This is a genomic window from Ornithinibacillus halotolerans (assembly GCF_014637405.1).
GTDB classification, from domain to species: domain Bacteria; phylum Bacillota; class Bacilli; order Bacillales; family Amphibacillaceae; genus Ornithinibacillus; species Ornithinibacillus halotolerans.
In genome coordinates this window covers 1-57,671 of sequence record NZ_BMEY01000012.1, presented here as the reverse complement: position 1 = coordinate 57,671, position 57,671 = coordinate 1, and the positions used below count along the sequence as shown (strand labels likewise).

Below are 57,671 nucleotides of genomic sequence, written 5' to 3'. Positions count from 1 at the left end.
CTATTTATCCTAGCGATTGGCTTTACAGCGGATGTGATTTCGTTACGGGTGACAATTGTTACTCTAGCAATTGTTATGCTACTGGCAGCTATAATTTTCACTATAACCGTATTGAATTCAAATAAAAAATCTTACTATCGCGAAAAGTGAGCAACGGGGAGTTCTTGCACTGCAAGATTTCCCAACCGCACTTGCACCTTCCAAGCAGATTATTGTCATAAATTACATTTCTTCCACTCTAAATCTCAAAACAGTTTTTAGTTTCTCCGGAGCTGTTTTTCTGACATCAGAAATATATATTTCTCGATGTGTTTTCTCTGCACGTCTTAGATTGTTTTCAACACAATATTCTTCCATCAGTTGAAAAGTCTTTGGTTCTTCATCATAACTTCCGATGTGCATTGCTTGTACACATAATCCTTCAGTAATTGTCTCAAATTTTACTCCATGTACATTTATATTTTTCTTCTTTTCTTCAACACTTTTTATTGCATAGTCAAATAATTCTTCCGTTACAAAATCAGGCTGTCTGATCATGAGCTTATACACAAAATGATTCTTACTTAAGTAATCTAATTTCCTACCTTCCTCATCTAAATCCCAGTGTCCTTCTAATGGGAAAACGGTATACTCAAAATAACCGTCAGGTACGATTCCTTTTTTGGGCATCATTCTAATAGCATACGACAAAGAATAAAGAGCTTTGATATTCTTATTAAATTGTTCACTATTGTTCGGATTTCCTTTTCCTTCTATTGTGAAAAACTTCATTTCTGGAACCTCAATTTTGGAAGGTTGTTTTTTCGGCAAATAAAACTCCTTCAGTTCTTTTCTCCATTCAAACTTACTCAATATGTATCACTCCTACTTACAATTTTCTTTACATGAAATTGATTACTTTAAAGGATTCCTCAGCTCTTCCCCTTCAAAGGTTGAGTTAGTCCACCCTCTATTCCCCCATTATTGCACATAGATGATAATAGCAAAAAATAAATGAGTCTTTATTAATTTTACTTTATTATCCAATTAATAACCGTTATATTGATTAAATCTTAAGCGGTCTAGATTCTCCAACACGAGGAATAAGTATCAAAAAAACAAACCCATACGGGATGGGTTGTTTCTTTTTGTTCGACAGTTAACTATTATTATATACGTCTGTTTACTTCAGCTTTTACTTTTTCGTATTCAGATTGGCTAATCCCAAGCGACTTTCTACGGTTATCGTGACCATTTCCATGCATACCTTTAATAACTTCTTCTGCCATCTGACTGATTGTTTTTTTAGGTTTATTGCTAGGGGTTCCTGTTCTACTATTTACCAACGCTCGAACTTTCTCATATTCTGCTTGACTAATACCTAGTGATTTTCGTCTATTTTCATGACCATTTCCATGTTTACCAGCAATAACTTCATCAGCCATTTGGGAAATAGATTTATTAGTATTAACAGTTGAGTAGTAATTTCTCAAGTACTTTGTTGGGTCTAAGGTTCTAGCTTGAGGATCTTGAATCCATCCAAGAGAAGGACTTGATTTCTTTCGAATCTCATAATGTAAATGTGATCCAGTTACACGATTACCAGTTGCTCCCTGTCTACCAATTATATGGCCTCGTTCGACAGTCTGTCCTTTTCTAACAGCAACACTATCTAAATGTGCATATACATGGGCACGATTGTTTTTATCTCGAATAACTACTACATTCCCGTAACCACCTACTCCAGTTCCAGGGGCACCATTCCCAGCGTAAATTACTACCCCACCAATAAACGCTTGAATTGGCGCTCTATGTCTTTTAACTAGATCTATCCCGTCGTGAAAAGATTTTCCGTCTCTAGTAATTGGGTCTGTTCGATAGCCATACGGACTTGTTACTCTATAATTTTCAAATGGCATTATAAGCCACCTCCTAATTTATATTATTAATGAGTAACAATTTTCGTATAGTCAATTACCTCCTTAGCGACAATCCAATCATTAACCCATACATAATCCATTCCATTTAAAAACAAACAGGTCCATCGCCCAAAAAAAACCGGACGATGAACCTGTTTGCCATTATAACATTTTTTTCAATCTCGCATTGCCCCTGCTTCTCGAGCAGTCATGGCACCTTGTCCCCGTTTTAAATCTTCTTGAATTTCCTTCCTTACTTTCTTTGCATCTGTTCCAGCATAACCCCGTTGCAATTGGAACTTCTTTTGTTGCATATAGGCTCCTCCTTTTGTTGACTATTCCCTCTTATTATTCGTTAATCTTATTTTTCATATGCTGGTCAATTATTTAATTGTCTTTTGCATTTTAATCGTCGGTTCTACCAAATCTTTTCTACGATATACACTTAGTATTAAACCAATAATTGCAGCGTAAATAATTAACATGGTGTTTCCATAACTGATGATAGGAAGATACATCTTGGTAATCGGTAATAACCCAAACCCCATTAAAATATTCCAACAAGTTGGTACAGCAAATAATGTTGTACCACCAATGACTAATAATCTCCCATATAAATCCTTCGTTTTAAAGGCATTCCGTGAAATACGTACTATAAACGTCAGCAGAATAAGACAAAGGATTATCCCAAATGCCCAGCCAAGTGTATGTACGAGAAATAGAAATGGAAAATCTGTATGCATCGATGGTACTGAAGGAATCGCATCCAATCCATGACCAAACCATCCCGACTGCGCGAATATCTCTTGAAGCAAGAGATACCAATATCCGTTACCAGCTTGGTCAATGGTTGGGTTTAGAAAAACAGAAAGTCTTTGAAAAATATATTCATTGCTTGGTAAAGCGATAAATACAGTCAAGAAAATAACAAACGCAGTTAGATTAACGGTTACTAACTGAATAGCTAATCTTTTATGAACCGAAGAAAAGAGAAACATCAACATGATAGTAAAAAAGTAGATAGTCATTAAACCATAGTTGGGAATCATTATATAAGACAAAATTGGTATCCAAAATAGAAAAAATAATACAACTTGCTTTTTCCAACTAGAGAACTTATTTATTTTGCTAAATATTCCTGCCCAAGCAAGGAAAAATAAAAACAACGTTACAATAGAGGTATCAATAGAAATCCCCAAAATATGAATCCAGTTCTTTGAACCCCACACGGTTACACCAAATAAGCCTGTATATATATGTAATAATAAAGCAAAAACATAAAAGACTATCCATAGATTCTGTAACTTTCGATAATCAAAAAATAGTAATCCACCTATGATTAGAACAGCAAATGTATAACCAATTATTTGTCGGTTTATAAAATAGGTAGTATCGTTTGGAAAGCCTGGGACTCCGTTCATGATCGGTAGAAAACTGATCGCCGCAAGGATGACGAACAACACAACAAGTAGCCAATCCATCTTCGGTTTATGGATTCGATTTAAGTTTTCTCCCAGTGTAAATGGGTTGCCCATTTCTTTTATCGCCTTTTTCTCTGCATCCTCTTTCAATCGACCATCTGCCTGAAACGTTTCGCTTAACATGTGATAATGATTCGTCAGTTCTTTTTCTATCATTGGATGTGCTTCTTTTGCTTTTACTTTAGACGTTACTTTAAGAAGAAATTCTTTAAACCTCGCTCCACTCATAATGCCGCCTCCTGAATAATATCCAGCAATATGAGTGATAGTTTAGGGCTTTCTTCTTTATATGTCACTAATAGTTTCTTTCCTTTTTTCGATAAGGAATAATACTTCTTGTCTTCTATCCAAGTCGAAGTAATTATCGATTTATTTTCAAGCACGTGTAACAGTGCATATAGTTCTCCTTCATTACTCTTAAAGGCAAAATCCTGTTTTTGAAAAAGATTGGTTGAAATATCAAACCCGTGTTTCGGTTGGTTCTGTATCGTTTCTAATACTGCAATAATTGTTTTTTCTTTCCAAGCATGGAGTTGATGTTTAGCTTGTTTTCCATTAATTTCCTCTTTCACAGCATTTTTTCTCTCTTCTGGAAAAGAAAACTCCTTAAAGACTGACTCTTTCATCGAACGCTTTAAGTTGGATAATGAATTATTCATCAAGTAATCCTCCTAACTTATCTTTTAATAACTCCTTCGCACGCTTCAACCTTGTCTTTAACGTATTAATATTCACGGAAGTCACATTACTAATTTCAGTGAGTGTTAACTCCTCATAGTAATGCAGAAACACAACTTCTCTGTAAATAACCGGCAAGGTCATCACTGCATCTACTAAGCTATCACCCTCCTCTTTCTCAATAACTTCTTTTTCCACATTGGTTGACCTGGAAGGGATATAGTCCCATATTTTTTCATTTAAATTGATTTTTCGGTAATGCCAACTTCGCAAATAATCTTTACAATGATTAATCGCAACCCTATATGCCCACGATTTCACATTAGCCTTATGATCAAACTGGTGATATTTTTCATAACACTTCATAAAAATCTCTTGCGTTAAATCTTCTGCGGTTGTCCGATTTTTCACATATGTATATACGAGATGCAAGATCCCGTCTGCGTATTCATCCATTAATTGTTCAATCATAGATTCTTTTTCAATTACATTTTCATCAATTGTTATTGATTGCTCGAGCTCGTTCATCTAGTATCACCTCTTCATCTATTTTAGACGAAACAGAGTCACTTATGGTTTGGATAAAATAATTTTATTTGGGAGATTACATTTTGTTTTGGAATATTATGCTAATATGAAACTAACAAATTTGTAGAACTTTATGGAAATGAGGTATGGAATGGGGGTAAAAAAATGAATCTATCAAAACCACAACAGATGGCAATGGAACATTTTACAAACTATGCTAAAAATCATCAGCAACAGGCAATAGCAACGATTCACCATATCCTAAAAATGTCCAATATTTCTGTTTCAACGTATGAAAAGGCAGTGAATAATTTAAAAGGAAAAGCAAGAATTGGTCTTCACTTCCATCCCGACCGACTAGATAACACGATGAAAACTGTAGCTGAGTCACTCTTAGACCAAGGGGTATACAAGAGCCAATTTGAAACACTAATTTCCAATGGAAGTGTCTCCGCTTATCCTGGTGGACACCGAGACAATTGGGAGAAAAGATTGTTCGGAGGAGCATACCAAATCGAAGGGACAAAAAATAGTGAGAGACCAAAATATGGAGCATTACAAATTTTGCCCCATGCAGATGGCCCAGCACCACGTTTTGGCTCGTGTTATTTTCTTTTATCACCAAAAGTATCTACCCGTTCCACATTTACTTACTTAGATTCTCATCAAGATCCAAAAGAAAAAGGAACTTATGAAGCGTTTGAAATGATTATGGCAACACTTTTAGCCGATTCTTTTCAAAGTGAATGTGCAATTGGTGAAAGAAATCTAACTCCACCACGGTTGATTCAACATCTACTAAAAACTATAGACTTACCAATGTCTGAACAAGTCGTACAAAAACCAAGTCGTAACCTCAATCATTATGTTGAAGCACAGATCCATGGAGACATTTCATTACAAGATGATGTAGAAATACTTGTTGCAGATCCTTCATTCCAAGGAACGCCTATTGGTAGTTTATTAGAAAAAATTGCTCAAACATACTCCATCGATTTATATTGGCATCAGGGATTTACACTTTCTGTAGATGAAGTGCCGACTGATTTCAGGGGCCCGACCATGCCTTCATTAGCTAAACGTATTGCTAATAATAATGATATAAATGCACAATTAATTGGTTCAGCAGTACTGGATTTATACCAAAACCCTAAAAACTGGGAGGATCGTGGCACCCATCAAGAGGTTCTTCAGGAACTAAAGTTACTGTGGCATGTACTCGTGCGATACGGGAAGTAGATAATAACTCAGTTTTCATACTGGGTTATTTTTTCTGTCTGCTGAGAAGTATTTAATACAACCACCCCTCCAATAATGAAAAGGATTCCCATAATTTTAAGCAGACCGAAAAATTCGTCCCACAACACGTAACCGATTATAGCCGTTAAAGCTGTACCTATCCCGGACCAGATTGCATAAGCAACACTTAATGGAATCGTTTGTAAACATAAAGATAGGAAATAAAATGACAGTCCATACCCAACAACAACTCCGATAGATGGAAACATCACTGTAAACCCTTCTGACATTTTTAGCATTGTCGTTCCAAATAGTTCCCCAATAATAGAAAACGCAAGTAAAATATATCCTTTCATGTCGCTCCTACTTTCTAGAATGTTAATACGTTTCACCAATATTTAATAACACTACTCCACCGATTATTAGTAATAAACCTAACAAAGTTCTGCGATTAAAGCTTTCTTTATAAACAAAAACACCAACTAATGCAGTAAGTGCAGTCCCTAACCCAGACCAAATCGCATAGGCAGTTCCAAGTTCAATATACTTAAGTGCTAAAGATAATCCATAAAATGCAACACCATATCCAGCTACTACTCCTAGTGTAGGTAGAACTTTTTTAAACCCATTCGTTAGTTTAAGCATGGAGCTGCCAAACACTTCAGAGAGAATCGAAATAATTAATATTACATAAGCATTCATGATGATCCCCATTTCCTCTTCTTTCTTATCTATACTTATATGAATTGTATAATAACAAACTGCAAACAACAAGTTTTATGCAGTCAATCCACAAGCTGAATTGACAGTTTTTCTATCATGTATTTCCAAGTCCCTAACTAATTTTCAGATATTTTCACAAATTACCGTTGACAGCAATAATGTATTAGTGTACTATTTGGTTAGTACACTAATACATTGATTTTGGGAGGATGAAAAATGAATACTTGGTTAGCATTAACGAAGAAAGAATTTAAACTTAGTTTACCTGCTTTTATCATTGCAGCAGTATTGTTTGTAGGGTTTATGGTCGGTGGATATTTTATTGGCAGAAATTTTGGGTACGCAGATGAAGTGTTATTAGGTGTATCCTTGTTTGCATCTAGTCTTCACACACTTTTACTCGCTTTTTATTTATTTTACAGTTTAAATACGGAAAGAAAACGGCTCCATCTATGGCTTCATAATCCGATGTCCATTTCTGGATTGCTTTCCGCAAAGATTTTTACAAATTTCGTTTATATGATTATTACATTTGCTGCTTCCATCACATTAAATGTGATATTTTTCCAAAGAGTAACTGATTTGTTTAATCAACAGACCTTGTTTAATTTGACTGGAACATTGCTGATCATGTTTCTTTTCAGCTCACTTTTTGTAGCTGCGGTATTTCTATTCTTTTGGTCTATCTTTATGACCCTAAGCCAAAAGATGAATGATTTCTTAAGTTTTGTCATCACGTTTTTGCTATTCGTCTTCACATCATGGGCATTGGGTAAAGTTACAGATTTATCATTCTATCAAACACTTACCCAATGGGGAGAAATCAAGATTCAAGATATGTTCGTTGGTTTTGAATTAAATGTAGATTTCGATAGCCAGTCTGCTTCTGGAGACACATTCCTTGAATCAACCTTTATCTATATCGGGGATATTATAGTGGAAATCATTGGAATAATTGCTCTGTTCTTTGCAACATGTTGGATCATTGAAAGAAAAGTTGAGGTGTAATACATGGCAGACATGTTTCATTCACAAAAGCCAATCTATCAACAACTGGCAGATCGCATCAAGAAACAAATCATTAGTGGAGAGCTTAGCCCAGGTGAGAAGCTTCCATCAATTCGAGAAACAGGATTGGAAGTGAATGTTAATCCAAATACCGTCAGTCGGACGTACAGGGAGTTGGAGATGGTGAACATTGTAGAAACAAAGCGTGGCCAAGGAACTTTCGTAACCGAAGACGAGGGTGTCCTTAGGTCCATACGCGAAGAAATGAAAAATGAAATCATTACAATTTTTGTCCAAGAAATGCAAGAAATGGGCTATACAAACGATGATATTCAATCTGGCTTAGGTGAATTTTTAAGTAAGAAGGGAGAAAATGAAGCATGATCACATTGACAAATGTAACGAAAAAATACAGCTCTAAAAAAGCGTTAGACAATGTTAACTTGGAACTGACAGTAGGTAAATTGATTGGCCTTGTCGGAGAAAACGGGAGCGGAAAATCCACAACCTTAAAACTAATTGCCGGACTTAAACACCCAACCAAAGGTGAGGTCAGGGTGAATGGTGAATTGGTTACACGTAGAATTGCAGATTCCGTATCTTATTTATCCGAACTTGATGAGTATTACTCATTCTTCACCGTAGAAAAAACAATTGAATTTTATGCAAGTCAATTCAAAGATTTCGACCTGGATAAGGCGTATGAAATATTAAAATTTATGAAACTTGACCCAAAGAGCAAACCAAAACATCTATCCAAAGGAAACCGCGGACGATTAAAAATTGTTCTATCACTCGCTAGAAATGTTCCAGTCATCTTACTAGATGAACCATTCTCAGGATTAGATCCAATGGTCCGTAATTCCATCGTTAAAGGGTTAATCTCCTTTATTGATTTAGAAAAACAGCTTGTCCTTATTACTACCCATGAAATTAGAGAAGTCGAAAGTATTCTAGATGAAGTGGTAGCGATTAAAGATGGGTCTATCATTGGACATCATAACGTGGAAGATCTTCGAGAAGAAAAACAAATTGGGATTGTTGATTGGATGGAAGAGATTTATGGATAGGGATGGAGTCGTTGGGTAGTTTTGGGTGATTGGGGCTGGGGTTTGGGTGATTATTTGGGAGTTTGGCAGATTAAACCGGGGTTTGGACGATTACACCGGAGTTTGGCAGATTAACCGGGGGTTCGGGCGATTTCACCGGAGTTTGGCAGATTAAACCGGGATTCGGGCGATTACACTGGAGTTTGGCAGATTAACCAGAAGTTCGGGCGATTTCACCGGAGTTTGGCAGATTAACGGCGATTCCGGGCGATTACACCGAAGTTTGGCAGATTAAACGGAAGTTCGGGCGATTTCACCGGAGTTTGGCAGATTAACCGCAATTTTGGGCGATTATACCTGAGTTTGGCAGATTAACCAGAAGTTCGGGCGATTTCACCGGTGTTTGGCAGATTAAACGGACGTTCGGGCGATTACACCGGAATTTGGCAGATTAAACGAAAGTTCGGGCGATTATACCTGAGTTTGGCAGATTAACCAGAAGTTCGGGCGATTACACCGGTGTTTGGCAGATTAAACGGACGTTCGGGCGATTATACCGGAATTTGGCAGATTAAACGAAAGTTCGGGCGATTATACCGGAGTTTGGCAGATTAAACGGAAGTTCCGGCGATTACACCCTAGTTTGGCAGATTAACCGCAATTCCGGGCGATTACACCTAAGTTTGGCAGATTAACCGCAATTTCGGACGATTAAACTGGAGTTTGGCAGATTAACCGCAATTTCGGGCGATTACACCGGAGTTTGGCAGATTAACCAAAATTCCGGACGATTCCCCCTCCAGTTTGGTTGATTCAACTCGAGTTTCGGTTGATTACTCCAAAAAATCAGTTGATTAACATAAATTTCAGTTGATTACACCACCGTTTGGTTGATAGACCGCAATTCCCCAGCCCCTCAGCCTCCCACTAATCCACAAAAAATCCAGTTTCCACACCGAGGAAACTGGATTTTAAATAAATTACAACGCAGCTGATCCACCATCAATTGAAATCACTGCACCATGAATGTAAGATGCTTCATCACTTAGTAGAAATGCTACGACGTTTCCTACTTCATGAGGTTGGCCTAACCTCCCCATTGGTACGGCATCTGCCATTGCTTTAATCGCATCGGCTGGAAATGCTTTTACCATTGGAGTTTCGTTTGTACCTGGAGCGATCGCATTGATACGAATATTTTCCCTACCATATTCCCCTGCGATTGTTTTTGTTAAACCAATAATGCCATGTTTTGTTGCCGAATAAGGTCCCAGCGTTGGCATTCCTACAACACCACCTAATGATGCTGTATTTACAATCGAACCGCCACCTGTTTTTAGCATCTCATTGACAACATATTTCAATCCATAAAATGCACCTTTTAGGTTTACATCAATTATTTTTTCAAATTCTTCCTCAGAGCATTCCAATGTACGGACACCAGAGCCTGATATTCCAGCATTATTAAAGAACATATCAATTTTCCCGAAGTGCTTCATTGTTTCAGATACATATCGTTTTACATCTTCTACTTTACTAACATCCGCTTCCACAAAAATTGCGTCAACGCCTGTTTCTTTGCAAAGGTTCACGGTTTCTTCACCATGTTCTTTTGATAAGTCCACAACACAAATGTTTGCTTCCTTTTGAGCAAGTTTAAGAGCTGTTTCTCTTCCGAATCCACTACCGCCACCTGTAATAATTGCTGTTTTACCTTGCATTTAAAGTCACTCCTTTAAAATATACATGCAGTTTTATGAATAATAATTTGTGAAATGTTTAACAAACTTTTATAGTAATAATATATCATACATCTCTTTAAAATTACAATTTATATTATAAATCGCACTTTGTTATTCTGCCCGACGTAAGACATTACATGTAAAAAAACACATTCACTTTAACATTAGTGAATGTGTTTTTCATTTTCATGCCCATGCCTATCCAACAAATCGTCCATACTCTTTATGAAATTCTAGTTCCAGTGTTCCAGTTGGACCATTTCGCTGCTTACCTATTATGACTTCGATTCTGCTCTTTTCTTCAGTCGAATGTATATCAAATTTTTCCTGATGCAGAAATACAACAACATCCGCATCTTGTTCAATAGATCCAGAATCCCTTAGGTCAAACATTTGAGGCCGCTTGTCCCGTCTTGTTTCAACATCCCTTGTTAATTGCGATACCAAGATGATAGGAATATTTAATTCCATTGCTAAAAACTTCAATTCCTTCGTCATTTCCGCAATCTCTAAATCTCTCCGTCTCCTAAAAACAGGCGTAATAAATTGTAAATTATCAATGAGAACTAAATGATTTTCGTTATCGTTTTCGGTAACAAATTTTCTTATCGTGGAGCATATGTCCTTTATTGTTAATTTTGTCTCATCGGATATTTCTAAATTCCAATTGGAAATTTCGCCAATCGCACGGTAAGCTCGTTCATAATCTTTACCAGAAAGTGGCTTTCCCTTCCATTTTAGACTACTGATTTCTGCCTCACTGGAAATGATCCGCTGCAACAAATTTTCCGTACTCCTTCTTAAACTAAATACTAGGGATGCTCCTCCGTTTTTACAATGGTTCGTTACTAGATTTAAAGCAAATGTAGTTTTTCCAACAGATGGTCGTGCTGCAAGAACAATTAAATCTCCTTTTTGCAATCCCCCTGTCATTTCATCAAATTCTTTATACGAGGTTTTAATTCCTGGAGACTCATTATGCAGTGAATTTAAATCTTCTCCTATTTCATATAGATAATCTTGAATCGACTTCTTTTGTTTCAGTTAAAACACGCTCCTTTTATTTTTTATAGTCGCAAGTCAATCATTCCTACTTTCCTACCTTTATTTCGTAAAACTTTTCTTAGCTTGTTCTTGCATCCATAGATCAATAGAATCCTTTGTGAAAAAAATTCGGTTTCTCAGTTTCAAATGGGGAATTTGTTTTAATTTAACCATCGTGCAAATGGTGTCAGTGTGGACACCGAGATAATGAGCAACTTCCTTTACCGTTAATGTATGTCGCTTCAACTAATTGCCTCCTTTCGTTATGTTTGTTCAGGTGTAATAGGAGGATTTCTCCTCTCATAGTTACAATCGAAGTGGAGTTGGAAAAGGGGGCATTTATTTAAATTATTTTTTGTTTTGTTTGGTAGAAGTTCATTTTAGTAGGTTCCTAGTTGATTTAAAGCACAATTTGAAGATGTCGGATGATATACTTAAATAAAATGGAGTATTTAGTTGAGGGGGAATTACGATGAGAAAAGTAGAAGTACATCCATATAATGAAAATTGGCCCCACCTTTTTGCAGAAGAAGCAAAGAAACTGAAGCACATATTTGGTGATGAGGTTATTGTTATACACCATATCGGTAGTACGTCCGTCCCTGGCTTAAAAGCAAAACCGATTATCGACATCATGCCAGTTGTTCGAAACATAGATGAAGTGGATAAATTCAATCATGAGATGGAAGCCATAGGATATGAACCTAAAGGAGAGAACGGGATACCAAAGCGGAGATACTTTCGCAAAGGTGGAGACATGCGAACCCATCATGTACACATCTTCCAAGTTGGTAGTGATGATATTGACAGACACATAGCGTTTAGAGATTATTTGAGAATGCATGAGACGGATAAGCAGCGTTATGGTGATTTAAAGGAAAAATTATCGCAACAATTCCCGCTCGATATGGAGTCATATATAAATGGGAAAGACCAACTAGTGAAAGAAATCGAAGAAAAAGCATTAGTTTGGTATAGAGAGAATAGGAATAACTAATTCCGTTATGGAAGGAATAGCCTCTATAAACAGCCTTTCAATAATATCACTCTATCTCAAGTTAAATTAAGCAAATAAAAAAAGTACTAGAACTAATTCTAGCACTTTTTAAACTCTATCAATTATTACATAAATTTACTTAGGTCTGGATAACCGCTAACTTCCCATGCACCATCTACAACTAATCCTGTACCGTTGACGTAAGAAGCGTCGTCACTTACTAAGAACATTGCAGGTCCTGCCATTTCGTCTGGATCTGCTGGGCGTCTCATTGGGATACGCTCTTTATAAGCTTCATTGATTCCTTCATGATCCGTTAATCCTTTTGTTAAAGGTGTAGAAACTAAACCTGGTAATAGAGCATTTACACGAATATTATGTTGTGCTAGTTCTAATGCAGCGTTTTTCGTCAGCATTTCTACCCCTGCTTTCGCTGATGAGTAAGCAGCACCGTAGAACATTGGTACATGTGCGTTTAATGAAGCAACGTTAACAATCGCTCCCCCACCATGTTCCTTCATGTATCTTGCTTGATGTTTAACAGATAAGAATACGCCTTTCAGACATAAATCTACGGTAAAGTCCCAATCTTCTTCACTTTGATCAGTGATTAGAGCTGAACGAGATGCACCTGCTACGTTAAAGCCATAGTCTAATCCGCCAAATGTATCAACCGTTTTTTGTACTAATGCTTCAATATCTTTTTCTTTCGTTACGTTTGTAACAACACCAATTAAATTACCTTTATGTTCTTCTTCTAATTCTTTTAATCTATCTTCATTCAAATCTGCAACAGCTACTTTAATTCCTTGATTTAATAGACGATTGACAATAGCATAACCAATACCTGATGCTCCACCTGTAACAATCGCTACTTTACCTGAAAATTTATTCATATGATGTTTCCCCTTTGCAGTGAATTTTCTTACAATTTAATGGAAACGCTTTCCAACCACGTTGTCAAAGAAAGTAGATTATTGTCGAATTGATAGAAATATATCTTCTCGAATAGATAACGAATAAAAAATTAACCTACGGACAGGATAAGACCTTGAAGAGGTGATTGGAATGTCTAATAAACTGAAACAAGAAGATATTGAGACATTAAGAGAATTAATTAAAGATGTAGAAATCGCGATGTTCACTACCGCTACAGAAGAAGGACTTGTTTCTCGTCCGATGAAGACGCAGGAAGTAGAATTTGATGGGGATCTATGGTTCTTCACCAAAAAAGAAACGGATAAATATAAGGAAATCTTACATAATCAAGATGTGAATGTTGCCTATGTCGGTAAATCGTATGTTTCTGTTCGTGGGAAAGCAGAGATTGTGGAAGACATGGCTAAGAAAAAAGAATTATGGAGCAAAATGTACGAAAAAATTATGCAAACGACTTATGATGATTCTAATATTATCTTGATAAAAGTACACGTTGAAGCAGCAGAATATTGGGAACAAGGAAATCTTCTCAAGAATATTGCCTTTTTCTATAAACGAATGACAGGACAAGATGCAGAGTCAGTGGATATTAATGAGACGATTGAATTAGATGATTGAAGCAAGAGGACGGTTCTCGCACTAACAATAAGGTAATTTACCTTAAATAATGGAGCATGAGAACCGTCCCTTTGCCCACCTATTCTGGATTCGGAATATCTACTTCATTACCCCATTGGGTGAATGTATTACTATTCCTTGCGCTAATATCACCCATTGTTCCAGTAGCAGCAAAATATGCAACGAGATAGTCATTTGTTATATAAAGTTCAAAATCTGAAATGGTGGAAATTTCCATATCAACTACATCATCTGATATTAATTTCCATGCAACATCTGTAAAGGCATCTTTATCTGGAATAATCTTTTCCCCAACAACAGTCCAACTGGATACCTTTCCTAGAAGTTCGCCAATGAAACGTGGATCTACAAAAGTACGAAACCCTTGGATAACGACATTCGCCGTTTTGGTTTCTGGATGTGTACTATTCAGGTCCTCTTGTACCCACCTTCCATCTAATGTTTGCATCCAGCCGGTATCTCCCCTCAGAATGACAGAATATTCACCATTTGATGCAGACAGTGAAAAATGAGGAACCCATTGAAAATCCACTATAGTAGTAATACCACTATCGTTCTTCACAATTTGCGTGCCTGATTGCTGCACAAGCATTGCTTCCACAACACATTCCGCAAGAGCATCCCCTTCAATTTCTTGACTAACAGATAACAGGAGTCCTTTACAGGTTTCATATTCTGTACTACTATCTTCCGCAGTTTCTGATTCCTCTTCCGAACTTTCCTTCTTTTCTTCCTTTGTTTCTTCACTCATTGCTTCTTTTTTACTATCTTCGCTATCCGAGGAAGCACAAGCTGTAATTGTAAATAACAACATCACAATGAAACTAAACACCCCTAACCTCTTCAATTCATATCCCCCTCTTAACTAGTTTATTCCACACTTACATGTATATTATTCTCATACAAAGAAAGAAGGCAAAATGATAAAATGATATTTAGAAGTAGCAACACTCATTACTAATCAGTTACTTCCAAAAAGGAGGATCAACTTTGAAAATGTTAATTATCGGAGCAACAGGATTCCTAGGCTCCACTTTATTTGGATTCGCTAAAGAACGCGGGATTCATGTACTAGGTACCTCTAGATATACTAATAAGCATCCTCAAATAATAGAAATGAATGTAATGGAAATAGATTCTATTAAACAAGTAATAAGTGAATTCCTTCCAGATGTAGTTGTATGGACGCTTCTGAGCAGGGATGAAGAAGACATCTTAATTAATATTGGATTAACTAATTTACTATCTGTGCTAAGTCCAAAAGCAAAACTTATTTTCCTATCTACGGACGCACTATTCCTTGATGGTAAAGGGAACTATACCGAGATAGATGAGCCAACTCCATTTCCTGAAAATGCAGCCCTATCGACATATGTTAATGCAAAAATTCATGGTGAAACAAAAACCCAAGAGTTACATAAAAACCATGTTATTATTCGTACTGGCCCTCTATATGGAAGGGACTACCATCATCAAATAGAGCAACGAACTCAACGGGTATTAAGGGAAATTCAAGATAAAAATGTCTTTTTAGCAGCTTCTAATCTATATAAAACATTTGTTCACGTAGAAGATTTAGCAAATGCGATTCTAGAGTTATCTATTAAGAACTACCAAGGTATAATCCATGTTGGTCCGGATCAAAAGACTAGCTATTATATGTTTTATAAAACAAGATTAAAAGATTTAGGCTATGACGAACGTGCTATACAACCGCTAGAGATAGATCCTACCAAGCAACCATTTGTACCGCTAGATAGCTCTTTGAATACAGAAAAAGCAAGAAGTTTACTAGATGTGAAGTTCCGGACTGTTTAATGGTTTCCCACGGAAATTCGTCATACTATTTTTCTTTTTAGGGCAAAAAAGTGTAAAACATATTTGACACCCTCTTTGCCTTTTTGTATCATTAAGGTGTAAAAGGTTTTTTACACCTTTGTAAATGTGGAGGAATATGAAATGGAAAATAGAATTAAGGAGTACAGAGAAAAAAACGGTCTCTCACAAGGGAAACTAGCAGAATTATGTAATGTGAGTAGGCAAACGATTAATGCTATTGAGAATAACAAATATGACCCAAGTTTACAGCTAGCATTTGATATTGCAAAGAATTTAAGAGTTGTCATGGAAGATTTATTTATACCATTAGATAAAGGAGGAAAAAAACATGGATAAGTCTCGAAAAGTCATCGCTTTTTTTGCATTTATTGTTTTTGCTATAGTAGCAGGTTTTACATTATACAAATATTTGCGGTTTGGAACGATTGATGGAGCAGGAATATTCTTTAGCTTTGTTGCGTTATCCTATCTTTTTAATATGCTTACTTGGGGCAACCACGAAGGTGGTGGAGAGAAAGATGAAATGGACAAACATATTGAAGCCCAAAGTGCTAAAATAGGATATTTTGTATTAATGATTTTAGCAGCTTTAATTTTAGTCCTTTCTGAAGGTATCTCTAATTTTAATGACATTGATAATTATCCCCTATTAATTGTAGTTGGTTTAACGATCGTTACTCTTCCGATTACAGAATTTATCTATTCCAAGAAGTTTAAATAAGATGATACATAAATTACATTGAAGCACGGGGACAGTTCTTGCGCTTCAATGTAAGGTAGTAAAACCTCTATCGAAGCATAAGAACCGCCTCCTCGCTTACTAGTTTAAGTTGATTTCTGTTTGAAGTCCTGGGAACTTCTGATAGGTTTTTATATACATGAAAAATTCTAGTCCCTTCGTTGTTTCAATTTTGGGATAGGATACCTCGATCGTACTACCATCACTTCTATAGGAAATTGGGTAAGTCATTTCTTCCGTATCACGGTTGTGAATATAAGGAAATTCTGGAACACCTAGATCCATCTCATAGGTTACAACTGTACGATCCGATTCCTGCTTAATCTTTTCCACTTTGATTGGATTTTCCGCTCCAATAATCTCATCTTCTGCAAATGGTACACTATAGTGATCATAATTGTAGCCTTCCCCATATGCTGAAGTAACTTTTTCCCCTTGGTACGTTATTATATACGGAACGATTAAATAGGAATACACATTAACACCTCTTGGTAGTTTCATGTTTCGATAAAATCCCTGTTTCCCATCAACTCTTGGGGTATCGTAGAAAGTACTCATTACTTGGCTGGGGATATACCTTTCTCCATCAGAACCAACACCAACTATAGCAAGTTTATAATCTTGAAAGCCTGAAACTGCCTCATCTAAGAACAGATTTACATTTGTTACTAAATTAAGTTCAGATGGGGTTAGCTCAGCCCTAATAATTTGTAATGAATTTCCGAAAGCATCTTGTTTCACCTCGAAATTACTTTCCACAATAAACTCTTCATTTTTACTTAATTGGAATTGAAAAGACCAGTTTCCTTCTACCTCATTAATCTTGGAAATATGAAACTCTAAATTTGCTGTTGGTGGAAAGTTTGTATATATGTCTATATATATATATCCATTCGATATTAATTCTTCTGTAGGAATCCGTTCCGATCCAGGTGGTCCAATCGGTTCCCCATCCAATAACCATTCATAGGTTAATGAAGTATGTTCAGGAAACGTAATAGTAGAGTCAGGAATAATTTGGATCGATACTGCCATTTTACTATTATCAATGTATCCTTCCTTTAACAGTACTTTGATTCCTTGATCCTCCACCTCTAGTGATAGATCTTGTACTTTCCCCTCCATAACCATTCGTTGTAGTCCTTCATCACCATTTTGGAATAGTATACTTTTCTTCGAATGATCTCCACTAGCAATCTCCTCATACGATTGGAATAATAAAACACCAAATGCCATAACAAAGATAGATGCAATAGCTGCTATGATGTGATGTTTCTTTATATGCGTTTGCTTTTCTTTTTTCGTTGCTTTAAGTAAAGCATTTTGAACTGTTGAATGTAGCTTTTCATCCGGAATGGTGACATGGTCAACCATCTGTTTAATATCTTGATGAAGCTTCTCCATAAACATCCCCTCCACTTTCTAATTTTTTCTTCAGAATTTGAAGTGTTCTATGTAACTGTGATTTAATTGTTCCCTCTGGCTTTTCGAGAATATCCGCTATTTCCCGTATGGAGTATCCCTCGAAAAATCGCAGTAGTATAATCGTTTTTTGATTGGGTTTTAATTGGTCAAAAACATGGGAGATATCCATTGACATAATAGTTTGATTGACTTCATTTACATGAGGAATATACCAGTCAGCCTCAAACGGTACGACTACTTTTTCACGCCTTATATGGTCTAGCGCACAATTAATTAATATTCTAATCATCCATGTTGAAAACAGACTTCTATCCTTTAACTTGTGAAAGGATTTGTATCCTTTTATAATCGCATCCTGTACAATATCTAAAGCATCCTGCTCATTTCTTACATAGGAGTAGGCAATACGGTAAAGTTTATTTTGTTCATTTACTAGTAATTGCTCAAATGAATCGTGTTCTTCTGGTAACTTTCTCATTTTAAAGATAGACATATCATCCCTCCTCCCCTTCATATTTACTATAATGGTCCAATCAGCTAGAATTTTCCACTAGATTAGGAATCAACTTTCATTCACTTATTCAATTAATCTACCTATTAGACATTCAGGTTCTCGAAAACGTTCCAATTATTTTTTTTGAAGAAAGCAAGGAGACGGTTATCACACTTCAAAATGAAGCATGATAACCGTCCCTAGAATAGTGTAAATCCAGTTTTCGAATTACAGAAACGTTATTCATTAAATATAATAAGCTAAAATTTAAAAACCAATCACTGCTGAAATAGCAGCTAATATAACGGAAGTAATGACATAGATGATTGCTAGTTTAACTTTGTTAGATTGAATTAGTTCCATGTCCAAAGGTGAAAATGTGGTAAATGTATACGGACGGGTTCTTATAAACATTTTCACCTCGGAAACTTGAATTATCGACTTAAAAGCAAATAACCCTCAGTATATTCAGAATAACGAATTGTTCTAAGGGCAATATATAATCATCCCTATTTTATGATTATGTAAAGGTGGTAACTTTTTTGGAACTATCTGAACTACTTATTAGATTAATAATAGCTTTTGTCGTATTGTTTATAACAACACGAATTATGGGGCGTAAAGAAATCAGTCAAATGACCTTCTTTAATTTTGTATCCGCTATTGCTATAGGATCCGATTACAGCGAACTTAGCGGTTAATAGTAATCTTAGTATTCGAAACGGTACTATTGCTATTGTTGGATGGGCGATATTTACAATCGCTATGGCGTTTATGGACATTAAATTAAAAAGTGTTAGAAAGCTAACAACCGGTGAACCGATTGTTGTTATAAAAGAAGGTAAGATTATGGAAAACTCCCTTCGCAAAACCCAATTGGATATTGACTCATTAAACTCCATGCTACGCCAGAAAGATGTTTTCTCACTAAAGGATGTAGAATTTGCCATATTTGAAACAAGCGGAAAGCTTTCTGTTATGAAAAAGGAAAATATGCAACCCGTTACAAAAGGAGATCTACAAATCTCCAAACAAAGTAAGATTTATCCAAGCGCTACAGAAGTTATTTCGGATGGCATCATTAATACAAACAATCTTACTCGTTTAAATCTAGATACTGAATGGCTGGAGCAACAATTGCAAAATGCTGGTATAAGTTCTGTATCAGAGGTGTTTTTTGCAGAGGTTCAGACCGATGGTAGCCTTTATATCGATAATAAGGACGACCAGTTGTTAAATTGAGTAAAGAAATTTGTGGTCTTGTCTGTTAAATCAAAAATAGAGCTAATCTTACTAATTTAGCTCTATTTTTACTATTCTTCATATAGTTACTTCATTTATTAAAACCCGAAACTCTTCATTCTTATCATCGCCCAACTCTACATATGGTTGCCACTTCATTTGATAAGTGTTTGAGAAAGTTATCGGTTCTTCTCTTCCTAATGTTGTTCCAAACGAAGCTTCCTCTCTCCATGTAAGCGTGCCAGAAATAGTAGCACCATCATGAATTCGAAATGCCTCATCTACCGGATTCTCTTTTTTAGGTGGAGACCAGTATAGGTGATCATTCGTTAATAATATCGTAAAGCCCTTTACCTCTGGATTTTGCTTCACTACTTCTTCCATTTTGCTTAAATCACGTAAATAATCATACCTTGAAACATCTTGCGCTCGTTGATCAGATAGATAAATACGATTATCTTTATAAATCGTCCGTAAGAGAGCCGTTTTGTAGCGAAGCTCTATTGCGATCTTCTCATTACCTTTTGAAGCAAATAAAGCAACTCTATCTTCTTCAAACCACTTATTAATCTCTACCGAGTACCCACTTGTTCGTAGTTCTGATGCTAATTTGTCTCTAAAATCAAATTGTGAACTAGGAATTAGGCGTTTATTGGCAAAAGTTGTGAACCAATGAGGAGTTTCGTTTTCTTTGTGTGATTCCAATATTGGCTCGGGAATTGGTTCTGGCTTTTGTTCTTCTATAACTTCTGGTTCTTCAATAGTTCTGTTTTCTATCTCTATATCATTCGTTTGACTCTCTTCTTGCTTTTCTTCTAACTCCTGTAAGTCATGTTCTTCTCCTTCAACCGTGAGTAAAAGAGAATGAAACTCTCCTTGAAAAGAGCTGTCGATTTTACTATACGGATTCCAACTAATTTGATAATGATTGTCTAGTGTAATAGCAGAGGCTCTGTCCTCTGTAGGCGCAGTTTCCCTCCAGCGTAACTGGCCACTAAGTTCATTCCCCTCATGAAGTCTAAAATCATAATCATTTGTAATTCTACTTCCTACAAAATTAGTCGAGTAAGCTGCATCATTGGTGAGAAAAATAAGTACTGCTTGATCTACTACTCTGTCTTGAACGAGTTGCTCTAAGTTCTCCAGGGCCTTCACGACATCATAGCGTCCTTGGACCTGGTCTCCCTGCTCACTTAATGTAAAATCTTCCCCAACGATGGTACATTCCAAAGCTTTAGTCTTGTAGTAAGTTACTAATGCATAGTTTTTAGATTGATAGTTTACGAGAATATCAAGGTGTATGTTTCTGTCATTAGCTTTTATTTTCTTCTCTAGGCGGATGGTGCTTTCTGGGTATGTTTCTTGAATGGTCCAAGCTAAGGCGTGTTTGAAGTCTGCTTCGGAATGGAAGATTGGTCGTTGTTTGGTTAGGTTGGTTAATAGGGTTTGGATGTTGATTTTGTTTCGCTCCTTTCTGTTTTGAAGAGTGTCTAAAACTTCTTTGTACGCCAAGAGAGCCATACTAGCTAGTACAGCTCTAGTTAAATATTCCTTCTCTTATTATCTTTCTTTAAATATAATAATTCGACGAATAAAAATTATTTCCTGCTAATCTGAAAATCGCAGTTAATTAGTAATAGTAAATAACGATCTAATTATTAATTAATAAAGACCAAACTATTCCTTTATATAATTATGCAATAAACACTCTTTATATTTCGGTTAAAAAATAAAAATATTTTTGCATTTAGAGACTAAAATGCACACTAATAAATAGTTAAAAAGCCTTGTGCAATAATTACTATTTCTATCATTTGATCTTTTTATTTTTTAGTGATCTAATAGAATTAACAGTAATTTAAAAATACTTTGGAATGGAGGCTGATTATTTGGAAATCCAAGGTGAAATTCGTTCAGAAATGAATAATTTAAATGAAGTGATATTAAATAATAATAAAACCTTTCATATCCCAGACTTCCAAAGAGACTTTGTATGGACTAGTGAAGAAGCTGATGAACTCTTCCTAGACTTTGCAGAAGATACCAATAGCTTTAATACAGAAACTAGCAATCTACAAGGCTATTTACTCGGAAATGTCGTACTAATTGATGCAGGAGATAGATGGTTGGTAGTAGATGGTCAACAAAGATTGACCACTTTGTCTTTGACTTTTAAAGCGCTCTTCGAAGTTGTCAAAACGAAGGCTTATGATACTTCTTCACCTAAACATAGACAGTGGCTACAAAGATTAGGAGACCTTGAAAAAGGTTTTAACAATCTTGATGATGCTGGGGAATTCTTAGGACTTAAAATTACCCATGAGCCTTCTCTACCTTTTGGGGAATATTATAGAGCTTTAATAAGGGATGTTGAAACAGCAGAACCACGAGTTACTTCCGATGAGAATATTGAGGCAGTTTATAATACAATAGTAGAAAATATACAAACACTTGACGAAACACAACTTGCAAGATTTATAGTTTACTTACGTACAAAGGTTAAATTGATAGTAACTACAGCTCCATCACAATCAAAAGCTTTTCAATTGTTTGAAGTATTGAATGACAGGGGACGGTCATTGGAACCGCTTGATCTAGTAAAGAATTTATTTCTTAAACAATTAAGTACTGCAGGTTATGGGAAGTCCGAACTTGATGAATTTAATAATAATTGGAGTGGTTTTTTAAATAACCTTCAAATTAATAAAAAGAAAAAAGTTGCTTCCTCTACATTTATGAAGCATTTTGTAGTAGCTGAATTTGGAAGAAACGTTAAGCAAAATGATTTATTTGATTTCTTTGATAAAGATAAAAATAAAAAACCAAGAGTTAACTCTAACGAAATCCTTCCTTTATCAAGAAAATTACTGAGGATATCGCAACAGTATCAGGATATTGAAAGAAATCCTGACAGTAATAACTATAGTAATCATCAAAATATGTTTATTTTATTTAAGTTGTTCAGATTAAAGCAATTTCACCCATTATTGATGAAGTTTTATGATAGCGATCAGAAAATAAAAGAAAAAGTTCTAGATGCAGCTGTCAGATTTGGTGCTTCTGTTATATTTTCATATACACAAACTAACGTGATCGAAAAGGAAATTCCTATTTTAATTAATTCTATATTAAATACTGACACATCTGATGAAGATAGAGTAGATAAAATTGTCACTCAAATTAATAAAAGGATAGATGAAAGACGAAAAGTAATAGAAAATATTATTCCAACTAGAAATTTTTCAAATGCTCAAGGGAATGCACAAAAAAAAGCAATAGATATGCTAAAGTTTATTGAACTATACTTTAATAATAATACTTCAATCATAACTGTTCCTAGAGGTAAAAAAATATCAGTAGAGCACATACTATCTCGTTCTCTTAAAATTAATATTAACGATTACGGCTTTAACAGCGTCGAAGAGTATGAAGAATATTTGAATCACATTGGTAACTTAACTCTATTATATGGCGCAGAAAACTCTGGACTTGGAAATGCAAGTTTTGATGAGAAAATTAGTGCTTATGAAAGAACAGATTTCATTATGACAAAGACAATCGTAAAAAAGATAGAAACCTCGGTAAAAGGCGGAAAAACAGCTGCTTACAATAATTTGATAAACGAGTATCAACCAAATTATGTAATAGATAATAAATCGATTTGGTCTAAACAAGATATAGACCAAAGAGGAGAAGATATTGCAAAATTAGTATCCTATTTAGTTTCAGAGAAATCTGTTAGTTCTATATCTATATAAGAAAAATAACTTATAACTTTCCTAGGGAGAAATATAATGAATGAACCTTTTGTAGTTGGACAATTATATTCAAGAAACGATCTTTACAGGATAATCGGTGTACCAGGTGAAAGACAAGGTGGCATATGGAATACCGGATATACTATCTATAATAATGACATATTTATCTTTGCTAACATTAATACTGCAGGTAGTACTGGGCATAACTATGATAATAAATTCATTGATGACAGACTTTTTCAATGGTTTAGTAAAAATAACCATTCCTTAAAAACGCCATCAATTCAGAAAATGATAAATCCCTCTGGAAATATTTATATATTTACCAGAGAAAATATAAAAAGTAAATTTACATACAATGGTAAAGGCATTGTGAAGGAAGCACATAATCAAAAGCCTGTAAAAATAATTTGGAAATTAAATAATTAATAAATATATAACTAGACTAATAAATTACTATGATTTTTCCAAACATAATATCTATAAATAAAAGCAGAAGGTACCTTGCTGGCTAGTTTCTGCTTTTATTATAATGAATTTAAAATGAATTATATATTATTATCTAGATTCCCATATTGATTATTATCCCTTCTCATCAGTAATTAACTGTAAACCTTGGCTAACCTTCCTATTAGTTTAATATCATTTAAATAAGTATTAATTTGAAATTTTTTCTATCACTGCAGTATTAACTTCAATAATTAATAAATATATCATTAATTACTCGGTTAATTGATACTCAGAAACCAATTTAACTGATGACCATCCATACTTTTGACTTCTACTAAATTTCATACGTAGACTTATTAACTCCAAACCATTATTCCATATTAATGTATTTTGGGTTGATGATGGGGTTTTCACAAGTACTTTCACAACACTTTTAATCTTATTATGCTCTTTACAAATACTTGAACCTTCTCTATAGAACGTAATTGCCACTATTGACTTTCCAAGTAGATTTTCGATACCTCGCTTTAAATTATTCTGTGATGTCTGCTCTAATTGTCTACCAAGTTCAATAGCAAGCTCTTGTAAACTTTCCGTATGGTCTAAATCACCACGCAAAAACCTTTCCTTAACATCTCTAACAGTAGGTGTAAGATCACCCACATTGAAATATGTTGGTCCTAGTATTGAACCTACACCAGGGTTTTTTGTTGTAAGTTTACTACTTCTTTTTGCCAACGCTTTTAGAGAGATAGTTTCTACCTTATATTTTTCATTAATTCTTAAAATCAATTTTATATCTCCAGTACTTAGTTTATCTTCTATATAACTATCCGGAACCAACTCAATACTTTCAATTTCATAGTCTTGGTACTTCTCATATAATTTTTCCCTAATTACAGGAACAATTGTAGATGTTGAATTAAAAATATCTTTTAAAACATCTGGTTTAACTATATTTGAATATTTGCTTATTAACTCAACGCAATCATCTTGGTCAACTTGTTTAATATTTGGATAGTATTCTAAAAAATAATAATAAGTTATTGCTTCATGGCATTTTCCAATAGCGTTACTTTGATTACTTCCCTTTTGGTATTTATGATTATCTAACAATAAAAACATTTTGTGTTTGGTTTTTATATTATTCATTTCATTCTCGTTCTCACTCGGAAATTTGTCATAGCTAGTTGCAAGTTTTATTGAAGAAATTGGACCACTTTCAAACTTAAATCGTAATGTTAATGCTGTTTCCCCATACTTAATACCTACTGTGTTCTTCCCGGTTTTATAGATCTCTATAAGATTAAAATAAGGACTGCTGGGACTAAACCTTTCTACTTTCACATCGCTATCGTACTTTCCATATCTTGTAATTACTGTGGTTTCATCGGTCATAAACAAGGTATGATAGGCATGATAATAGCCTCTATCTTTATTATTATAAGAATCCTTAAGTAGAGTAAAACATTCCTCTCGCAAACTATACAAAAGTTTGTTTCGGTGTTGCTCTATTTCTGTTGTAAACTTTGGAAAGTGGGTGGATATAATCTTTTTTAATTCTTTCGTATCACTACTAATGTAGTTTTCGCCTGTTTCTTTAGCAATAGCTTTTAAGTACTCCAAATAGTATTTTTCAAGTTGTTCATTAAACTTTTCTTGTACAGAATCAGAGAGAAAATATTTGGAAAAAAAACTTTTTGCTCCTATGTTTTTGGCTTGAATCTTTCCGTTCTTTTTAATCAAGAACAAATTAACCATTTTAGTAGTACCATCATCTAGATATAAAGTTAGGTCTTTAGCTACATTTGTGTTTTCTTGTTCAAATTTGGAAGTTACCGAAGTAATATTTGGATATAATTTTGTTATAAAATCAACAGTTTTTTTAACTGTCTTAGTAAAATCCTCGATTGGTAATTTATTCAAGGATCTAGTTAAAGCTTGATGAACTAAAAATACATGCTTATCGCCGATTTTCCTTGGGTTTGTCTGCATATTTAACACCTCTTCTTTTATTATATCTCATAATACAAATTTATAAGAATTTTTACACAAACTAAAATACTGGCCATTATGGACCTTTAATGATAAAATAAATACTACTATTATTTTGGGAGGTATATATCATGAAAATAGATGAAAGAGGACGAGCTAAATACCGCCCTTTAAAAGACTACAATAAAGATGAAGTTAAAAAACTTCTTATAAATAAGATATCAGAGGAACAAAAGGCCATAGAGGATATTGAACAGAATGATACTCCTCCAAAACTAAATCCCCGTAATGACAAAATTAATGTAATAAGCTTATTTTCTGGCTGTGGGGGATTAGATTTAGGTATAGAACTTGCTGGTTTAGCTGCAATGATTGGAGAGGAAAAAGCACTTGAGGCATTTAAAAGAAAGGAAAAATATGATGATATTCGAGATCAAAGCTTATTTCATACGATATATACAAATGATCTATTCAAAGAAGCGAATGAATCATACAAAGTAAATTTCCCTTCAACATTTCAAAGTAACCAGGATATACGAAAAATTAAGCACTTTCCAAAAGCTGATCTGGTACTTGGTGGTTTTCCGTGCCCAGGATTCAGTGAAGCAGGACCTAGACTGATTGATGACGAACGAAACTTTTTATATATTCATTTTATTCGTTGTCTAATACAAGCCAGACCTATTGCTTTCATCGCAGAGAATGTGAAGGGTATGCTCACTCTTGGAAAGGGGGAAGTAATCAAACAAATTATCCAAGACTTTACTTCAGCTGGTTATAATGTTAAGTTTCAACTTGTTAATGCAAGAGATTATGGTGTACCTCAACTAAGAGAAAGAGTATTTATTGTTGGTATAAGAGAGGATATTGATTTTAAGTATATTTTTCCAGAACCAACACATGGAGCCGATGAAGGCAAATTACCTTATGTCACTTTAAAAGATGCAATTGGTGATCTTGAGAAAAATCCTGGTGATTGGTTTGAAGGTGGGTATTCACCAATATACTTATCACGAAATAGGAAAAAGAAATGGAAAGAACAAAGCTTTACTATACAAGCATCTGGTAGACAAGCACCATTACATCCAAGTGGTCCTGAAATGATTAAATTGGACAAAGATTATTGGATTCTTCCAGGGGATGAATCTTTACACCGAAGATTGTCTGTAAGGGAGATTGCAAGGATTCAAACTTTCCCTGATTGGTTTAAGTTTTCTGATGGAGGTAATATGAAATCCAGTAAGAACAATAGGCTAAATAAACAATATAAGCAAATTGGAAATGCAGTTCCAGTTAGCTTGGCTAAAGCAATAGCAATGCCAATTGCACAATGGGCAAAGGAAAATCTTGATACCCTTAAACAACGTAGTTAATTGAAATTTAGGGACAGTATTCTGTCCCTAGTATCTAAACTCACGGTATTAAAGGTAACCTTGTTGTTAGAAATTAATAATTCTAATCAATCCCCACTAAACGTCCCTAAATCCTTTATTAATGACAAACATTCATCCTATTGCAACTGGTAACCCCTGATCTTAAGACCCTATTCTATTTATTATTTCGATTCAAGATATTCTTTATATCGTTTTAAGGCGTTACTATACATTCTATTTCCACGGGAATCCTTTACTTTGAATTCTTCTATTGAAAGATACTTCAGTTTATAAGTTTCTATGATAACTGGATCCTCAAAATAATACAAACTACTATCTATTAAATTATAGCTCTTTAACTCTTTAGATATAGTATTAATAGCACCCGCATACTTTTCGCTAGTTGAGGGCGACAATTTAGTATGATTATTTAACCAACTAATAAATTCTTCTTTCTGTTTCATTTTATTCGATCCCCCAAAGATAATTTAGATCTTTAAATAAAATTCACCTATGCATTTCTCGCAACCTAATAACCCTACTCCGCTTCTCTCTTACCTCATCAAGATACGTAGTAAACTCTGACTCACCCGAATAACTTAAACTTAAGTAATTCTGTGCCCTCGTCATTGCAATGTATAGTAAAGAAGCCTCTCTTTCAGGGTCTTCCTCCAATGCAAATGGCATATTATCTACATTAACAATAAAAACAGCCTGAAAGTCTAATCCTTTACTAGAGTCGATGGTGCTTACTTTAACATTACCATCATCTTTCTTATAATTTCTTTTAGCTACAGCAGATTCCGTTATCCAATAATAGGGAATATCAGCCTGGGCTAAGGCCCATTTAATAGTTGCTATGTAATCAGCATTTTTAGATCGTTTTACACGATATAGTATGATCATCTCGTCATATGGAACTTTATTATCTGTATGTAGTCGTTTCATTATCTTCACGACTTCCATCATTTCTTGTTTAAAGCTATTTCGTTTGATAATTGCTGGTTCTGGCCCTTTTCGCTTTGTGCTTTGTGGAGCAATAATCTCTCCTTCAAAACCTCTTTCAACAATTTTATTTTTGAGTTCTGAATGTTTTTGATAAAAATCCCATGCAAATTTAACAATTTGTGCCGTATTCCTATAGTTAATCGTTAGTATCTTTGAGCGTCCGCGAAAATCTAAGCCTGTGTCTTGTACATAACTTCTTTTTCTTTTGTATATATCTTGGGCACGGTCTTCCACTAATAATAAGGATTGTGTTTCAGGATTTAATAATCGGCTAACGAGTTGAAACCATTCTTTCTCGAAATCTTGTCCTTCATCTATCATTACTGCATCATATTGCGGCAAAATTGCATTACCTTCATCTAGCAACTTAATAATGGATGGTATATGATGTTCACCTATTTTAAGTTTATTTTTAATCCATGCGTGGAAATTAAAAACCTCAATGTTATGCTTTATTTCTTTCTCAGGTCCTTCTTCTATCTCAAAGTCAAAATCAAAGAGATCTCTTTGTTCCTCAAACATATTATTAATAATATGACGGATATTCTGTGCCAAGGAAATGTTATAGCATAAAATAAGAATCTTCCAATCTGGATGTTCCTTTGCTAATAACTTGGCCCTACTTGCTAATATTAGCGTCTTCCCACTACCTGCAACTCCTCGGATAAGCCGGTTTTTATCACCTAGTTGTTTAGCTAGATTTTCCTGATGAAGATCCATTGTCTTAATATCATGTAACGATAATAATAAATGGTCTTGGTGAGGAATCGGCTCTTTAAATTCAGCACTAATTCTCACTTCTGGGAACAGATGATAACGAATTGCATTAATGTCTTCATAAGTTAATGGTTCTCTTAATCGATAAGGAACAGTAAACATATTTAATATTTTTTCAATCAATACTTCTTCATCAAAAAGTTCATGGCTTGGATCTATTTCATCACGAGTAAGGGACATTCCTGGTTCTACGACGTTGTATAATTGATATTCTATAAAATCCTTTTGGTACATCCTAGTAAATACAGCACCATAACCACAAGGAAACTTTAATTTAAACTTATATTTCCCTTCGTGGTTAACAAGATTTGCATCTTTTTTCAAACGATCAGAGATGTGAAACATATATTCCCGAGCTTGAAGTAACGGATTTTTTACTGTCGTTTGCTCACCACTAGTTGTATATAATGTCCAAGTATCCTGGTTGATTTGAAATAAAGAAGATTTTACATAATCTTTTACTTCTAACACAATAAGCCCTAAATCAGGGCCTATGATTACGAAATCAGGGCGTTTCCCATTTATTTCGGGTTCATAATAGACAATATAATCATCTGGTAGATATTCTTTTAAAGTATTAAACAACTGACGTTCCCCAGCAGTTGCTGTTCTACGAATGGTTTCAGGAACCGTAATTGCCACAGTATTCACCTACGCGTCTTTTTCTTTAATAGTAACATATTTTTTGAAAATTTAGTCGTTACTTGTCAATTTTTCCCCTCTAGTTTAAATTACGACAATCTTCTCTCCAATCTTTGAAATCCCATAATACCTCCGCAAATACCCATCCACCATCTCTTCCACTTCCTCAGTAGACAGCATATCCAATATCATTGCCCCACCAACAACGTTCAAATACTTATTAGCTTGAACAAAATGATCTCTTTTAATCTCAATTCCAGATTCTTTCCAGTTTACTAGAGTCTTCAATATTCCTTTGGTGATATTAGGATTGGATGTAAAGTTACTTGCAAAGAAAACAACACTTCTGGCTGAGAAGTCCTTTTCACAAAAGAAATCCGTAAGCCAATAAGGGTTAGATTCATTTGTTTCATCATATGTCATATGGCCAACCCACCAAAGTCTAGCTAAGATATGAACAAATAGAGAGCGTTTTTTACCATTTTTAAAGAACATTGCAGTTTCAATACGTTTTTCGTTTTGAGCTGCTATCTCATTCTTTAACCGGTAGTAAGCAAAGTCCCTAAACTGTGTATGAACTAGTCCAGACCACAGTCTCTCTTGTGTAGCCTGTGAAATGGTTAAATGTTTTAGTGCATCATATACTAGTTTTACATTTTCCCGATCACTTATCGAATAGTCTTCATCAAAGTTTAGATTCGGAATTTCAAAGTCAATCTTTGATTCTAATATGCCATTATTCTCTTGAAAGTATCTATCAAACCATTCATTATCTCTATTAAAGTAATGTTCTTTATACGTAGGGAAATTTGTCCGTAAATCCATTAGTGTTTCATCCGCTAAAAATTTCAACTTCATTTATATTCCACCCTCCTTATAATTTCTCTATTTCTTCAAAGCTAGCTTTTAAAGGCTTTCTTAATACCATTTGTGCAGCTTTAAGAGAAGATAGTGCATCTGTCCCTACATCTTCTATCCGTAGATTATTTTCATCAAAAATTTTCTCTAGCACTTGATACCAAGTGTATTCAGCTAAATCATCTCGATTATCATTTATCTTTGAAAATACATATACTAAACTTGGTAAGATGACATTCGATAGAATTGTCTGTTTCAATCTTGATTTGGCATTTGTTGCATATTGGTTATATTCATAAGTTGGAAGTGCAACAGTAATCGTATCTGATTGAATCTCCACTTCCATAAATTCATTTCGATGGGACTTAATCACTTTCACAATCGATGGCAGATTCAATAATTCAGTGTTATCTTCATACAATGTCGTCTCAATTGCTTCTCCGATTGCTAGTATATTACCTTTTTCAAAGGTTATTAGACTATCTGCATACCATTCATTTAATTTGTCATTCGTATAATCTTCTATTCTTTCATTAGCAGTAATGAAAGAGTGAATCTCTACTTTCCCACGAAGTAGTTCTGATGGAATAGCAATATCTAGTATTTTATTAAAGCTACTAAAAGCATTACGATAACTTGTTTGCCCACATTCTATATGAACAAGATACGTAGCTCTTTTATCCTCAATTAAACTGTTAATCCCATCATTATCTAATTCAAATCGTACTTGTATTCTCACTTCCCCAAAAGATTCCTGTACTTCTATGGAAGAATTAAAGGAAGAATTAAGGTAATCATCATTATTCATGAACAAAACTGGGTATGGATAGGATGTATTAATTTTCATAGAGCTCTACCTCCATTACACAGTATTCTGGATAATCAATATCGACATTTAGTACAAATCGTTTATTTTTTGTAATTGAATTCACGTACACCGTGTTCGCACTTATACTTTCTATTGTTACTTCGGAATCGTTTGTAGCAGCATGTTTTATTGGTAAATCATAATTATTCTGTTCTCCCATTACACGAAATACTAGTCTTCCACTGTTTAAGGATTTTTTTGGAGAAATCATCAGTTTGTATTTGCCTTTTTCCTTATTTAAACAAACATACTTTTGCTCTATTGTTATTGGTTTCTTACTAGGTTTACGTTCTCTTTGTTTATCTACATCTCCTGGAGTGTTTCGGTCTAATTCATTTTCCCCATCAGGATTGGTTAATCCACCACCATTATTTCCACCGCCTGAATGGGTTCCAAAACCGTTTCCACCTTCATCTCCAGAGGGTGTAATCCCATATTCACCAACTAGTTGTTCTTCTAAATCTTTTAAGTCTTTCCCTTTTTTCTTTTTAGTTTTCTTATTCTCTTGATCCTTTGTCTTCGTAATAATGTTTTTTATCGTTGAATTCAATGATTCCGTTCTATTTCGAGATTCCATATCTAGATTCTTATTTGGTAGAAAATCGCTTAATCCAACGGCATCCATTTCGTCAGTAATTTTCTCTTGGAATTTACTTTTCACTGTATCACGAATGAATTTACGTAATTCTTTGTAAATTTTATCAGCTGTTTTTGGATCCTTCTCATATCGTTCAGGAGACCATTCATTATGAGCAGGATTTTCCATCTGCTTGAAAATGGAGTTCATGTTTGTACCAGTGATCATTAGAATTCCTGTAAATGAAATACTGCCACTAATATTCTTTTGTTCAAAAATACGCATACCTGTTTTTCTTGTCATCAGTACACGGCGATTCAATTCACCTTCTGAATCATTTAAAAGATATAATGTTGCTTCTCCTTCTTCAAACGAGATACCAGCTTTCCTATAATTCTTAGCAGGATACGGTATTTTAATAGTCTTATCTGAGTTTAATAGAGAGAAGTAATTCTGTAGTTCTCTATTTTCTTCCTTGTCCTCTAAATTATTAATCAAGGTCCCAATATTTTGGTCATTAATTTCAAAGTCGTTAATCTTTACGATTAATTTCTTTTGGAAAATAGTGATGAAGAAATTAAATAACAATGATTTTATTGCTTCTTCTTTCCAATCATCATAAGTTGGTTCAAAGGCAGGAATAAAAATATCTGTACCGCTTTCATTTCTATGGAATGTATCATCTAATCTTAATTGACCAGGTATTGCAAGGGAATGTGGATTGTCTGTATAGTATCCATTACCAAGTGTTATCTGGTCATGATTTTTCTTGAAAGACATAATATTAGCAACACCAATATGTGATTGGTAACCAGTTATATCGAGCGATGAATAAAACAACGTTCGAATATTAGAATTAAGAAATGGAGCCGATTTTCCGATTCCAAAGCTTCCTCCTGAATTATCATCTTTATTAGATGACCCAGCTTCTTTCACTAAAGAAGACCATGGTGAGCCTAGTTCTCCATCTTTAGCACCTTCCAAGCCTTTCGTGTTAAAGTCGCTGATACGCAAGAAATTCATTGTATCCTGACTTAAATAGTTAAGAGCACCTTTTATAAACTCTTCACTTTTCTTATTACGACCTTTCCAAGTCCGTTCGCACATATGAAAAACATCAATTAGTTCATTTTTGTTTGGAAAGTTTCTAGTATTAGTTGAAAAACTTTGAAACTCAACTACTACTGGCTTACTAGGGTCCTTCACCGCGTCCAAAGCATTTTGGATAATTTCCCGAATTAATGATTCAATTGCATTTCCTCTAAATGTTTCTAGTCCAGCATTATTAATGGAGTTAATCATTCCACCAGTAGCAGCTGGAAAGTTCCAGAATGTACTCATTTGAATCCCCCAATAGTTAAATTAAATAATAACTTTTTTAAATATAAAAATTTCTAATTATATACTATCACATCTACATAGGTAAATATGACTAGACAACCTTAATCATGAAAATCGATCGTATTTATTTAATATTATTCAGACATAATGATCCAAAATCTTCTATAAGGAATGAATTTAATAGTGGATAAAACGGTCAAACCAAGAATTGAAAGGTTGTTGTATGAAATTGGATATTTTGATTTAGAGTTTCAATCCATCACGACAACATTAGATAAAAAATTTGTCTATGAATATATCGGTTATATCGATGCACCAATATTTATTAAAGTATTGATTAGTAAAGCCGAAGTAGAAGTAATGGACTGCTATTTAACTGAGAAGCATTATGTACAATCCAAAAAGCTATCTATAGAGGAATTTATAAAATTATAGAAAGGAATTTTACATGAGAAATACAATTAATGTTAATTTATCAAAGTACATGGATGAGAAGACCGGGTTACTTACGGTTAGAGAATGGGATAATAGCAAAATTCATCAAAGCTGGAAAATAAATGAGGGAAGAATTATTGTATTTGAAAGTAATCTAGAGGATTTTCCAGCAAATGCTTTGTTACTCTTTGAAGATATAGATGAGTATATAGAAGCCATAAAGGATGTTAGGTGGATTAATTGTGAAGATTTCATTATTAATCATAGTGAAGATTTCAGGAAGATGGGTTTTCCATTTAGTTAGTTATTAAGAGTAAGTAACAATCTACGAACAAACATTCTAAAATATCATTCAAAACTAAACCAGAATATGGTAAAATTATTCCTAACAACTACATAGTATAGTGGGCGGTTGGCCATCTTCCTGATGAAGGGACGTGGTAAAGATGACGACATATGAAGCTCTGAGTTTGCTATTTCAATATAGTCTCTCATTCACAGCAGGATTAACACTAGTCATAACGATTGTCGTCTATCTAATAAACAGAAAGAAGTAACCGCCCCTGGACTGGTCGCGATTACTTCTTTTGTGATGGTCTTCAAACCGGTCAACCGCTCTTTATGCGGGTTGTAGTTGTATGGTACTTGGTAGTTACCGCTACTAAATACCTTTTCTTATTATTAGTATAAATTTCCACTAATATACTGTCAAGGTAGTTCAGCTTGGATTACTTAATTTATATGCTCTTGCACTTTTGTATTAATACTCCTTCACAATCCACTCACTCTCGTCCGTCTCATTATCCCAATATGAATATAACTCTACCAATTTTCCTTTCGAACTATTAATCTGTTCATCACTCAACCAAGATGTAATTTCATCTTTAATGAAGTACTTCTCTTGTATGAATGCTAAGTAATGTTTCGTATTAACTCCCCATCCGTTTATATACTGAATCACCTTTTCAATATCCTTATAAAAAGGACTGTCATTTACACCTTGACCCTTGAATTTCATTTCAATTGTTGCAACTATATCTATAACACAATCTTCTAACGATTCTTTCCATATTAAATCAGGATTTATCTCTACTATCACTAAGTCAACTCTTTGACCTTCCATGTGAAATTCAGTAAAGATTCTTAAATTATTATTCAATAAAAACACTTCTCCTAGTCTATGTCTCAGATGGAAATAAAAGGCATTTTTCATCGAACCTTCTTTTAGTAAGAACCCATTATTATAATCCCTGCTTAGATCTTCTTTCCATATTCTTTTGATAACCGAATCTATTATTGTAATTTTTTCAGTCCTAGAGTTTTTCATTAACAACGCTCGATTTATTTAGTATATTTAACTGTTAGCTTAAATATTTATTGTTATACAACCGTTTCTCGATAGAGTAAATAAATACTTAATGTAACCATAACAAGAACAAACATTCTATTACCCTATTCAAAACACCCCAATAATATGGTAATATATTCCTAACAACTACATAGTATAGTGGGCGGTTGGCCATCTTCCTGATGAAGGGAGGTGGTATAGATGACGACATATGAAGCTCTGAGTTTGCTATTCCAATATAGTCTCTCATTAACAGCAGGATTAACATTAATCATAACTATTGTCGTCTATCTAGTAAACAAAAAGAAGTAACCGCCCTGACCAAGGTAAAGTTACTTCTTTTTGCAATTCACAACTTATTGGTCAACCGCTCTTTATGCGGTATTGTAGTTGTGGTGCATAGTAGTTGGAGCTACTTTGCACCTTTTCTTATTATTAGTATAATTTTCCACTAGTATACTGTCAAGAGCACCTAGCAGACAATACTTAAGAACACAATGTATTGCATTAACGGTATAATATATACTATACATAGATTATAACTTTACCTAATTCATACCATACCTGGAGGACAACCCATGACCCAATCCATCCCACTAACTAACTGGAAATCTTTAGTCGAAAAGAAAATAAGCAAAAAAATCCTCATCAAAATGATGTGGAATGAACAGGAAAAGCTAACTCTTTTCATCACACCAAACATGAAAATCAATTCTTTTATATATGACGAAAAAGAAGGATATTTATTTTATGACGTTGCAGGAAAACTAATTGATTATCCCATTCCAAGTATCATAACGGAACAGAATATGATCGATGGCGAGATAGACTTTCAACAGATTCAAAAAGGTAAAATACAAATTAGTAAGCAACGACTTTCGAAAGAAGATATTCAAAATTTAATTAATCCATAACCTAAGAAGTAATCGTTCCGCTTTAGGGTTTACGATTACTTCTCTGCCTAACTATTTTTCCAATTTACTTATTCCTCACCATAAATGTACTCCTACGCAATTTTTTCTACTAGTCTCGGACCCTTTTTCACCATCCAATCCGATAAATTTCATACTATAAATGTCGAGTACTCCATCTGATGCTCTGATATCATAAAAACAGATGAAGGAGGGATAATGTGTTACGAGAACTAAACCTAGTGATTGACTATATTGAAGACCATTTAACTGATGACCTTTCTCTTGAAAACATATCCGATTACGCAGGGGTTTCTGATTACCACTTTAGACAGATATTTTTCTACCTCTCCGGGCTCACGCTAAGTGAATATATCAAGAACAGAAAATTAGCTGAAGCAAATAAGGAATTGCTTGAAGGTGCGAAAGTAACAGATGTTGCTTTTAAATATGGATATCAGTCAGTGGACGGCTTCACGAGAGCATTTAAGAAATGGAGTGGTTTTTTACCTTCCGAAGTCCTCAAGAAAGGGTTAAGTAAAACATTTCCCAAACTTTCCTTCATCATTACTGTAAAAGGAGGAACTAGTATGGAGTTTAGAATAGAAGAGAAATCAGCCTTTCATTTAGTTGGTGTTAGTAAGCGTGTACCGATGCAATTTCAAGGTGTTAATAACGAGATTGTCAAGCTAGCACAAAGCATTACTGAAGAACAACGGAGAGAAATGCGTTCGTTGCAAAATATCGATCCTTACGAAATCGTGAATGCTTCCTATAATGCCGATGCAAATTTCTTAAAAGAAGAGGGAGATTTAACCCATTTAATCGGTGTGTTAACAACTAAAGATGAAGTAAGTGATCAATTAGATGTTGTACCAGTTGAAAGCTATACTTGGGCAATCTTCCCAAATGAGGGGCCATTCCCATCTACATTACAGAATACAATGGCTAGAACTTATTCTGAATGGTTACCAACATCTGATTACCAGGTTATTAATGCCCCTACATTCTCTTTCACGAAGATGGATCCGGATAAAAAAGATTACGCCTACAGTGAAATTTGGATACCTGTTCAGAAAAAATAATGATAAGGTTCCCTCTCCAATCCGGGGAAGGAACCTTGTTTAATAGTCTTTAAATACTATTCCAATTAACTATATTTCTCAATAAACGCAACACACTCTTTGGCAATTAATTCTTTATCATTATCAAGTGTTGCAACGTGATAACTGTTTTCTAGGGTTACCATTCTTTTTTCTTCCGATGAAATATTCTTGTAGATTTCTTGTGAGTTTTCAGGGGGTACAACATGATCAACGGTAGATGATAATACTAAAGTAGGGACTGTTATTTTGGTTAAATTCTCTCGGACCATATTCATTAACGTTAGCAAGTCCCCCATTGATTTCACTGGAGTCTGTTCATAAGCAAGCTCTTTAATTCCCTCTTTTTTAATATCAGAACCAATTCCTGGTACAAATCGTGCACCTTCTTCTTTTAACCCTTGATAATACGTTGCAAACTCAGACATATTTATCGCAGCATTTATTGGCATAATACCAGCAATGTTAGGATGATTTTCAGCAAGATAAAGTGCTAGCGTTCCCCCCATAGACAAGCCAACTACGAAAATCGTTGAACATGTCTCTTTTAGCTTTTCTAAAGCCCCTTCCACCGTTGCAATCCAGTCTTTGTATGACGCTCTTTCCATATCTTCTGGATGTGTACCGTGGCCAGTTAGCCTTGGACCGTATACGGTATACCCGCTTTTAGCTATTCGCTCACCAATATAGCGCATACTCTGAGTAGTACCAGTGAACCCATGGCTAATTAGGACACCTATCTCATTTCCTTCAAAATAAAACTCTTCCGCTTCTTTCATGACAGGATACTTCTCCATTCAACCTCTCTCCCTTCTAGTATTCTATATCTCTATCTTATTCATTCGACAACAATGATTATTTCTCCTGCTCTATAGAGAAATGGAAAAATCGCTGGCAAATTTTGTTATAATAATGATAACTACATAAGTCATTCTGCAAAATAGCCAACATTAAAGGAGGAAATTAGATGGAACTAGGCGCATTCTCTATTAGCTTAGCTGTAAAGGACATCCACAAATCAAAAGAATTCTATGAAGCACTCGGATTTCAAACACTCGGTGGGAACATTGAACAAAATTGGTTAATTCTAAAGAACGGGGACACAGTTATCGGACTTTTCCAAGGGATGTTTGAGAAGAACATGCTTACCTTTAACCCAGGTTGGAATCAAAATGCCGAGAATGTCGAATCATTTACGGACGTTCGCGATATTCAAAAGGCATTGAAAGCTAAAGGTATTTCATTCGTACAGGAAGCAGACGAGTCAACTGAAGGACCAGCACATTTTACAGTAGTAGATCCTGATGGTAATCCGATTTTATTTGACCAGCATAGATAAGAAAAAGCCTTTCACTAATTTTTATTAGGTGAAAGGCTTTTTTGTCTATTACTTACCACAACATTTCTTATACTTCTTTCCACTCCCACATGGACATGGATCATTTCGACCAACTTTCTCTACCTTTTGTTTCGTTAAAGCATTGCTAGTTTTCGGTATAGGGTTTAAGAACTTTTTCTCCACTTCTAGCAATTCTGTAGGTGTATGTCCTTTTAAAAACCATTCCCTCGTGTTATTCATTAAATTAACGACAAGGTCCATTAATTCTTGTACTATCTCCATACTTTCAAATTCTAAGTTCGAAGCTAAAAATTTCATGACATCATTTGGGCTTTCTCCAATTCTCGTCGCATAGACACACTCTTCTACTAAACTATCCGCTTCGTTCTTTTTAATTACAAAGTTCTTTGTAAGATAATGTACTAGTTGCTGATAGCTTCGATTCCTATCGACAAAACCTGATTCCCCTGCTTTCAGTAATTGTCCTTTCGTAAACGGATAATAGGATATATTCTCCCTTTTTCGATGCTCGGCTAGCACCTTACTTGGATCAAATACGCGTAGATTGGAATAACCATCACTATCTACAGAATGTTCTTTACGATAGGTATTGGCAGAATGCAATACATTAAAGTAGGCTCGTAACTCTACTTTTTCGTTTGTGTATTTTTCTATGAAATCGATTAATGTTGATGTTCCTAAAGTACCGTAGTAATACAACAGACCGTGCGTTAGCTTTAACCATTCGGTATTTCTTTTGATTATAGCTCTAATTGTAACGTTTTTTTCCAAAGTAAGTATGGGTTCAATTAACTCTGTTGGTAATGCTAGTATTTTGTTGCCCATGTATGTTCCTGTATAAACCATACCGCTTGATCGCCAGTAGCTGATTTGTTTATTTTCTATGTTTATTGCTTTCACATATCCGTCATTACGAACCATACTAACTAACATTCGGAACCGTTCTTCATCGAATTCAAGACATATTTTTTCTAGTAAAGATGGTAATGTTTCTTCAATTCGAGTAATTAATTCTGCTTTTCTTAAACTACTAGCTCTCTGTATATCTAGAAACTTTCGTATATCATCTAATTCATATTTCGTATATTTAGTTAAACCTTCATGCAGTGTGAAAGGTATCTTTATATCTGCCCAAAATCGTTTATCTTGTTTTTGTTCCATGTCACGTTGCATTTCCTTTAATCCCGTCAATGCGTTTAACATCGCTTTTTCTACGTCTTTATCTGTTCGGTTTACCATGATAGACACTCCAATTATAAATTATCGTGTTTCATTATACAGGAAAAATAATATAGTTTGCGATAATTTAGAGTACAATTTTTTTAAATGCTGAAATTTATGAGTGCAACTACAAAATAGTATCATTAAATCCGAATTGAAAAGGAATACTAATAACTACTGTTTTATTACTTGTATTTTGTAAAAAAGAATGGTGATATTGTGTCTCAACGAAAAAAACATGCCATACTCTTTATGATTGTTTTCATGACTAGTTATTATAGCTGGATATGGATATTTATAGACCAGCCTTGGATGCGTGCATTTGGTTCTGCGATATTCCCTATTATTGGAGCTACCATTTCAATTTATTGGTTATCGCGACCTTATTCTATACTTCCACCTGTTCATAGAAGATTTATTCTAATGGTAAACACTGGTTTAGTTCTATTTCTCATATCCAATGGAATTTGGTTATTCTTTCTACTAACAAATATTTTTTTGGATTTCCCTCAAACAGCCTGGATATTTTGGGTGTTAGCAGATGTGCTTTTCTTGGCAGCCTTAATCTATAAACTAAGATTACTATATAAATCTAACTCTATGGGGCCGTTTCTATTTAATATCATCATTTTTATGATTGCTGCAACAACATTTAGTATCCATTTCCTAATCAATCCAATCGTAGATATTTCTAAGCAATATCAATCTTCTCTCTTTCTTAATACGCTGTATCCTATTTTAGATTTAGCAATTGCATTCGTTATCATTAATATCTATTACATGACGAGACATAAAAAGGAAAGATTAACGTATCAATTTCTCACCCTGGGGTTTTTCGTACAAATTATTACAGATACAGTTTATGCCGTTCTATTAATTAATGATAAGTATACTTACGGCAGTGTTATCGATCCGTTATGGATACTGGCGATTTTATTTATTGGTTATTCAGGATTATATGTGGAAGAAGAAGAGGAAGAGAAATTTTGGATATTTCGTTCCAAGCTTGTTACTTCCGTTGATAATGGTCTAATTTTCAATGCTAGTGTTATTATTCTTACTGCTCTCGTGTTGGAAAGCAATAATTGGGAATGGGACAGTTTAACTTTTGGTTTAGTCATATCCATCATCTTCATTGTCATAAGGCAAATCATTATCATTAAACAAAATCGTTCATTATTAGAGGAACTTTGGCACAGTGCATACCATGATAAACTTACTGGCCTAACTAATCGTACAAGCTTTCTAAGAGATATAAAAGACTTAATCAAATTTTCAAAACAAAAAAAGAAAAAGTTCGCTATTTTCCTGTTTGATTTTGATCGGTTTAAAAATATAAACGATACACTAGGACATAATGTTGGAAATCAAGTTTTACGAGAATGTGCAGTACAATTAAAGAAATCTATTTCCGAGGTAGATCGGGTATATCGTCTAGGCGGAGACGAATTTACTATCATCCTTCAAGATAAATCCAAGGAATCTTGTAAGCGTGTGGCAGAATCTATTTTGAATCATTTTGCTAATCCGTTGTTGTTTAATCAGTACCATATTTCTATTAAGCCAAGCATCGGCATTAGTATTTTCCCGGATAATGGTGAAACAATAGAAAAACTCATGAAAAACGCTGATATCTCTATGTACCTTGCAAAAAGTAGAGGTGGAAATCAATATACATTCTATAATTCCGAATTAAACAACATGGTGGAACGAAAAATGATGATGGAGCACGATTTAGAGAGAGCTATTCAAAAAGGGCAATTCATACTCCATTATCAGCCTAAAATCAACTTACAGACTAGAAAAATTGTTGGAGTGGAGGCATTAGTTCGTTGGAAGCATCCGCTTCTTGGTACGGTTCCTCCTACTGAATTCATCGCCATAGCAGAAGAAACTGGTCAAATTGTCGCTATTGGTAACTGGGTCTTACACACTGCCTGTAACCAAATAAAGAAGTGGAAACAAATGGGTTACGATCATTTACATATGGCAATCAATGTGTCTGCGCGACAATTTGAAGATAAGAATTTCATTAGTGATGTAAAGGAAATCATAGATAAAACCGGTGTTCATCCATCAGATATTGAATTAGAAATTACGGAAAGTGTTGTTAAGAATATTGCTGATTCGTCTCGAATTCTAAAGGAACTGGATCTTATGGGGATTAGAGCTTCTCTTGATGACTTTGGTACCGGATATTCCTCTCTTTCTGTTCTCAAAGACTTACTAATTGACGCTATTAAAATTGATCGCAGTTTCATTCAAGAACATACAGATGCTGATATTGCAATGATGAAATCTATTATGAACATTGGATTTAATTTTAATTTGGAAGTTATTGTAGAGGGGATTGAACATGAACAACAGGTAGAAGCATTACTGGCTATAAGTAATCGTACTATATTTGGACAAGGATATCTATTTAGTAAGCCAGCAAGTGCGGAGGAGATTGAGAAGTTGTTCTAGTGGGATAGGGAGTCTAACGCCCTGTCTCACTTTTCATATGATGAGTTTTATATGGGTATGTGATCCTGCACCCACCTAAGTAACTAACCAATAGACGGTTAAGAATAACGCTACTGTAACTAAAATCAAATAAGGATTGTATGATTAGTTGTTTAAATTTCTTTTCGTCACTTTGTGCATCTTGACTTTCTTTGAATAAGGATAATAGTCCAGATGTGAATATCACATCCCATAGTTTCCAAGATTGTTTTTCCTTGTTATTTTTCTTCAATTAAATCCATCCTTTTCAAAGTATTTCTTCCTCTATCTTTGTGTTGAATAGTTTGGAAATAATGAGACTTTCTAATTAACTTTTCCTAATTAACTCTTTCACCCAGTCAATCCCTTCCTTCACAAATTGCTCTGAAGGGTTTGTGTGTGGTGTATGTTCAAATACAAAATAGATGCTTGAATTGCTTTCTAGTTCCGTAATAATGTCTTATACATTGAAATGTACTTCGTCGTTTTCATGGGAAGGATGTATGGGCACCCAGGTGTATTTATCATCGTGATATTCAACATTATGTAAATGTACAACCTTTATATACTTTTTCCATTTAACGATATAATCTAATGCTTTATCACCTCTAGCAATTAAGTAATCACCTATATCAATACAGAGGTTAATGCCATACTTATCCCAAATTTCGATAGGAAAGTTATCAAGTGATTCTATGCCGAAAGTGGATCGATTTATACCAAGTTTTGGTTCACATACGATTGGTATAGAATATTTAAGCTGTAATGCATGCAACCTTTTTAATCCCTCTTCAATATTTTTGATAGTATCGGTATCTCTTTCTTCTTTGAAATATGGAAAGTGTACAAGTATGTACTTAGCACCAAGTTGTGACATTATTTTAGTTTCTTCTTCAAACTGCTCCCAAGCTTGCTCAGGTTCATATTGTACTTTTTCTAATAAATCATATTTACTCCTATTTCTATATAAAGGAGAGTGTAGACCAAGAGACATATTCGTTTCATTTAGCAGTTCTAAAAATAGATGGAAAGACTCCTGATTAGGGAACTCTCCAATTTCTATATGGTCCATATTTTTATTAAATAACTTTGGGAATTTATTTGGATCTGTCATTATGACACTACCTGAAAGACCTAGTTTATGTTCCATAAATAGATTACATCTCCTCTTCTGTATTTCTTTAACTATACCTTCTGTTTCAATTTATTCTTTATCCGAATACACTTGTTTAAATGGATAAAGTTATGCCTTGTAGCAGGCATAAGAAATAATCCCCCAATGTCTTTTTTACTCCAATATTCTGCTAACCATTGTGATTTTTTCTGTAAAGCATGTTCATCAAATAAGCGATTTATCTTCTTTTGATCAATTTTCATCCTAAATTGACCAGGAATTAATCTAGAAATTATCTCTTGTGTTTGCTTGCCAACAGATTTTCTATACTCTAGTAATGCATTTAAATTTATGGTGGAGCTTAACAGAGTAATTTCCTCCACACTCATATCATTGCCTGAATGAGTAAATGGAATATTCATTTGCTCAAGCCAATTGGACATATGAAGAACTTGTTTATTATCGTCGATTAAAATATTCATCGTCATGTCCTCAATTCGAGTCATATGCCATAGGTGCCATGCTATGGAATTTTTAGTATCAGGAGTAGATACTGGGTATTGCCTAAATGTCTCTCCTTCTAGGTTCTCCAATAGGTCATCCGCTAACGTTAATTTACTGTTTAAGCTATCGATAGAAACATGTAGAAAGGAGTGTAATGTTTGAAGTACATGTACAGCCTCTTTATGTCTCTCTGGTATTAACGTACATTCTCTAAATATTTTATGGTTCTCATTCCATTTTTTTCTCTGGTTCTTATCCACGCGAAGTAACCTCGATCCATATCAAATTAATTTATACATCGATTAGACTATACTCATCGTCTCGTAATCGTACTACTGTATAGTTTCTACTACTTTCAAATTCTCTCAGCCTAGTTTCAATACTCTTCCCTGATGCGTCCTTAAAAACATCGTCTCTATCATAATGAGGAAAGATTACTTTTTCTGTTAAATTTAGTGCCGTTAAATCCTTTAACTCGACTGTATCCATCTCTGGAGTAAAATGTTTTACTATTTCAATATCAGGACCTAGAATAACGGCCCCAGCACTTACACCTACAATGATAGTTGGTTGCATTGCTAATTCTTTTAGAATCAAATCAGCCCCGCTTTTTTTCATATGGAATAACAATTGAAATGGATATCCACCATTTAAATAAATGATGTTGTACTGTTTGAGCTTGTCAACTTCATCATGCTCAACATCAAGGAAATCTACCTGATTTATTCCCATATCCATTAGGTCATTCTTTGCCTTTATAGCAAACTTATTCTTTTCTTTAAGTGGGGATGCTGTAGTTATGATGACAGCTTTAGGATTAGCTAGTTGCTCTCTAACTATTGTTTTAAATTCTTTCTTAATTGAATCTGTATAGAAGCCACTTGAGGTTAGAAATATTTTAGCCATGTAGTTTCCTCCTTTTGCTTTTGGTGAGTGACGGTTGTTCCTGGTTAAAATGGGTAACGGGCTATCATCAGGGCTATGAGTGACCGTTGCGTCTGGATAATACGAGTTACGGGCATTCACTCACGCTATGAGTGACCGTTGCGACAGATTTAAACCGATAACGGGCTCTCATTCACCCTATGAGTGACCGTTGCGACAGATTAAAACGAGGAACGGGCATTCATACACGCTATGAGTGACTGTTGCGACAGATTAAAGCGAGGAACGGGCAGTCATACAAGCTATGAGTGACCGTTGAGCCAAATTAAAATGGGGAACAGGCAGTCATTCTCGCTATGGGTGACCGTTGCGACAGATTTAAACCGATAACGGGCTCTCATTCACCCTATGAGTGACCGTTGCGACAGATTAAAACGAGGAACGGGCAGTCATTCTCGCTATGAGTGACTGTTGCGACAGATTAAAGCGAGGAACGGGCAGTCATACAAGCTATGAGTGACCGTTGAGCCAAATTAAAATGGGGAACAGGCAGTCATTCTCGCTATGAGTGACCGTTGCAACAGATTTATACGAGTTACGGGCATTCATTCATGTTATGAGTGACCGTTGCAACAGATTTAAACGGGTAACGGGCATTCATTCTCCCTATGAGTGACCGTTGCAACAGATTTAAACGGGTAACGGGCATTCATTCTCCCTATGAGTGACCGTTGCAACAGATTTAAACGGGTAACGGGCATTCATTCTCCCTATGAGTGACCGTTGCTCAAGGATAAAACGAGTTACGGGCTCTCATAAATGAATATCTGAATTCTTCCATTCAAATACCTCTGAGTTACCGCCTTCCCCTATTTTTCTACCAATATCCACCATCACAACTCTCCTCGTATAGATTAATAAGCAATTTTTTCACATATTAATTTACCTTATATTTATCCGAGCTTATTATGTTATTTAATACCAAGTCCATCTCCTCAATTAACACTTTGCTTGTATCTAAAAATTGTTTCTCCTCAATACTTGAATCCCTATATTCATCCATAAGAACAAGACAACGTTCTCCCATTCTATGCTCTGGTTTTCTTAAATTATCTCTTTCTATTAGAGTCTCTATATCAGTCCATAAAACAATGTATTTAAGGCAAATATCTTCTTCTTTTAAACCTTCTTTCAACCATCTGACCTCATTTGGAAAAGTTACATAATCAATTACTACATCACACCCAGAGTTTATAAAGTTCTTCGTTAAACTTAAGATATTCTTCCATATTAAGGTGTTTTCTTCCTCACTTAGCCAAGGTTTTTGTCTTCCATTTATATGCATATGACTAATGTAATCACCGGAAATATATGCACTATTACTTAGAACTTTTGCTAGCTTTATGGCAGTTGTTGACTTGCCAACACCAGCTGGACCAGAAATAATAAAAACATTTTTTTGCAACTTAATGGACCTCCAATGTATTATTCCTACGGGTAAGGTTCTAGGAAACATTCATCTCATCCTTCATAAACAATAGTAACACAATATTTCTGAATATTATTAGTATTTTAATCAAAAGAAAAAGATGACCATTATGATCATCTTTTCCATATTTGTAACAGAGCTACTATAATAACTCTTTATTCTTTTCATACGATTTTTTAAGAGAGAGGTATTCTACGAAAAATAAGATTAATCCTCCTACAATTGACACTCCGATATTTCCTAACCATTCTTTTAAACTATCAGGAAACATAAATAATAAAAACACGAGATTGAAAATAATTACAAAACTAACTGATTTACTTAGTACAAATTTTAATTGCTTGGAATATGCTTGATCTGTTGCTATATCTGCATGCTCCATACCTGACAAAATATATCGGATAAATACATAGCCTATAAAAACCCAAATTGCCAAGAAGATAGAAACTTCTAGATTGATATGTAGAATTGGGATATACCTACTACTTATAAATAGTCCAATTAAAAGTAGTACTAGAAAAATTGCCCCTTCAGCTAAATAATATAAAATTTTTCTCTCCCGATACTCATCATCTGGTAATAAGAACGATATCCAAGATTTCATTAGTCCTCTACCTCCCAAAATAATTCATCTAATGTTTTATTAAGTTCCTTTGCTATAGCGATACAAAGTTGAAGTGTTGGATTATATTTTCCATTTTCGATTAACCCAATTGTTTGTCTTGTCACTCCAACTCTGTTTGCCAATTCTCCTTGCGTTATTGATAATTTGATTCTTTCTATTTTTACATTATTTTTCATAGACTCACCTTTTTGCAATTTATATGTTGCATATGTAATTTATATATTACATCAATAAATATGAGATGTCAATTTAAGAAAAAGAAAATCTTAGTCCAAGGACGATAAACCTGTCCTGTACATCCGTAAGAAAAAGCGATGCTTAGATAAAACATCGCACTCATTCCTACAAGAATAGATAGTATTAATCTAAATCATTTTCTTGCTCTACTTTTAAAATTCTTCCAGACCTTGCAACAATCTCCACTTCAAAAATTCTATTATCTGCAGTTAGAATAAAAACTTCATATACTAATACACCATTTTCTAAATCCATATCCACATGGATAACTGTTCCAGGTACACGTTTCAGAGCAATTTCTTGAGCTTGTTGCATCGTAACTCTTTGTCGATACATCGGTGTAGGGTTGCCTTGATAATAATTTTCATACATTGGGAATTCCCCCTTCTAAATATAATTAACTCATTTATCTATATGAACGAACTAATTTATAGGTGCAACATAAGAATAATCTTCTACTTCGCTTCTTTAATACTACAGTTTATTGAACCCATAACAAAAAAGGCGCTAAACCATATAGTTTAGCACCTTTATATTGTCTCTCTCTTTTATCTCAGGATTATCCCGTTACTACATCGCTTAACTACTTCACAGCAAATGCAGTCCGACTATACCCTTCTTTCGTCTTCTTCACTTCTAGCACGGCCGGGAACATAGCCTTAAGTTCTTTTACGTGTGAAATAACACCAATCATGCGTCCAGATTGTTGAAGTTCAATTAGTGTATCAATTGATTTATGAAGGGATTCTTCATCAAGCGATCCGAAACCTTCATCAATGAACATCGTCTGAATCGAAATATTTCCTTGGAAACTTTGAATGACATCAGACATACCAAGGGCAAGGCAGAGCGATGCATTGAACTTTTCCCCACCAGATAACGTTTTTACATCACGGGTTTGACCGGTATACGTATCAAACACATCCAGGGCTAAGCCACTTTGTCTTCCGTGAGATTCTTGGCGGTCGCTACGGATAAGATAAAATTGTCCATTGGAGAGTCTTCTTAAACGACCATTCGCTGCATCGATAATTTGCTCCAAATATTCAATAAGCAAATACCGTTCAAAGGAAATCTTCTTATCATTATGTCCTCTAACGACATTATACAAGTCTGTGATGACAGAGAACTGTTTCTCTTGTTCGATAACCTGTTCGTGTGCCTCGAGGATTTTCGTTTTTAAATCGATTGCATCTTTATGATATTCCTTGGATAGATTCAACTTATTAAGGGCAAGTTCATACGCTTCCTTCAGTTCGCTAACTTGCTCTTTTAATTCACTTAAATCCACCTTCTGCTTATCTTTTAATTCTTCCTTAATCTCAAGCAGTTGTTGTTTTAGTGTACCGATTTTTTCGTTAAACTGACGAATACCTTCTTTTAGTGTTTGTCTTTCACCTTCAGATAATTTCGCTTCTTTATATACCTCTTCGGATGAAAATCCTGCTTTTGTCAGAGCTGCTTGGAACTCTTCGTCTGCATGTTCTAGTTTTGCCTTTGTTTCAGCAAGCTGCTTGGTCGCATGTCCTAGATTAGATTCTGCTTTAGTCATTTCATCTTTTGCAGTCTGGAATGCTTTTTGTGCTTCTTCCCAAGCTTTTTCTAGCAACATTTTTTGATTTTCTGACTCTCGAATCTGTTTCTCTAGTTCAGATAATGCTCTAACTTCTACCGGTACTCTACCTAAACGTTCCTTATAAACCGCTTTTGTCGTTTGATAAGCTGTTATCTGTTCTTGATACTCTTTTTCAAACTTTTCTTTCTTAATTTCTAGTTGTTTAATCAATTGGTTGAGTTTGTCTTGTTTTTCTTTTTCTTCATTTACTTTTTTGCGGAGTTTTTGTAGCTCTTCTACTTCAATTGCTAATCGTTTTCCTTCTGCTACTAATTCTTTATTAATTGCATCTGCATGAGTAGGATCAATTCCCCTATTTTGTAATGCTTCTCCTCGTTCTTTTAATAATGATCCATTTGATTTTTGATCAGCAAGGACCGTTCGATAAAGGGTGTCTTTTTCATCTCTGTCTTTTTTCAACGTGTCTAACGTTTCTTTTGTTACTTCCTGATTATTATTGGTAGCTTTATTCGGATGTTCCACACTACCACATACTGGACAAGCTTCCCCATCATGAAGGTGCACTGCTAGTTGGCTTGCTTGGTTAGATAACCAAGCTTCCTCCATTTCTTGATAAGCAGCATTTGCCTTTTCGAATTTAACTTGTTTTTCTTTTAAATCAGCATTAATCGTAGTTTGCTTATCTCTCGTCTGAATATAATCTCTTAGTAAGACAGCTTTTTCTCGCATGTCTGTTAATTGGTTCTGCTTATCTGGCAACTCACCAACTGCTAGGTCCATTCTTTTTATTTCTTCTGTTAAATTATCTAATCCTTGCTTCATACTAACAAGCTCATTTCTTGCTTGTTCAAAGTCCGATTTCGCTTTAATCCCTTTTGTCTTAATTACTTCTAGTGCTTGTTTACGTTCTTCAATGTCTTGAACGAGTGGGACAAATTCATGCAAGCTAGTTAACTTTTTAGCCGTTTCTTCACGCACATCTTTCTTACTTTCTTCTGCTTCATAGCGTGCCTGTGCTGTAGAAAGTTTTTCTTCTGCTGTTTTCTTTAAATTGTCAGCTGCATGTAAAGCAGTCACTTTCTCTTTTTCTTCTTTTCGCCAGGATTTTACTTGCTTTTCATAAAATTCGATTTGGCTAGCCCGTTCCGCTTCTTCAAGCTGCTTCTCTTTTTGCTTAAACAGTGGTACTTGTCCTTCTAATTGTTTAAACTCTGCTTCTTTTTGCTCCAAGACCGTGAACCGTTCATTAAGTGCTTCAGCTAAATTCAATTCTTTTTGCTTTTTATCGTGGGTTTTATATGCTTGTTCATAATTCTCTTTATCGATAACTATCTGCTTTTCATAAAAAGTGATTTCTTCCTCTAGCCCGGCATCTATTTGATTGATATTCTTGTATTCTTCCGAAAGGACATCAAATAATAGCGAGTCCTCTCTTCTTGGTAGGGCGGTACCAATTGATTGGACATAGTTATCTCGCGTTTGTTTAATTTGAAAATGTTCCCGTTCTACTGCATCACGTTTCTTTTTCAAAATCTCGTTAATTTGCTTGTAATTATCCGTTTTAAACAGTCGACGTAAAATGGCTTCTTTGTTTTCCGTTTCTGAAGTTAATAGTTTACGAAACTCCCCTTGGGGTAGCATGACAATTTGTTTAAATTGATCTTGAGTTAATCCGATTAATGATTCTACTTTCTCATTAATTTCCGAAACAATTTGTCGGTCTACACAAGGAATTTCTTCCCCATCCACTTGTTCATAAAACTCATACCGTTCTCCTGTTTTCGTTTTGTTTCCTTGTTTTACATGCCCTAATTGACGGAGAATACGATACGTTCTTCCTTGTAATTCAAAGGTTAATTCTACTGCTGTATGGGTATCATCATCTGCAAAGTCACTTCGTAGCATCTTGTTATTCTCACGGTCTGAACCACTGGCACTACCGTACAAAGCAAAACTGATTCCATCAAAGATTGTCGTTTTACCAGCACCAGTATTCCCTGAAATGACAAATAAATGATGCTGATCCAGTTCTCTAAAATCGATCGTTTCTGTATATTTATAAGGACCGAATGCGGTCATTTTTAATGTTAATGGCTTCAACTTATATCCCCCTTAATTCCGTACGAATTCTTTTTGTTTTGTATCTGTTTGCGTTTCACGCTGATTCGTTAACAGTTCATCCAACACTTCTTTAAAGAGGTTTTCTGTCTCATCTTTCGCTTCTTCTCCTTTTACTTCTTTGTAAAAGGCTTTAAATAAATCTAGTTCACTCATCTTACTGCGGTCTTTTACTTCTTCCCCATCAACGCTCGGTGCGAATGCATAATTCTTTCGTTCTACATGCATCGCATTTGGATAAACGGAACGCACTTTTTCCATTGGTGATAAAACAGGTGTCTCGTCTAGCAATTTAACAAACACGTAATCTTCATTTACTGGATGTTGCATTAAGTCATCGATTGTTGCCTCGACCGTACGGATATCACGTCTCGGTGTTAAGCTGCGTTTATCAAGGGATACATTACCTTCCCCATCCATCTCCACAACATAGAAAACTTTGTTATGATGTTCTTCTGATATGGAATATTTCATCGGTGAGCCTGCATAACGAATATTATCTTGTAACACTTTATGGGCCTGATGTAAGTGACCAAGAGCTGTATAGTGGAAATCAGTAAAATGATGAGCATCGACATATTCCGCTCCGCCAATCGATAGTGGACGCTCCGATTCACTCGTGTTTGGTTCCTCTTCCCCCATTGGCGTAACAAAAGCATGTCCAACATAAACATGACGTGCAAATTCATTCCTATTTTCCTTAATCGTCTCTACAATTTTCTTCGCTGCATCATTATGTGAACGAATCTCTTCATCATCAAATGCTGTACGAACAACACTAGGATCCGCATATGGAACGAGATGAAAGTGTACTTCACCATGTTCATCTTCTAGTACGATAGGCTCGATTTCTTTAGTAAAGTTTCCGATAATATGCAAACCATTACGTTGCGTAATTTTACTAACAAAGTTTAATCGACTAGGACTGTCATGGTTACCTGCGATAGCAAGTACAGGTGTGTTCAAATCTAATACAATTGTTTCTAATACGTCCGTTAATAATTGAACCGCTTCCGTTGGTGGCACTGCTCGGTCATACAAATCTCCAGCAATAATGACGGCATCGGGCTTTTCTTCTTCAATCGCTTTTAAAAATTGTTCAAGAATATATTTCTGGTCTTCTGTCATATAAACGCCTTGCACCAATTTCCCTAAGTGCCAATCAGCAGTATGGAAAAATTTCATCGTATCCTCTCCCTATATTAAGTTTGTTTATTTTTTACATTGGATTTTTAAATTTGAAAGAGTTTCAAAAGGAAAGATCATCGTAGAAAACTAGTTATCTATCAATAAAATTCGAAGTATAATCTAATACTATTTTATTATATCAAATTACAGCTACCACTCCCTTGTATAATTTTGGAATCCTTACATTTTAGTTGGAAAATGAATGAAGTATTTTGAATAGAATCGAAGCTTGCACTTCAGGGGAAAGTTGTGGAAATGAATCGGTATTAGTATAACAAAAAATAGATTATGAGACAAGATAATAATTGGAATTTTTAAAATATTATAGGTAGAACCCCTCCATAAGGAAGGATCCTATCTATTCTTTATTCCTAAACGGACTATTAATCGATAAAATTGTAATTAGCTGCTTGCTTAATTCTTCCGTAGGAGTTGCATAATCTTGCCTATTCCATTCCATAATCAAACCAAGAATTGCATTTGCTTGATAACTAATTAAATAATCCATTTGCACTTCTAGTTCAGGATTTATATGGTTATTCTCTAAAGACTCATACATAAATTTCCGAACCGTATCGAACAACAAATAATAGTACATCATTGGAATCTTTTGATGGAATATAATCTGATAGAAACTTTTATAGCGGTTTACATGGTCGAATATCTTGATCATTTCAGGGCGAATGTACTGAATCCGAAAGCCTGTCCGGTAATATGGTTCTTCATATGCTTTTTTAAAATCTTCGACAATGACCTCTAAATAATGTTTAAAAACACCATGGACATCTTTGTAATGGGAATAGAATGTTCCACGATTTACTTTTGCTAATCTGCATAATTCTGCTACAGAAATAGAATCTAGTGCCTTCGTTTTTAATAAAGTTAAGAGCGCATTACGCAAACTTTCCTGTGTTTTCATAACCCGTAAGTCTTGTTTCAAAATTTTACCCTCCCTTTATTAAACAGTTTCTTGTACATCTGTTCAATAATGTACAGTTCGACCTTTTTCTGTTGATTGTATCTTTTGAAATCGTTTTATATAATTTTAATGTACACGTGTATAGTATCTTTTTTCAACTATTTAGGAGGAGGAAAAAGTATGAAATTACAAGATAAAGTCGCAGTAGTTACAGGTGCTGCATCAGGAATGGGAAAAGCAATCGCGGAAACTTATGCGCGTGAAGGTGCAAAAGTGATCGTTGCTGACCTAAACTTAGAAGGTGCTGAAGCAGTGGTAAAAGAAATTACAGATAACGGTGGTATCGCTAAAGCAGTTCAAGTGAATGTTGCTAAACAAGAAGACATCGATAATATGATCGATACAGCTGTGAATGAATATGGAACACTTGATATTCTTGTTAATAATGCTGGAATCATGGATGGATTTGAGCCTGTTGGCGATATTCTTGATGAACGTTGGGACTTAATTTTTGATATTAATACTAAAGGTGTTATGCGTGCGATGCGTAAAGCAATTCCTATTTTCTTAGAAAAAGGAAAAGGGAATATTATTAATACAGCATCAACTGGTGGATTAAACGGAGCACATGCTGGAGCAACATATGGTGCTTCCAAACATGCAGTAATTGGATTAACGAAGAACACTGGATATATGTATGCACAAAAAGGAATTCGTTGTAATGCAATTGCACCAGGTGCTGTTGCAACAAATATTTCCGCATCAATGAAAAATATTAATGCATTTGGAATGGAACGTACAAAAGTAGTTCAAGGTGTCATTCCTCGTGTTGGACAACCAGAAGAAATTGCTCAAGTTGCGTTATTCTTAGCTTCTGATGAATCAAGCTTTGTAAACGGTACAGTTATTACAGCTGATGGTGGTTGGACAGCAGCGTTTTAATCTATCTTTCAAACAAAAAGAAGTAACCGCCCTCTTGACCATGGCAAGTTACTTCTTTTTGCATTTTTACAACAAACGGTCAACCGCTCTTTATGCGGAAATGTAGTTGCGGTACTTAGTAGTTCGCAGCTACTAAGTACCTTTTTCTTATTATAAGTATAAATTCTTCATTTCATACTGTCAATCCAACGCTTCAGTAAATATACAGTGAAGTAGATAGAACTATACCGTTTTTCGTGTTGTAATAATCGCCAACAACACAGCACTTATTCCCCCAACTAATTTGCCAACAATCATCGCAAATACAATCTCTTTATTTACTCCCGCGACAAATCCTAAATGACCACCTAACACAAAAGCACCACTTACTGCAAAGGCTACATTCACTACTTTCCCCCTCGAATCCATATGCTCTAAGATAGAAAGTGTCGGAATGATATGGGCAAGTGATGCGACAATGCCTGTAGTAGATGTGTCACTAATACCTAACTTTTCACCTAGCTTTTCGAGTGGCTTTTTAAATAGTAGCGAAATCATTTTTACTAAAGGAAAGGCACCAGCAAGAAAGACGGCAATCATCGCAACAATTTGGACTCCCTCTTCTAGAGGAGCTAAATTTGGGATTATAACAAATCCAGTAAACGTCTCAACAGAAATAGCAGCTAGTCCGATTATCGCGATAATTTCAATTCCTTTTGCAAAAACGGAAAATCCAGCAATCATCTTCCCTGGGATTTTCACCAATCCAATCGAGATGAATATGGACAAGACTATTGTCGGGATTAAGTTTTTCACAATCATGAAAAAGTCAAAACCGGCAACAAGTCCACCAACTAAACAACCGAGTGGTACCGTTATTAATCCAAGTAAGATTCCTTTCGCAAAATATGAATGGTCCTCTTTTTTAATAATTCCTAAAGCTACTGGAATGGTAAAAGCAATCGTCGGTCCCATCATCGTCCCTAAAAAGACCCAAGCGAATAATTCCGCTTCTTTACTTTCAGCCATTTCCGTAGCTAACGAATACCCGCCCATGTCCAGAGCAAGTATCGTGTTTGGAAAAGAAGCAGGATCTGCACCGATTAAATTGTAGATAGGAGCAATGATCGGTGTTAGAACAGATGCAATGACAGGTGCAAAGGAAATTATTCCGACCATGGAAAGTGTCAATGCACCCATTGTCATAAATCCTTCTGTAAAACGTTCACCTAAACCCAGTTTATTCCCTATTATTTTATCGATTGCACCAATACATAGTAAGCCCATCACGATTAGTACAATTATGTCATTAATACCCATATTATTCCTCGCACTCCAATAGTCTTCGAATAGAAGGACGTTCTTTATTTTCCTCGTACTTTCTCATGTCTTGTCACATAAAGCATCCCTGGTAAAAGTACAAAAGCAACTATGACTAGTAAGATTGCCATTTTATGCAAATTCGCATCTGTCATACCCATTGCAAAAACAATGCCGTAAATACTCGATGCTAATATATTACCGATAAATCTTGAAGTCATCAATAGGCCGGACGCAATTCCACTTTCTTCCCGCTTAATAAATGAAAACAATAAATTTTGCAATCCAATATTTTGAATCCCATTACTAATACCAGTAACAGCAAGAACAACCCCTACCCAGAATAATACAGAAGATTCTCTTACTGTAAATAATAGTGCCACACCAACAACTCCGATGATGACACTAACGAGAAGTGGAATTCTGAAGCCCGCCCGCTCCATCCATCTCGTAGCAATAGGTGTCATAATCATGGCAAATATCGATAAAGAAAGCATTACGATTCCAGCCATTTGCGAACTCGCTCCTAAGACACTTTGTATAAACGTCGGAAAACTTAGTAATATCGCAAAGAAAATAACGGTCGAAAGGATGTACTGGCCATAAATAAGTGTTATATTTAAATTTTTCCGGAAGAAATTGACATTAATAAATGCATCCTCTCTTTTCTTTTCATAGAAATAAAATACTATCGTTAAAACAAGTGCTAAGATCAACGTGCCAAACTGTACTCCTTCTTCTAAACCAAGTAAGAAGACCATCCAACAAGTGATAAATGCACTAAAAAGTATAATGCCAACATAATCCCATTTATATGATGTTACAACACCTTTTTCATCTTTCGGTACAAATAAAATCGTCATTATAATTCCTACTGCAATGATTGGTAAATTGACATAAAAAATAACTGGCCATCCGCCAAATTGAATGAGCAGTCCACCAATTGTTGGCCCAAAAGCAGCAGATGTCGTTGCAAAAACAGATAAAGTTCCGATAACCCGATTCTGGTTTTGTTGAATAGTGTTTCGAACAATTCCTACCCCAGCCGGAAACAGTGCAGAAGTTCCTATTGCTTGTATTCCACGCATAGCTAGAAGCACTGGCATATTCGGAGATAACGGCGCCAAAATGGATGATACAACAACTAAAGCTAATCCAACCATGTAGATTAATTTCCTTCCGTAAATATCGCTTAATTTCCCAATTAGAGGAGTAAAAATCGCACTAATAATAAAATACGAGGCAATTAGCCAAGAAATATCCGTAGCATTCAGTTGGAAATCTTTTTGGATTGCCGGCAACGCCACGGTGATCATCGTCGTATTCAGTGGATTTAGAATTACTCCTGTTGATATAGCAAAAATAATAAGTTTATCTTTGTTGTTTTTCATTATATTTCCCCTCATCATTCATACTAATTAAACTATTGTATCATTTTCACGAAAAAATGCTTAGGTTTCGTATTGAAACCTAAGCATTAAGAAATTTATTGTTCATCTGAATTCGGTTTTCCCCGCATTAACTTTTCAAACCGCTTCAATTGTTCGTCATTCATTTGCGTAAGTGAAGTAAACTCAGCACGGTCCACACTTAAACTCATGCCGATTTGTTTCCCTTTGGAGTCATTGATAATACTTTCTTTTTTTCCATCTGGATGTGGAGTTGTCTCGGTACCAGTATCTCTTTCTGGCATGGTCTTCTCCCCTACTTATTGACGCTTTTTCGTCTTCTTGTTGTTGTACTTCTCATTCGGTGTCAGAGGTTCATTGGCAAATTCATGATCAAACTTCTTCGAAAGCTTTTTTCTAACAGCTTGTTCATCACTGAATCCGCCACTACTTAGCTTTTACTTTCCCATGAATAAACACCTCCCCATACCTATGTTTTGCAGTTATAGGGGAAATATGTGTTATTGTAAGAAGGGAAATTTTATTAAAATTTTCTATGGGACTTTTTTTGCAATTTAATAATTGGGATTATAGAACGTTTCTATACGACCTTTTCCTTCTCTAAATTTTAATTCAGGGTCATAGAACGCTTCTATGCGACTTTTTCCTTCTCTAAATTTTAATTCGGGGTCATAAAACGCTTCTATGTGACCTTTTCCTTCTCTATATTCCAATTTGGGGTCATAGAACGCTTCTACGTGACCTTTTCCTTCTCTAAATTCTAATTCGGGGTCATAAAACGCTTCTATGTGACCTTTTCCTTCTCTATATTCTAATTCGGGGTCATAAAACGCTTCTATGTGACCTTTTCCTTCTCTATATTCCAATTTGGGGTCATAGAACGCTTCTATGTGACCTTTTCCTTCTCTATATTCTAATTTGGGGTCATAAAACGCTTCTATGTGACCTTTTCCTTCTCTATATTCTAATTCGGGGTCATAGAACGCTTCTATGTAAATTAATTAAAGTTACTATGATTCAAACAAACAAATAAAGTAGGGAAACCATTCTCATGGCTTCCCCCTTATCAAACCGCACGTGCCCTACTAAGGCATACGGCTTACCAATATGTTACAATGATTATCAATAAGATGCCTTCCAGGCATTTTGCATCT

General features: G+C 34.9%; 62 protein-coding genes and 2 pseudogenes (1 of these 64 running past the window's edge). 22 read left to right on the top strand and 42 right to left on the bottom strand.

Features of this window, described 5'->3' with window-relative positions; all coding sequences use genetic code 11:
* Nucleotides 1-150 carry the 3' portion of an MFS transporter gene (locus IEV35_RS12445; RefSeq protein ID WP_188384980.1) on the top strand. Its footprint begins 1,068 nt before the window's first position, so only the last 150 of its 1,218 coding nucleotides appear in the window; its start codon lies beyond the left edge, outside the window; its stop codon occupies nucleotides 148-150.
* Between the two features lie 72 nt (nucleotides 151-222).
* Here the strand turns inward: IEV35_RS12445 and IEV35_RS12440 are convergent, their stop codons facing one another.
* The 6 genes from IEV35_RS12440 to IEV35_RS12415 all read right to left on the bottom strand — a co-directional run bounded on the left by IEV35_RS12440 (nucleotide 223) and on the right by IEV35_RS12415 (nucleotide 4,585).
* Nucleotides 223-852, bottom strand: a complete 630-nt coding sequence (locus IEV35_RS12440; protein ID WP_188384979.1) for a GyrI-like domain-containing protein — start codon at nucleotides 850-852, stop codon at nucleotides 223-225.
* Between the two features lie 296 nt (nucleotides 853-1,148).
* Nucleotides 1,149-1,898 carry a peptidoglycan DD-metalloendopeptidase family protein gene (locus IEV35_RS20395; RefSeq protein ID WP_188384978.1) on the bottom strand — a complete coding sequence of 250 codons (750 nt, stop codon included), beginning with the start codon at nucleotides 1,896-1,898 and terminating at the stop codon, nucleotides 1,149-1,151.
* A gap of 176 nt (nucleotides 1,899-2,074) precedes the next feature.
* Nucleotides 2,075-2,212, bottom strand: a complete 138-nt coding sequence (locus tag IEV35_RS12430) for a hypothetical protein (protein ID WP_188384977.1) — start codon at nucleotides 2,210-2,212, stop codon at nucleotides 2,075-2,077.
* A gap of 69 nt (nucleotides 2,213-2,281) precedes the next feature.
* Nucleotides 2,282-3,607: an FtsW/RodA/SpoVE family cell cycle protein gene (locus tag IEV35_RS12425; RefSeq protein ID WP_188384976.1), complete on the bottom strand. Its 1,326-nt coding sequence runs from the start codon at nucleotides 3,605-3,607 to the stop codon at nucleotides 2,282-2,284.
* A complete protein-coding gene (locus IEV35_RS12420; RefSeq protein ID WP_188384975.1) occupies nucleotides 3,604-4,038 on the bottom strand; it encodes a PadR family transcriptional regulator in 435 nt (144 codons plus the stop codon). The genes IEV35_RS12425 and IEV35_RS12420 overlap by 4 nt, the downstream gene beginning before the upstream one ends.
* Nucleotides 4,031-4,585, bottom strand: coding sequence for a sigma-70 family RNA polymerase sigma factor (locus tag IEV35_RS12415; protein ID WP_188384974.1), 555 nt, complete (start codon nucleotides 4,583-4,585; stop codon nucleotides 4,031-4,033). Before IEV35_RS12415 ends, IEV35_RS12420 begins: the two co-directional genes overlap by 8 nt.
* 165 nt (nucleotides 4,586-4,750) lie before the next feature.
* Here IEV35_RS12415 and IEV35_RS12410 point away from each other — a divergent pair, with 165 nt between their 5' ends.
* Nucleotides 4,751-5,824: a DUF3626 domain-containing protein gene (locus IEV35_RS12410; protein WP_188384973.1), complete on the top strand. Its 1,074-nt coding sequence runs from the start codon at nucleotides 4,751-4,753 to the stop codon at nucleotides 5,822-5,824.
* 8 nt (nucleotides 5,825-5,832) lie between these two features.
* Here IEV35_RS12410 and IEV35_RS12405 read toward each other — a convergent pair whose 3' ends face one another.
* Nucleotides 5,833-6,180 carry a DMT family transporter gene (locus tag IEV35_RS12405; protein WP_188384972.1) on the bottom strand — a complete coding sequence of 116 codons (348 nt, stop codon included), beginning with the start codon at nucleotides 6,178-6,180 and terminating at the stop codon, nucleotides 5,833-5,835.
* A gap of 22 nt (nucleotides 6,181-6,202) precedes the next feature.
* Nucleotides 6,203-6,526: a DMT family transporter gene (locus tag IEV35_RS12400; protein ID WP_308419788.1), complete on the bottom strand. Its 324-nt coding sequence runs from the start codon at nucleotides 6,524-6,526 to the stop codon at nucleotides 6,203-6,205.
* Between the two features lie 237 nt (nucleotides 6,527-6,763).
* Between IEV35_RS12400 and IEV35_RS12395 the strand changes: the two genes are divergently transcribed.
* Genes IEV35_RS12395 through IEV35_RS12385 form a run of 3 tightly spaced genes read left to right on the top strand, consistent with a single transcriptional unit; the run spans nucleotide 6,764 to nucleotide 8,625 of the window.
* Nucleotides 6,764-7,555, top strand: coding sequence for a hypothetical protein (locus IEV35_RS12395; RefSeq protein ID WP_188384971.1), 792 nt, complete (start codon nucleotides 6,764-6,766; stop codon nucleotides 7,553-7,555).
* A 3-nt stretch (nucleotides 7,556-7,558) separates the two neighbouring features.
* Complete coding sequence (locus tag IEV35_RS12390) at nucleotides 7,559-7,939, top strand: GntR family transcriptional regulator (RefSeq protein ID WP_188384970.1); 381 nt, start codon at nucleotides 7,559-7,561, stop codon at nucleotides 7,937-7,939.
* Nucleotides 7,936-8,625 (top strand): ABC transporter ATP-binding protein, encoded by a 690-nt coding sequence (locus IEV35_RS12385; RefSeq protein WP_188384969.1) that lies wholly within the window; start codon nucleotides 7,936-7,938, stop codon nucleotides 8,623-8,625. Before IEV35_RS12390 ends, IEV35_RS12385 begins: the two co-directional genes overlap by 4 nt.
* Nucleotides 8,626-9,584: 959 nt before the next feature.
* Here the strand turns inward: IEV35_RS12385 and IEV35_RS12380 are convergent.
* From IEV35_RS12380 to IEV35_RS12370, 3 genes are all read right to left on the bottom strand, one after another.
* On the bottom strand, nucleotides 9,585-10,325 hold the full coding sequence (locus tag IEV35_RS12380) for an SDR family NAD(P)-dependent oxidoreductase (protein WP_188384968.1): 741 nt from the start codon (nucleotides 10,323-10,325) through the stop codon (nucleotides 9,585-9,587).
* 219 nt (nucleotides 10,326-10,544) lie between these two features.
* Nucleotides 10,545-11,309 (bottom strand): DnaB helicase C-terminal domain-containing protein, encoded by a 765-nt coding sequence (locus tag IEV35_RS12375; RefSeq protein ID WP_268237926.1) that lies wholly within the window; start codon nucleotides 11,307-11,309, stop codon nucleotides 10,545-10,547.
* Between the two features lie 141 nt (nucleotides 11,310-11,450).
* Nucleotides 11,451-11,636, bottom strand: a complete 186-nt coding sequence (locus IEV35_RS12370) for a helix-turn-helix domain-containing protein (protein WP_188384966.1) — start codon at nucleotides 11,634-11,636, stop codon at nucleotides 11,451-11,453.
* Between the two features lie 226 nt (nucleotides 11,637-11,862).
* Between IEV35_RS12370 and IEV35_RS12365 the strand changes: the two genes are divergently transcribed.
* Nucleotides 11,863-12,387 (top strand): GrpB family protein, encoded by a 525-nt coding sequence (locus IEV35_RS12365; RefSeq protein WP_188384965.1) that lies wholly within the window; start codon nucleotides 11,863-11,865, stop codon nucleotides 12,385-12,387.
* Nucleotides 12,388-12,512: 125 nt separating this feature from the next.
* Here IEV35_RS12365 and IEV35_RS12360 read toward each other — a convergent pair whose 3' ends face one another.
* Nucleotides 12,513-13,283 (bottom strand): SDR family NAD(P)-dependent oxidoreductase, encoded by a 771-nt coding sequence (locus IEV35_RS12360; protein ID WP_188384964.1) that lies wholly within the window; start codon nucleotides 13,281-13,283, stop codon nucleotides 12,513-12,515.
* A 172-nt stretch (nucleotides 13,284-13,455) separates the two neighbouring features.
* On the opposite strand from IEV35_RS12360, the gene IEV35_RS12355 reads away from it, so the two are divergent.
* The gene (locus IEV35_RS12355; RefSeq protein WP_188384963.1) at nucleotides 13,456-13,944 is read left to right on the top strand and encodes a pyridoxamine 5'-phosphate oxidase family protein; all 489 of its coding nucleotides are present in this window, start codon (nucleotides 13,456-13,458) and stop codon (nucleotides 13,942-13,944) included.
* 79 nt (nucleotides 13,945-14,023) lie between these two features.
* Here IEV35_RS12355 and IEV35_RS12350 read toward each other — a convergent pair whose 3' ends face one another.
* Entirely contained in the window at nucleotides 14,024-14,812 is a 789-nt protein-coding gene (locus IEV35_RS12350) for a hypothetical protein (protein ID WP_188384962.1), read from the bottom strand.
* A 149-nt stretch (nucleotides 14,813-14,961) separates the two neighbouring features.
* Between IEV35_RS12350 and IEV35_RS12345 the strand changes: the two genes are divergently transcribed.
* The 3 genes from IEV35_RS12345 (at nucleotide 14,962) to IEV35_RS12335 (ending at nucleotide 16,525) form a co-directional block, all read left to right on the top strand.
* On the top strand, nucleotides 14,962-15,783 hold the full coding sequence (locus IEV35_RS12345) for a sugar nucleotide-binding protein (protein ID WP_229740748.1): 822 nt from the start codon (nucleotides 14,962-14,964) through the stop codon (nucleotides 15,781-15,783).
* 141 nt (nucleotides 15,784-15,924) lie between these two features.
* Nucleotides 15,925-16,140 (top strand): helix-turn-helix transcriptional regulator, encoded by a 216-nt coding sequence (locus IEV35_RS12340; protein WP_188384960.1) that lies wholly within the window; start codon nucleotides 15,925-15,927, stop codon nucleotides 16,138-16,140.
* Nucleotides 16,133-16,525, top strand: a complete 393-nt coding sequence (locus tag IEV35_RS12335) for a DUF2178 domain-containing protein (RefSeq protein WP_188384959.1) — start codon at nucleotides 16,133-16,135, stop codon at nucleotides 16,523-16,525. The genes IEV35_RS12340 and IEV35_RS12335 overlap by 8 nt, the downstream gene beginning before the upstream one ends.
* A 99-nt stretch (nucleotides 16,526-16,624) precedes the next feature.
* Here IEV35_RS12335 and IEV35_RS12330 read toward each other — a convergent pair whose 3' ends face one another.
* The 3 genes from IEV35_RS12330 to IEV35_RS12320 all read right to left on the bottom strand — a co-directional run bounded on the left by IEV35_RS12330 (nucleotide 16,625) and on the right by IEV35_RS12320 (nucleotide 18,881).
* Nucleotides 16,625-17,947, bottom strand: a complete 1,323-nt coding sequence (locus IEV35_RS12330; protein WP_188384958.1) for a DUF4179 domain-containing protein — start codon at nucleotides 17,945-17,947, stop codon at nucleotides 16,625-16,627.
* Nucleotides 17,922-18,461 carry a sigma-70 family RNA polymerase sigma factor gene (locus tag IEV35_RS12325; protein ID WP_229740745.1) on the bottom strand — a complete coding sequence of 180 codons (540 nt, stop codon included), beginning with the start codon at nucleotides 18,459-18,461 and terminating at the stop codon, nucleotides 17,922-17,924. The genes IEV35_RS12330 and IEV35_RS12325 overlap by 26 nt, the downstream gene beginning before the upstream one ends.
* A gap of 267 nt (nucleotides 18,462-18,728) precedes the next feature.
* Nucleotides 18,729-18,881 (bottom strand): hypothetical protein, encoded by a 153-nt coding sequence (locus IEV35_RS12320; RefSeq protein WP_229740744.1) that lies wholly within the window; start codon nucleotides 18,879-18,881, stop codon nucleotides 18,729-18,731.
* A 122-nt stretch (nucleotides 18,882-19,003) separates the two neighbouring features.
* Between IEV35_RS12320 and IEV35_RS12315 the strand changes: the two are divergent.
* A pseudogene (locus IEV35_RS12315) lies at nucleotides 19,004-19,703 on the top strand (YetF domain-containing protein).
* Between the two features lie 78 nt (nucleotides 19,704-19,781).
* On the opposite strand, the gene IEV35_RS12310 reads toward IEV35_RS12315, so the two are convergent.
* Complete coding sequence (locus IEV35_RS12310; protein ID WP_188384956.1) at nucleotides 19,782-21,224, bottom strand: hypothetical protein; 1,443 nt, start codon at nucleotides 21,222-21,224, stop codon at nucleotides 19,782-19,784.
* A 368-nt stretch (nucleotides 21,225-21,592) separates the two neighbouring features.
* Between IEV35_RS12310 and IEV35_RS12305 the strand changes: the two genes are divergently transcribed.
* Entirely contained in the window at nucleotides 21,593-23,461 is a 1,869-nt protein-coding gene (locus tag IEV35_RS12305; protein ID WP_188384955.1) for a DUF262 domain-containing protein, read from the top strand.
* A 36-nt stretch (nucleotides 23,462-23,497) separates the two neighbouring features.
* Nucleotides 23,498-23,890: a DUF3427 domain-containing protein gene (locus tag IEV35_RS12300; protein ID WP_188384954.1), complete on the top strand. Its 393-nt coding sequence runs from the start codon at nucleotides 23,498-23,500 to the stop codon at nucleotides 23,888-23,890.
* Nucleotides 23,891-24,181: 291 nt separating this feature from the next.
* Here the strand turns inward: IEV35_RS12300 and IEV35_RS12295 are convergent, their stop codons facing one another.
* The gene (locus tag IEV35_RS12295) at nucleotides 24,182-25,906 is read right to left on the bottom strand and encodes a hypothetical protein (protein WP_188384953.1); all 1,725 of its coding nucleotides are present in this window, start codon (nucleotides 25,904-25,906) and stop codon (nucleotides 24,182-24,184) included.
* Nucleotides 25,907-26,037: 131 nt separating this feature from the next.
* Here IEV35_RS12295 and IEV35_RS12290 point away from each other — a divergent pair, with 131 nt between their 5' ends.
* Complete coding sequence (locus tag IEV35_RS12290; protein WP_188384952.1) at nucleotides 26,038-27,279, top strand: DNA cytosine methyltransferase; 1,242 nt, start codon at nucleotides 26,038-26,040, stop codon at nucleotides 27,277-27,279.
* A 182-nt stretch (nucleotides 27,280-27,461) separates the two neighbouring features.
* Here IEV35_RS12290 and IEV35_RS12285 read toward each other — a convergent pair whose 3' ends face one another.
* The 5 genes from IEV35_RS12285 to IEV35_RS12265 form a co-directional block, all read right to left on the bottom strand.
* Nucleotides 27,462-27,743, bottom strand: a complete 282-nt coding sequence (locus IEV35_RS12285) for a hypothetical protein (RefSeq protein WP_188384951.1) — start codon at nucleotides 27,741-27,743, stop codon at nucleotides 27,462-27,464.
* Between the two features lie 43 nt (nucleotides 27,744-27,786).
* Complete coding sequence (locus tag IEV35_RS12280) at nucleotides 27,787-29,706, bottom strand: 3'-5' exonuclease (RefSeq protein WP_188384950.1); 1,920 nt, start codon at nucleotides 29,704-29,706, stop codon at nucleotides 27,787-27,789.
* Between the two features lie 84 nt (nucleotides 29,707-29,790).
* Entirely contained in the window at nucleotides 29,791-30,564 is a 774-nt protein-coding gene (locus IEV35_RS20185) for a DUF6339 family protein (RefSeq protein WP_229740743.1), read from the bottom strand.
* Between the two features lie 16 nt (nucleotides 30,565-30,580).
* A complete protein-coding gene (locus IEV35_RS12270) occupies nucleotides 30,581-31,411 on the bottom strand; it encodes a hypothetical protein (RefSeq protein ID WP_188384949.1) in 831 nt (276 codons plus the stop codon).
* A complete protein-coding gene (locus IEV35_RS12265) occupies nucleotides 31,401-33,350 on the bottom strand; it encodes a hypothetical protein (RefSeq protein WP_188384948.1) in 1,950 nt (649 codons plus the stop codon). Before IEV35_RS12265 ends, IEV35_RS12270 begins: the two co-directional genes overlap by 11 nt.
* A 171-nt stretch (nucleotides 33,351-33,521) precedes the next feature.
* Here IEV35_RS12265 and IEV35_RS12260 point away from each other — a divergent pair, with 171 nt between their 5' ends.
* Nucleotides 33,522-33,785, top strand: coding sequence for a hypothetical protein (locus IEV35_RS12260; protein WP_229740742.1), 264 nt, complete (start codon nucleotides 33,522-33,524; stop codon nucleotides 33,783-33,785).
* 13 nt (nucleotides 33,786-33,798) lie between these two features.
* Entirely contained in the window at nucleotides 33,799-34,089 is a 291-nt protein-coding gene (locus tag IEV35_RS12255; RefSeq protein ID WP_188384946.1) for a hypothetical protein, read from the top strand.
* A gap of 456 nt (nucleotides 34,090-34,545) precedes the next feature.
* Here the strand turns inward: IEV35_RS12255 and IEV35_RS12250 are convergent, their stop codons facing one another.
* Complete coding sequence (locus IEV35_RS12250) at nucleotides 34,546-34,944, bottom strand: hypothetical protein (protein ID WP_229740741.1); 399 nt, start codon at nucleotides 34,942-34,944, stop codon at nucleotides 34,546-34,548.
* 390 nt (nucleotides 34,945-35,334) lie between these two features.
* Here IEV35_RS12250 and IEV35_RS20180 point away from each other — a divergent pair, with 390 nt between their 5' ends.
* The 3 genes from IEV35_RS20180 to IEV35_RS12240 all read left to right on the top strand — a co-directional run bounded on the left by IEV35_RS20180 (nucleotide 35,335) and on the right by IEV35_RS12240 (nucleotide 37,129).
* Nucleotides 35,335-35,445 (top strand): putative holin-like toxin, encoded by a 111-nt coding sequence (locus IEV35_RS20180; RefSeq protein ID WP_229740740.1) that lies wholly within the window; start codon nucleotides 35,335-35,337, stop codon nucleotides 35,443-35,445.
* A gap of 266 nt (nucleotides 35,446-35,711) precedes the next feature.
* The gene (locus IEV35_RS12245; protein WP_188384944.1) at nucleotides 35,712-36,047 is read left to right on the top strand and encodes a hypothetical protein; all 336 of its coding nucleotides are present in this window, start codon (nucleotides 35,712-35,714) and stop codon (nucleotides 36,045-36,047) included.
* A 218-nt stretch (nucleotides 36,048-36,265) separates the two neighbouring features.
* Nucleotides 36,266-37,129, top strand: coding sequence for an AraC family transcriptional regulator (locus IEV35_RS12240; RefSeq protein WP_188384943.1), 864 nt, complete (start codon nucleotides 36,266-36,268; stop codon nucleotides 37,127-37,129).
* 65 nt (nucleotides 37,130-37,194) lie between these two features.
* On the opposite strand, the gene IEV35_RS12235 is transcribed toward IEV35_RS12240, so the two are convergent.
* Nucleotides 37,195-37,944, bottom strand: a complete 750-nt coding sequence (locus IEV35_RS12235; RefSeq protein WP_188384942.1) for an alpha/beta hydrolase — start codon at nucleotides 37,942-37,944, stop codon at nucleotides 37,195-37,197.
* A gap of 170 nt (nucleotides 37,945-38,114) precedes the next feature.
* Between IEV35_RS12235 and IEV35_RS12230 the strand changes: the two genes are divergently transcribed.
* Nucleotides 38,115-38,486 (top strand): VOC family protein, encoded by a 372-nt coding sequence (locus IEV35_RS12230; protein ID WP_188384941.1) that lies wholly within the window; start codon nucleotides 38,115-38,117, stop codon nucleotides 38,484-38,486.
* Nucleotides 38,487-38,534: 48 nt separating this feature from the next.
* Here the strand turns inward: IEV35_RS12230 and IEV35_RS12225 are convergent, their stop codons facing one another.
* Entirely contained in the window at nucleotides 38,535-39,746 is a 1,212-nt protein-coding gene (locus IEV35_RS12225; protein WP_188384940.1) for an SEC-C metal-binding domain-containing protein, read from the bottom strand.
* 171 nt (nucleotides 39,747-39,917) lie between these two features.
* On the opposite strand from IEV35_RS12225, the gene IEV35_RS12220 reads away from it, so the two are divergent.
* Nucleotides 39,918-42,194, top strand: a complete 2,277-nt coding sequence (locus IEV35_RS12220; protein WP_188384939.1) for a putative bifunctional diguanylate cyclase/phosphodiesterase — start codon at nucleotides 39,918-39,920, stop codon at nucleotides 42,192-42,194.
* Nucleotides 42,195-42,207: 13 nt separating this feature from the next.
* Here the strand turns inward: IEV35_RS12220 and IEV35_RS12215 are convergent, their stop codons facing one another.
* From IEV35_RS12215 to IEV35_RS12165, 11 genes are all read right to left on the bottom strand, one after another.
* The gene (locus IEV35_RS12215) at nucleotides 42,208-42,465 is read right to left on the bottom strand and encodes a hypothetical protein (protein ID WP_188384938.1); all 258 of its coding nucleotides are present in this window, start codon (nucleotides 42,463-42,465) and stop codon (nucleotides 42,208-42,210) included.
* Nucleotides 42,466-42,672: 207 nt separating this feature from the next.
* The gene (locus IEV35_RS12210; RefSeq protein WP_229740739.1) at nucleotides 42,673-43,362 is read right to left on the bottom strand and encodes a sugar phosphate isomerase/epimerase family protein; all 690 of its coding nucleotides are present in this window, start codon (nucleotides 43,360-43,362) and stop codon (nucleotides 42,673-42,675) included.
* Nucleotides 43,363-43,397: 35 nt separating this feature from the next.
* Nucleotides 43,398-44,090, bottom strand: a complete 693-nt coding sequence (locus IEV35_RS12205) for a DinB family protein (protein ID WP_188384937.1) — start codon at nucleotides 44,088-44,090, stop codon at nucleotides 43,398-43,400.
* Nucleotides 44,091-44,121: 31 nt separating this feature from the next.
* On the bottom strand, nucleotides 44,122-44,736 hold the full coding sequence (locus tag IEV35_RS12200; RefSeq protein ID WP_188384936.1) for a Type 1 glutamine amidotransferase-like domain-containing protein: 615 nt from the start codon (nucleotides 44,734-44,736) through the stop codon (nucleotides 44,122-44,124).
* Between the two features lie 916 nt (nucleotides 44,737-45,652).
* Nucleotides 45,653-46,180: a P-loop nucleotide/nucleoside kinase family protein gene (locus IEV35_RS12195; RefSeq protein WP_229740738.1), complete on the bottom strand. Its 528-nt coding sequence runs from the start codon at nucleotides 46,178-46,180 to the stop codon at nucleotides 45,653-45,655.
* 166 nt (nucleotides 46,181-46,346) lie between these two features.
* Nucleotides 46,347-46,808: a DUF3278 domain-containing protein gene (locus IEV35_RS12190; RefSeq protein ID WP_188384934.1), complete on the bottom strand. Its 462-nt coding sequence runs from the start codon at nucleotides 46,806-46,808 to the stop codon at nucleotides 46,347-46,349.
* Nucleotides 46,808-47,005: a helix-turn-helix transcriptional regulator gene (locus IEV35_RS12185; protein WP_188384933.1), complete on the bottom strand. Its 198-nt coding sequence runs from the start codon at nucleotides 47,003-47,005 to the stop codon at nucleotides 46,808-46,810. Before IEV35_RS12185 ends, IEV35_RS12190 begins: the two co-directional genes overlap by 1 nt.
* A 184-nt stretch (nucleotides 47,006-47,189) precedes the next feature.
* The gene (locus tag IEV35_RS12180; RefSeq protein WP_188384932.1) at nucleotides 47,190-47,438 is read right to left on the bottom strand and encodes a PepSY domain-containing protein; all 249 of its coding nucleotides are present in this window, start codon (nucleotides 47,436-47,438) and stop codon (nucleotides 47,190-47,192) included.
* Nucleotides 47,439-47,649: 211 nt separating this feature from the next.
* On the bottom strand, nucleotides 47,650-50,742 hold the full coding sequence (locus IEV35_RS12175) for an AAA family ATPase (protein ID WP_188384931.1): 3,093 nt from the start codon (nucleotides 50,740-50,742) through the stop codon (nucleotides 47,650-47,652).
* A 12-nt stretch (nucleotides 50,743-50,754) separates the two neighbouring features.
* Nucleotides 50,755-51,945: an exonuclease SbcCD subunit D gene (locus IEV35_RS12170; RefSeq protein ID WP_188384930.1), complete on the bottom strand. Its 1,191-nt coding sequence runs from the start codon at nucleotides 51,943-51,945 to the stop codon at nucleotides 50,755-50,757.
* A gap of 361 nt (nucleotides 51,946-52,306) precedes the next feature.
* Nucleotides 52,307-52,888: a TetR-like C-terminal domain-containing protein gene (locus IEV35_RS12165; protein WP_188384929.1), complete on the bottom strand. Its 582-nt coding sequence runs from the start codon at nucleotides 52,886-52,888 to the stop codon at nucleotides 52,307-52,309.
* Between the two features lie 159 nt (nucleotides 52,889-53,047).
* Between IEV35_RS12165 and IEV35_RS12160 the strand changes: the two genes are divergently transcribed.
* Nucleotides 53,048-53,809, top strand: coding sequence for an SDR family oxidoreductase (locus tag IEV35_RS12160; RefSeq protein ID WP_188384928.1), 762 nt, complete (start codon nucleotides 53,048-53,050; stop codon nucleotides 53,807-53,809).
* A gap of 222 nt (nucleotides 53,810-54,031) precedes the next feature.
* Here IEV35_RS12160 and eutH read toward each other — a convergent pair whose 3' ends face one another.
* From eutH to IEV35_RS12135, 5 genes and pseudogenes are all read right to left on the bottom strand, one after another.
* Nucleotides 54,032-55,108 (bottom strand): ethanolamine utilization protein EutH, encoded by a 1,077-nt coding sequence (gene eutH, locus IEV35_RS12155; RefSeq protein WP_188384927.1) that lies wholly within the window; start codon nucleotides 55,106-55,108, stop codon nucleotides 54,032-54,034.
* Nucleotides 55,109-55,152: 44 nt separating this feature from the next.
* Nucleotides 55,153-56,499 carry an MFS transporter gene (locus tag IEV35_RS12150; RefSeq protein ID WP_188384926.1) on the bottom strand — a complete coding sequence of 449 codons (1,347 nt, stop codon included), beginning with the start codon at nucleotides 56,497-56,499 and terminating at the stop codon, nucleotides 55,153-55,155.
* A 95-nt stretch (nucleotides 56,500-56,594) separates the two neighbouring features.
* Nucleotides 56,595-56,801 (bottom strand): hypothetical protein, encoded by a 207-nt coding sequence (locus IEV35_RS12145; protein WP_188384925.1) that lies wholly within the window; start codon nucleotides 56,799-56,801, stop codon nucleotides 56,595-56,597.
* 15 nt (nucleotides 56,802-56,816) lie between these two features.
* Nucleotides 56,817-56,933: pseudogene (sspO, locus tag IEV35_RS12140) on the bottom strand (small acid-soluble spore protein SspO); the annotation flags it as partial.
* Nucleotides 56,934-57,071: 138 nt separating this feature from the next.
* On the bottom strand, nucleotides 57,072-57,383 hold the full coding sequence (locus IEV35_RS12135; RefSeq protein ID WP_188384924.1) for a hypothetical protein: 312 nt from the start codon (nucleotides 57,381-57,383) through the stop codon (nucleotides 57,072-57,074).
* Nucleotides 57,384-57,671: the final 288 nt, after the last annotated feature.

Bases quoted from the DNA above. Each gene is read 5' to 3' on its own strand.
- IEV35_RS12385 (WP_188384969.1), top strand. From the start codon at position 7,936: ATGATCACATTGACAAATGTAACGAAAAAATACAGCTCTAAAAAAGCG.
- IEV35_RS12365 (WP_188384965.1), top strand. From the start codon at position 11,863: ATGAGAAAAGTAGAAGTACATCCATATAATGAAAATTGGCCCCACCTT.
- IEV35_RS12345 (WP_229740748.1), top strand. From the start codon at position 14,962: ATGTTAATTATCGGAGCAACAGGATTCCTAGGCTCCACTTTATTTGGA.
- IEV35_RS12400 (WP_308419788.1), bottom strand. From the start codon at position 6,526: ATGAATGCTTATGTAATATTAATTATTTCGATTCTCTCTGAAGTGTTT.
- IEV35_RS12430 (WP_188384977.1), bottom strand. From the start codon at position 2,212: ATGCAACAAAAGAAGTTCCAATTGCAACGGGGTTATGCTGGAACAGAT.
- IEV35_RS12360 (WP_188384964.1), bottom strand. From the start codon at position 13,283: ATGAATAAATTTTCAGGTAAAGTAGCGATTGTTACAGGTGGAGCATCA.
- IEV35_RS12150 (WP_188384926.1), bottom strand. From the start codon at position 56,499: ATGAAAAACAACAAAGATAAACTTATTATTTTTGCTATATCAACAGGA.
- IEV35_RS12180 (WP_188384932.1), bottom strand. From the start codon at position 47,438: ATGTATGAAAATTATTATCAAGGCAACCCTACACCGATGTATCGACAA.
- IEV35_RS12270 (WP_188384949.1), bottom strand. From the start codon at position 31,411: ATGAAAATTAATACATCCTATCCATACCCAGTTTTGTTCATGAATAAT.
- IEV35_RS12145 (WP_188384925.1), bottom strand. From the start codon at position 56,801: ATGCCAGAAAGAGATACTGGTACCGAGACAACTCCACATCCAGATGGA.
- IEV35_RS12230 (WP_188384941.1), top strand. From the start codon at position 38,115: ATGGAACTAGGCGCATTCTCTATTAGCTTAGCTGTAAAGGACATCCAC.
- IEV35_RS12235 (WP_188384942.1), bottom strand. From the start codon at position 37,944: ATGGAGAAGTATCCTGTCATGAAAGAAGCGGAAGAGTTTTATTTTGAA.
- IEV35_RS12255 (WP_188384946.1), top strand. From the start codon at position 33,799: ATGAGAAATACAATTAATGTTAATTTATCAAAGTACATGGATGAGAAG.
- IEV35_RS12355 (WP_188384963.1), top strand. From the start codon at position 13,456: ATGTCTAATAAACTGAAACAAGAAGATATTGAGACATTAAGAGAATTA.
- IEV35_RS12290 (WP_188384952.1), top strand. From the start codon at position 26,038: ATGAAAATAGATGAAAGAGGACGAGCTAAATACCGCCCTTTAAAAGAC.
- IEV35_RS20395 (WP_188384978.1), bottom strand. From the start codon at position 1,898: ATGCCATTTGAAAATTATAGAGTAACAAGTCCGTATGGCTATCGAACA.
- IEV35_RS20180 (WP_229740740.1), top strand. From the start codon at position 35,335: ATGACGACATATGAAGCTCTGAGTTTGCTATTCCAATATAGTCTCTCA.
- IEV35_RS12380 (WP_188384968.1), bottom strand. From the start codon at position 10,325: ATGCAAGGTAAAACAGCAATTATTACAGGTGGCGGTAGTGGATTCGGA.
- IEV35_RS12190 (WP_188384934.1), bottom strand. From the start codon at position 46,808: ATGAAATCTTGGATATCGTTCTTATTACCAGATGATGAGTATCGGGAG.
- IEV35_RS12325 (WP_229740745.1), bottom strand. From the start codon at position 18,461: ATGTCTATCTTTAAAATGAGAAAGTTACCAGAAGAACACGATTCATTT.
- IEV35_RS12330 (WP_188384958.1), bottom strand. From the start codon at position 17,947: ATGGAGAAGCTTCATCAAGATATTAAACAGATGGTTGACCATGTCACC.
- IEV35_RS12210 (WP_229740739.1), bottom strand. From the start codon at position 43,362: ATGGAACATAAACTAGGTCTTTCAGGTAGTGTCATAATGACAGATCCA.
- IEV35_RS12405 (WP_188384972.1), bottom strand. From the start codon at position 6,180: ATGAAAGGATATATTTTACTTGCGTTTTCTATTATTGGGGAACTATTT.
- IEV35_RS12415 (WP_188384974.1), bottom strand. From the start codon at position 4,585: ATGAACGAGCTCGAGCAATCAATAACAATTGATGAAAATGTAATTGAA.
- IEV35_RS12265 (WP_188384948.1), bottom strand. From the start codon at position 33,350: ATGAGTACATTCTGGAACTTTCCAGCTGCTACTGGTGGAATGATTAAC.
- IEV35_RS12225 (WP_188384940.1), bottom strand. From the start codon at position 39,746: ATGGTAAACCGAACAGATAAAGACGTAGAAAAAGCGATGTTAAACGCA.
- IEV35_RS12160 (WP_188384928.1), top strand. From the start codon at position 53,048: ATGAAATTACAAGATAAAGTCGCAGTAGTTACAGGTGCTGCATCAGGA.
- IEV35_RS12340 (WP_188384960.1), top strand. From the start codon at position 15,925: ATGGAAAATAGAATTAAGGAGTACAGAGAAAAAAACGGTCTCTCACAA.
- IEV35_RS12245 (WP_188384944.1), top strand. From the start codon at position 35,712: ATGACCCAATCCATCCCACTAACTAACTGGAAATCTTTAGTCGAAAAG.
- IEV35_RS12285 (WP_188384951.1), bottom strand. From the start codon at position 27,743: ATGAAACAGAAAGAAGAATTTATTAGTTGGTTAAATAATCATACTAAA.
- IEV35_RS12420 (WP_188384975.1), bottom strand. From the start codon at position 4,038: ATGAATAATTCATTATCCAACTTAAAGCGTTCGATGAAAGAGTCAGTC.
- IEV35_RS12310 (WP_188384956.1), bottom strand. From the start codon at position 21,224: ATGGCTCTCTTGGCGTACAAAGAAGTTTTAGACACTCTTCAAAACAGA.
- eutH (WP_188384927.1), bottom strand. From the start codon at position 55,108: ATGGGTATTAATGACATAATTGTACTAATCGTGATGGGCTTACTATGT.
- IEV35_RS12200 (WP_188384936.1), bottom strand. From the start codon at position 44,736: ATGGCTAAAATATTTCTAACCTCAAGTGGCTTCTATACAGATTCAATT.
- IEV35_RS12395 (WP_188384971.1), top strand. From the start codon at position 6,764: ATGAATACTTGGTTAGCATTAACGAAGAAAGAATTTAAACTTAGTTTA.
- IEV35_RS12295 (WP_188384953.1), bottom strand. From the start codon at position 25,906: ATGCAGACAAACCCAAGGAAAATCGGCGATAAGCATGTATTTTTAGTT.
- IEV35_RS12410 (WP_188384973.1), top strand. From the start codon at position 4,751: ATGAATCTATCAAAACCACAACAGATGGCAATGGAACATTTTACAAAC.
- IEV35_RS12185 (WP_188384933.1), bottom strand. From the start codon at position 47,005: ATGAAAAATAATGTAAAAATAGAAAGAATCAAATTATCAATAACGCAA.
- IEV35_RS20185 (WP_229740743.1), bottom strand. From the start codon at position 30,564: ATGAAGTTGAAATTTTTAGCGGATGAAACACTAATGGATTTACGGACA.
- IEV35_RS12390 (WP_188384970.1), top strand. From the start codon at position 7,559: ATGGCAGACATGTTTCATTCACAAAAGCCAATCTATCAACAACTGGCA.
- IEV35_RS12260 (WP_229740742.1), top strand. From the start codon at position 33,522: ATGAATTTAATAGTGGATAAAACGGTCAAACCAAGAATTGAAAGGTTG.
- IEV35_RS12425 (WP_188384976.1), bottom strand. From the start codon at position 3,607: ATGAGTGGAGCGAGGTTTAAAGAATTTCTTCTTAAAGTAACGTCTAAA.
- IEV35_RS12170 (WP_188384930.1), bottom strand. From the start codon at position 51,945: ATGAAATTTTTCCATACTGCTGATTGGCACTTAGGGAAATTGGTGCAA.
- IEV35_RS12335 (WP_188384959.1), top strand. From the start codon at position 16,133: ATGGATAAGTCTCGAAAAGTCATCGCTTTTTTTGCATTTATTGTTTTT.
- IEV35_RS12300 (WP_188384954.1), top strand. From the start codon at position 23,498: ATGAATGAACCTTTTGTAGTTGGACAATTATATTCAAGAAACGATCTT.